This is a genomic window from Nakamurella antarctica (genome assembly GCF_003860405.1).
GTDB lineage: Bacteria > Actinomycetota > Actinomycetes > Mycobacteriales > Nakamurellaceae > Nakamurella > Nakamurella antarctica.
In genome coordinates, this window is record NZ_CP034170.1 from 1,669,001 (window position 1) to 1,726,671 (window position 57,671).

At 61.0% G+C, this 57,671-nt stretch carries 47 protein-coding genes and 2 pseudogenes (2 of these 49 running past the window's edge); 31 read left to right on the forward strand and 18 right to left on the reverse strand.

The annotated features are described in order from the left end of the window. A protein-coding gene (gene argG, locus EH165_RS07330) for an argininosuccinate synthase (protein WP_124798889.1) crosses the window boundary here: on the forward strand, positions 1-1,191 show its 3' portion. Its footprint begins 222 nt before the window's first position; 1,191 of the gene's 1,413 nt are visible here — the last part of the coding sequence; its start codon lies off the left edge, out of view; the stop codon is at positions 1,189-1,191. A gap of 371 nt (positions 1,192-1,562) precedes the next feature. After that, on the forward strand, positions 1,563-2,768 hold the full coding sequence (locus EH165_RS07335; RefSeq protein ID WP_164479145.1) for an AI-2E family transporter: 1,206 nt from the start codon (positions 1,563-1,565) through the stop codon (positions 2,766-2,768). Between the two features lie 134 nt (positions 2,769-2,902). On the opposite strand, the gene EH165_RS07340 is transcribed toward EH165_RS07335, so the two are convergent. From EH165_RS07340 to EH165_RS07345, 3 genes are all read right to left on the reverse strand, one after another. After that, complete coding sequence (locus EH165_RS07340) at positions 2,903-3,490, reverse strand: recombinase family protein (RefSeq protein WP_239020757.1); 588 nt, start codon at positions 3,488-3,490, stop codon at positions 2,903-2,905. 204 nt (positions 3,491-3,694) lie between these two features. Beyond that, the gene (locus EH165_RS15390) at positions 3,695-3,850 is read right to left on the reverse strand and encodes a ribbon-helix-helix domain-containing protein (protein WP_164479146.1); all 156 of its coding nucleotides are present in this window, start codon (positions 3,848-3,850) and stop codon (positions 3,695-3,697) included. A 1-nt stretch (position 3,851) separates the two neighbouring features. Next, positions 3,852-4,415, reverse strand: coding sequence for a bacteriocin fulvocin C-related protein (locus tag EH165_RS07345; protein WP_124798891.1), 564 nt, complete (start codon positions 4,413-4,415; stop codon positions 3,852-3,854). A 459-nt stretch (positions 4,416-4,874) separates the two neighbouring features. Between EH165_RS07345 and EH165_RS07350 the strand changes: the two genes are divergently transcribed. The 3 genes from EH165_RS07350 to EH165_RS07360 all read left to right on the forward strand — a co-directional run bounded on the left by EH165_RS07350 (position 4,875) and on the right by EH165_RS07360 (position 7,288). Continuing rightward, a complete protein-coding gene (locus EH165_RS07350; RefSeq protein ID WP_124798892.1) occupies positions 4,875-5,267 on the forward strand; it encodes a GntR family transcriptional regulator in 393 nt (130 codons plus the stop codon). Positions 5,268-5,344: 77 nt separating this feature from the next. Then, positions 5,345-6,247, forward strand: a complete 903-nt coding sequence (locus EH165_RS07355) for an ABC transporter ATP-binding protein (protein WP_422392143.1) — start codon at positions 5,345-5,347, stop codon at positions 6,245-6,247. A gap of 21 nt (positions 6,248-6,268) precedes the next feature. Beyond that, complete coding sequence (locus EH165_RS07360) at positions 6,269-7,288, forward strand: ABC transporter permease subunit (protein WP_124798894.1); 1,020 nt, start codon at positions 6,269-6,271, stop codon at positions 7,286-7,288. 264 nt (positions 7,289-7,552) lie between these two features. Here the strand turns inward: EH165_RS07360 and EH165_RS07365 are convergent, their stop codons facing one another. Next, positions 7,553-10,525 (reverse strand): Tn3 family transposase, encoded by a 2,973-nt coding sequence (locus tag EH165_RS07365; protein WP_124798895.1) that lies wholly within the window; start codon positions 10,523-10,525, stop codon positions 7,553-7,555. A gap of 128 nt (positions 10,526-10,653) precedes the next feature. Here EH165_RS07365 and EH165_RS07370 point away from each other — a divergent pair, with 128 nt between their 5' ends. Then, positions 10,654-11,133, forward strand: a complete 480-nt coding sequence (locus EH165_RS07370; protein WP_124798896.1) for a hypothetical protein — start codon at positions 10,654-10,656, stop codon at positions 11,131-11,133. A 140-nt stretch (positions 11,134-11,273) separates the two neighbouring features. Here the strand turns inward: EH165_RS07370 and EH165_RS07375 are convergent, their stop codons facing one another. After that, entirely contained in the window at positions 11,274-12,992 is a 1,719-nt protein-coding gene (locus tag EH165_RS07375; protein WP_124798897.1) for an IlvD/Edd family dehydratase, read from the reverse strand. A gap of 195 nt (positions 12,993-13,187) precedes the next feature. Between EH165_RS07375 and EH165_RS07380 the strand changes: the two genes are divergently transcribed. From EH165_RS07380 to EH165_RS07390, 5 genes and pseudogenes are all read left to right on the forward strand, one after another. Then, the gene (locus tag EH165_RS07380; protein WP_124798898.1) at positions 13,188-13,913 is read left to right on the forward strand and encodes an SMP-30/gluconolactonase/LRE family protein; all 726 of its coding nucleotides are present in this window, start codon (positions 13,188-13,190) and stop codon (positions 13,911-13,913) included. Beyond that, a complete protein-coding gene (locus tag EH165_RS15395; RefSeq protein ID WP_164479148.1) occupies positions 13,910-14,071 on the forward strand; it encodes a hypothetical protein in 162 nt (53 codons plus the stop codon). Before EH165_RS07380 ends, EH165_RS15395 begins: the two co-directional genes overlap by 4 nt. A gap of 111 nt (positions 14,072-14,182) precedes the next feature. Then, a pseudogene (locus tag EH165_RS16825) lies at positions 14,183-14,422 on the forward strand (alcohol dehydrogenase catalytic domain-containing protein); the annotation flags it as partial. An 80-nt stretch (positions 14,423-14,502) separates the two neighbouring features. Then, complete coding sequence (locus tag EH165_RS15755; RefSeq protein ID WP_239020759.1) at positions 14,503-15,204, forward strand: zinc-binding dehydrogenase; 702 nt, start codon at positions 14,503-14,505, stop codon at positions 15,202-15,204. A 383-nt stretch (positions 15,205-15,587) separates the two neighbouring features. Further along, positions 15,588-16,964, forward strand: coding sequence for a M24 family metallopeptidase (locus tag EH165_RS07390; protein ID WP_124798899.1), 1,377 nt, complete (start codon positions 15,588-15,590; stop codon positions 16,962-16,964). Between the two features lie 4 nt (positions 16,965-16,968). Here the strand turns inward: EH165_RS07390 and EH165_RS07395 are convergent, their stop codons facing one another. The 3 genes from EH165_RS07395 to EH165_RS07405 form a co-directional block, all read right to left on the reverse strand. Continuing rightward, the gene (locus tag EH165_RS07395; protein ID WP_124798900.1) at positions 16,969-18,957 is read right to left on the reverse strand and encodes a vWA domain-containing protein; all 1,989 of its coding nucleotides are present in this window, start codon (positions 18,955-18,957) and stop codon (positions 16,969-16,971) included. Beyond that, on the reverse strand, positions 18,950-20,344 hold the full coding sequence (locus EH165_RS07400; RefSeq protein WP_124800382.1) for an ATP-binding protein: 1,395 nt from the start codon (positions 20,342-20,344) through the stop codon (positions 18,950-18,952). Before EH165_RS07400 ends, EH165_RS07395 begins: the two co-directional genes overlap by 8 nt. Positions 20,345-20,434: 90 nt before the next feature. Continuing rightward, positions 20,435-21,955 (reverse strand): Ig-like domain repeat protein, encoded by a 1,521-nt coding sequence (locus EH165_RS07405; protein WP_164479149.1) that lies wholly within the window; start codon positions 21,953-21,955, stop codon positions 20,435-20,437. On the opposite strand from EH165_RS07405, the gene EH165_RS15400 reads away from it, so the two are divergent. Further along, positions 21,954-22,196 (forward strand): hypothetical protein, encoded by a 243-nt coding sequence (locus EH165_RS15400; RefSeq protein ID WP_164479150.1) that lies wholly within the window; start codon positions 21,954-21,956, stop codon positions 22,194-22,196. The genes EH165_RS07405 and EH165_RS15400 overlap by 2 nt on opposite strands. Before the next feature lie 204 nt (positions 22,197-22,400). Here EH165_RS15400 and pgi read toward each other — a convergent pair. After that, positions 22,401-24,049 (reverse strand): annotated as a pseudogene (gene pgi, locus EH165_RS07410) (glucose-6-phosphate isomerase). A gap of 377 nt (positions 24,050-24,426) precedes the next feature. On the opposite strand from pgi, the gene EH165_RS07415 reads away from it, so the two are divergent. Together EH165_RS07415 and EH165_RS07420 are read left to right on the forward strand one after the other, a co-directional pair. Beyond that, positions 24,427-25,323, forward strand: coding sequence for a sulfurtransferase (locus EH165_RS07415; RefSeq protein WP_124798902.1), 897 nt, complete (start codon positions 24,427-24,429; stop codon positions 25,321-25,323). Continuing rightward, entirely contained in the window at positions 25,316-25,768 is a 453-nt protein-coding gene (locus EH165_RS07420) for a SufE family protein (protein ID WP_124798903.1), read from the forward strand. The genes EH165_RS07415 and EH165_RS07420 overlap by 8 nt, the downstream gene beginning before the upstream one ends. Positions 25,769-25,844: 76 nt before the next feature. On the opposite strand, the gene EH165_RS07425 is transcribed toward EH165_RS07420, so the two are convergent. Further along, positions 25,845-26,633: an inositol monophosphatase family protein gene (locus tag EH165_RS07425; RefSeq protein ID WP_239020467.1), complete on the reverse strand. Its 789-nt coding sequence runs from the start codon at positions 26,631-26,633 to the stop codon at positions 25,845-25,847. A 76-nt stretch (positions 26,634-26,709) separates the two neighbouring features. On the opposite strand from EH165_RS07425, the gene EH165_RS07430 reads away from it, so the two are divergent. After that, positions 26,710-27,387 carry a GNAT family N-acetyltransferase gene (locus EH165_RS07430; protein ID WP_124798905.1) on the forward strand — a complete coding sequence of 226 codons (678 nt, stop codon included), beginning with the start codon at positions 26,710-26,712 and terminating at the stop codon, positions 27,385-27,387. Between the two features lie 88 nt (positions 27,388-27,475). Then, positions 27,476-28,051, forward strand: a complete 576-nt coding sequence (locus EH165_RS07435) for a TerD family protein (RefSeq protein WP_124798906.1) — start codon at positions 27,476-27,478, stop codon at positions 28,049-28,051. A 46-nt stretch (positions 28,052-28,097) separates the two neighbouring features. On the opposite strand, the gene EH165_RS07440 is transcribed toward EH165_RS07435, so the two are convergent. Both EH165_RS07440 and EH165_RS07445 read right to left on the reverse strand, forming a co-directional pair. After that, positions 28,098-29,465 (reverse strand): class I SAM-dependent methyltransferase, encoded by a 1,368-nt coding sequence (locus tag EH165_RS07440; protein WP_124798907.1) that lies wholly within the window; start codon positions 29,463-29,465, stop codon positions 28,098-28,100. Beyond that, complete coding sequence (locus EH165_RS07445) at positions 29,462-30,862, reverse strand: FAD-binding oxidoreductase (protein WP_124798908.1); 1,401 nt, start codon at positions 30,860-30,862, stop codon at positions 29,462-29,464. Before EH165_RS07445 ends, EH165_RS07440 begins: the two co-directional genes overlap by 4 nt. A 104-nt stretch (positions 30,863-30,966) precedes the next feature. On the opposite strand from EH165_RS07445, the gene EH165_RS07450 reads away from it, so the two are divergent. The 7 genes from EH165_RS07450 to EH165_RS07475 all read left to right on the forward strand — a co-directional run bounded on the left by EH165_RS07450 (position 30,967) and on the right by EH165_RS07475 (position 35,604). Beyond that, positions 30,967-31,608, forward strand: coding sequence for a septum formation family protein (locus tag EH165_RS07450; protein ID WP_124798909.1), 642 nt, complete (start codon positions 30,967-30,969; stop codon positions 31,606-31,608). A gap of 48 nt (positions 31,609-31,656) precedes the next feature. Further along, entirely contained in the window at positions 31,657-32,046 is a 390-nt protein-coding gene (locus EH165_RS07455) for a DUF4280 domain-containing protein (RefSeq protein WP_124798910.1), read from the forward strand. Positions 32,047-32,353: 307 nt separating this feature from the next. Next, a complete protein-coding gene (locus EH165_RS07460; protein ID WP_124798911.1) occupies positions 32,354-33,928 on the forward strand; it encodes a phage tail sheath family protein in 1,575 nt (524 codons plus the stop codon). Between the two features lie 49 nt (positions 33,929-33,977). Further along, positions 33,978-34,457: a phage tail protein gene (locus tag EH165_RS07465; RefSeq protein WP_124798912.1), complete on the forward strand. Its 480-nt coding sequence runs from the start codon at positions 33,978-33,980 to the stop codon at positions 34,455-34,457. Then, on the forward strand, positions 34,454-34,957 hold the full coding sequence (locus EH165_RS07470; RefSeq protein ID WP_124798913.1) for a hypothetical protein: 504 nt from the start codon (positions 34,454-34,456) through the stop codon (positions 34,955-34,957). Before EH165_RS07465 ends, EH165_RS07470 begins: the two co-directional genes overlap by 4 nt. 7 nt (positions 34,958-34,964) lie before the next feature. Further along, positions 34,965-35,138 carry a DUF6760 family protein gene (locus tag EH165_RS15405; protein ID WP_164479020.1) on the forward strand — a complete coding sequence of 58 codons (174 nt, stop codon included), beginning with the start codon at positions 34,965-34,967 and terminating at the stop codon, positions 35,136-35,138. Between the two features lie 13 nt (positions 35,139-35,151). Then, complete coding sequence (locus tag EH165_RS07475; protein WP_239020469.1) at positions 35,152-35,604, forward strand: phage tail protein; 453 nt, start codon at positions 35,152-35,154, stop codon at positions 35,602-35,604. A 925-nt stretch (positions 35,605-36,529) separates the two neighbouring features. Here the strand turns inward: EH165_RS07475 and EH165_RS15410 are convergent. The 3 genes from EH165_RS15410 to EH165_RS07485 form a co-directional block, all read right to left on the reverse strand. Further along, entirely contained in the window at positions 36,530-36,703 is a 174-nt protein-coding gene (locus EH165_RS15410; RefSeq protein ID WP_164479152.1) for a hypothetical protein, read from the reverse strand. A 435-nt stretch (positions 36,704-37,138) separates the two neighbouring features. Further along, positions 37,139-37,456: a hypothetical protein gene (locus tag EH165_RS07480; protein WP_124798915.1), complete on the reverse strand. Its 318-nt coding sequence runs from the start codon at positions 37,454-37,456 to the stop codon at positions 37,139-37,141. A 1,185-nt stretch (positions 37,457-38,641) separates the two neighbouring features. Next, the gene (locus EH165_RS07485) at positions 38,642-39,085 is read right to left on the reverse strand and encodes a hypothetical protein (RefSeq protein WP_124798916.1); all 444 of its coding nucleotides are present in this window, start codon (positions 39,083-39,085) and stop codon (positions 38,642-38,644) included. A 238-nt stretch (positions 39,086-39,323) separates the two neighbouring features. On the opposite strand from EH165_RS07485, the gene EH165_RS15415 reads away from it, so the two are divergent. The 8 genes from EH165_RS15415 (at position 39,324) to EH165_RS07515 (ending at position 45,880) form a co-directional block, all read left to right on the forward strand. Further along, the gene (locus tag EH165_RS15415; RefSeq protein WP_164479153.1) at positions 39,324-39,479 is read left to right on the forward strand and encodes a hypothetical protein; all 156 of its coding nucleotides are present in this window, start codon (positions 39,324-39,326) and stop codon (positions 39,477-39,479) included. Between the two features lie 101 nt (positions 39,480-39,580). Continuing rightward, positions 39,581-40,237, forward strand: coding sequence for a CIS tube protein (locus EH165_RS07490; RefSeq protein WP_124798917.1), 657 nt, complete (start codon positions 39,581-39,583; stop codon positions 40,235-40,237). Positions 40,238-40,329: 92 nt separating this feature from the next. After that, the gene (locus tag EH165_RS07495) at positions 40,330-42,093 is read left to right on the forward strand and encodes a phage baseplate assembly protein V (RefSeq protein ID WP_164479154.1); all 1,764 of its coding nucleotides are present in this window, start codon (positions 40,330-40,332) and stop codon (positions 42,091-42,093) included. Further along, positions 42,093-42,545: a GPW/gp25 family protein gene (locus EH165_RS07500; RefSeq protein WP_124798919.1), complete on the forward strand. Its 453-nt coding sequence runs from the start codon at positions 42,093-42,095 to the stop codon at positions 42,543-42,545. The genes EH165_RS07495 and EH165_RS07500 overlap by 1 nt, the downstream gene beginning before the upstream one ends. Before the next feature lie 145 nt (positions 42,546-42,690). Continuing rightward, on the forward strand, positions 42,691-43,413 hold the full coding sequence (locus EH165_RS15760) for a baseplate J/gp47 family protein (protein WP_206425852.1): 723 nt from the start codon (positions 42,691-42,693) through the stop codon (positions 43,411-43,413). Beyond that, positions 43,353-44,519 (forward strand): putative baseplate assembly protein, encoded by a 1,167-nt coding sequence (locus tag EH165_RS15765; protein WP_206425853.1) that lies wholly within the window; start codon positions 43,353-43,355, stop codon positions 44,517-44,519. The genes EH165_RS15760 and EH165_RS15765 overlap by 61 nt, the downstream gene beginning before the upstream one ends. Then, positions 44,516-45,235, forward strand: a complete 720-nt coding sequence (locus tag EH165_RS07510) for a phage tail protein (RefSeq protein WP_124798920.1) — start codon at positions 44,516-44,518, stop codon at positions 45,233-45,235. Before EH165_RS15765 ends, EH165_RS07510 begins: the two co-directional genes overlap by 4 nt. A gap of 81 nt (positions 45,236-45,316) precedes the next feature. After that, complete coding sequence (locus tag EH165_RS07515) at positions 45,317-45,880, forward strand: hypothetical protein (RefSeq protein ID WP_124798921.1); 564 nt, start codon at positions 45,317-45,319, stop codon at positions 45,878-45,880. A gap of 54 nt (positions 45,881-45,934) precedes the next feature. Here the strand turns inward: EH165_RS07515 and EH165_RS07520 are convergent, their stop codons facing one another. The 3 genes in view from EH165_RS07520 to EH165_RS07530 are tightly spaced (each overlapping or abutting the next) and all read right to left on the reverse strand, a layout consistent with a single transcriptional unit that may run on beyond the window. Further along, the gene (locus EH165_RS07520) at positions 45,935-54,583 is read right to left on the reverse strand and encodes a hypothetical protein (RefSeq protein WP_124798922.1); all 8,649 of its coding nucleotides are present in this window, start codon (positions 54,581-54,583) and stop codon (positions 45,935-45,937) included. Then, the gene (locus EH165_RS07525) at positions 54,526-57,072 is read right to left on the reverse strand and encodes an MSCRAMM family protein (protein WP_124798923.1); all 2,547 of its coding nucleotides are present in this window, start codon (positions 57,070-57,072) and stop codon (positions 54,526-54,528) included. Before EH165_RS07525 ends, EH165_RS07520 begins: the two co-directional genes overlap by 58 nt. After that, a protein-coding gene (locus tag EH165_RS07530; protein WP_124798924.1) for a carboxypeptidase-like regulatory domain-containing protein crosses the window boundary here: on the reverse strand, positions 57,069-57,671 show its 3' end. The gene runs 2,193 nt beyond the window's last position; 603 of the gene's 2,796 nt are visible here — the last part of the coding sequence; its start codon lies beyond the right edge, outside the window; it ends in the stop codon at positions 57,069-57,071. Before EH165_RS07530 ends, EH165_RS07525 begins: the two co-directional genes overlap by 4 nt.

Below are 57,671 nucleotides of genomic sequence, written 5' to 3' on the forward strand. Positions count from 1 at the left end.
GCCGCGCTCGTAGAGGAGGGCCTCGTAGCTCTTGCCTGCGGCGCGTTCCATATCCGTTCAGGTTCCATGCCCTACTTCAACACGACCCCATTGGGCCGCGCAGTTACTGGCACCTTATTGGTTCGGGCGATGCACGAGGACGGGGTCTCGATCTGGGGAGATGGGTCCACCTACAAGGGCAACGACATCGAACGGTTCTACCGGTACGGACTATTGGCCAATCCTCGGCTGCGTATCTACAAGCCATGGCTCGACGAAGCCTTTGTGAACGAGCTCGGTGGCCGCACCGAAATGTCGCAATGGCTTGTTCAGCGAGGCCTGCCGTACCGGGACAGCGTCGAGAAGGCTTACTCCACGGATGCCAACATTTGGGGAGCGACCCATGAGGCGAAGAACTTGGAGCAGCTTGACGCCTCCATGGAAATTGTGGCCCCAATAATGGGGGTGGCGCACTGGGATCCCCAGGTCGACATCACCACGGAAGATGTGACAATTCGCTACGACCGCGGCCGACCAGTCGCTATCAACGGCAAAACGTTTGAATCGGCCGTCGATTTGGTCAACGAAGCCAACCTCATCGGTGGCCGACACGGTCTTGGCATGTCCGACCAAATTGAAAACCGCATCATCGAAGCGAAGAGCCGCGGCATCTACGAGGCCCCTGCGATGGCTTTACTGCACATCACCTACGAGCGCCTCGTCAACGCCATCCACAACGAGGACACTATCGCCAGCTATCACACTGAGGGCCGTCGACTCGGACGGTTGCTCTACGAGGGGCGCTGGCTCGACCCACAGTCGCTGATGCTCCGAGAGTCGTTGCAGAGATGGGTGGGGTCAGCAGTTAGTGGCGAAGTCACAGTGCGGTTGCGACGCGGCTGGGACTACTCGATCGTTAATACCGCTGGTCCACATTTGAGCTACCACCCCGACAAGTTGTCGATGGAGCGCACAGAAGACGCGGCCTTCGGGCCGACAGATCGCATTGGGCAGCTGACTATGCGCAACCTTGACATCGCCGACACTCGGGCCAAGTTGGAGCTCTACGCGGGTTTGGGTCAGTTGGAGGCTCAGCACACGCTCGTGGGTGAACTGGAAGCTGGCGCTGGCGAGGCGATTAGCGAGCTCGGCAGGTCCGGCGAGGCCGAAGAGATGCTGGACCGGGCAGCCATGGAATCCGGAACCGATTAGTGAACAAACGAGTGAGGCCGACTCCCCGGGGAGTCGGCCTCACTCGTGCGTCAAGCAGGTGCGTTGTTAGTTGCCGTAATTCTTGGTGGAAGCTTTGGCCTTTTTATCGGCGCGCTTTTCCTTCAAGGACTTAGCGGCTGCGGTCTTGTTTTCTGGCTTTGATGACTTTTCTGCCATGAGCACTCGATTCTCCTGAAGAAGCGCGGTGGCCTCGGTACATCCGGATCATACGCTGCCACTCGGCGAGCCCGATGTGCGGCTCTGGCCCTGGCCCTCTGCGCACCATCGGGAGCTTCGCCAGCTGCGGGTTTCGTCAACTTGTCCAACGGGCAGAGTCTTTTCAGCCCTTTCCACCTCGCCGAGGAGTAGTAATGCCAGATAACGCCGACCACAAGACCATCAGTACGGAACCGGTCGACACGCCTGCGCACCCAGGCGTGCCCGTTCAGTACTCCGTCAACAACATCCGCAATACGGTGGCGCCGGGGATGCGTATTGCCGCCGCTTGGTCGTGGCGGATCATTGTGGTTCTCGCTGCAACTGCCCTTGTCGTGTACATCATCGGTTTTATGTCTGAACTCACGATCCCCATCGCTATTGCGCTGCTGCTTTCCGCACTTTTGACGCCGCTGAAGAACTTTCTGATCCGTAAAGGGCTCGGTGCGTCAATTGCTGCCATCGTGGTTTTCGTCTGCGGGTTAGCCGCGGGCATCGGATTAGTGACGCTTGTTGTTCGGCAGTTTATTTCGGGTGCGAAGGACCTATCCGACCAAGTAAGCGGTGGGCTCGGCAAGGTTCAGGACTGGCTAGTCACTGGTCCACTGAAGATCTCCCAAGATCAGATTGATTCTGCAACGACATCGATTAAAAACAGCGTAGTGGAAAACAAGGACTCGTTGACCTCAGGAGCACTGAATACGGCGACTTCCGCTGGCCATCTCATCACGGGGTTTGTCCTCGTGCTATTCATTCTCTTCTTCTTCTTGCGCGATGGCAGCGTGATCTGGCACTGGTTGGTGGGAATCACCCCCGCCCAATCGAGGGTGCGACTGCGTGGAGCTGGCGAGCGAGCGTGGGCTACTTTAACGGGATATGTGCGGGCCACCGTTCTGGTGGCTTTTGTCGATGCAGTGGGCATCGGGTTGGGCTTGGTGATTGTCGGCGTGCCGCTCGCGGTCCCATTGACCGCGTTCGTTTTCCTCTCCTCCTTCATTCCCATCATCGGAGCACTGCTCAGCGGAATCGTGGCCGTGCTGGTTGCCCTGGTGGCGCTTGGACCAGTACAAGCGGTCATTATTTTGGCTGTGGTAGTTGCTGTTCAACAGCTCGAAGGCCATGTGCTGCAACCGATCTTGCTCGGCCGAGCCGTGAGCCTGCACCCTCTGGGGGTCGCACTTTCCATAGCGGCCGGTGTGATCGCCTATGGCATTACCGGCGCATTACTGGCCGTGCCGCTGGTGGCATGTATGAACGCGGCGATTAAATTTTTAGCGGGTGAAAGCCGTGCGATGTCTACCGCATCGACCGCCTCGGCATCGAGTATTTCGACGGTATCGCAACCCACACCCGCGCCGTGAGTTAACGTCGGTCGTAATCCGTTGGCATCGTGGAGCGGCGAGCGGAAGCTTTTCTCTCTAAGGAGCCACCATGTCCAGTCCCTATTACCCCACTCGGGGTGTTGGTAACGGTACTGTCATCGGCCCCAACGGAGTCAGGGATCCGTTGACCTCTGGGCCGTCCTGTCGGTGCGTATGTGTCGGTAAATGGTCATGGGAGTGACGGCGCAGGAGGTGGCAATTTCGGCCATGGTGAACTGCCGGGCGTTGTACATCCGCTGGGCCTTGCCGATCAGCTCCGGGGTCATCTTCGGTTTCCGGCCGCCGTGGCGGCCGCGGCTGCGGGCCGCGAGCAGGCCGGCCGTCGTTCGCTCTCGAATCAAGGCTGCTTCGTAGTCGGCCATCAGGGCAAACATGCCGAACACCAGCTTGCCGTGGGCGGTGGTGGTGTCGACGATGCCGTTGGTCAACGACTGGACGCCCACTTCCCTGCCTTCCAGGGTGGTGACGATGTCGATCAGGTCCCGCAGGTTCCGGCCGAGTCGGTCGATCTTCCAGATGACCAGGGTGTCGCCGGGTCGGAGATCCTCCTGGCATCGAATCCACTGCGGCCGGTCGGCCTTTGTGCCGGTGGCGGTGTCCGTGTACACCTTGAGGCACCCCGCGGCGCTCAGCGCGTCGAGCTGCATCTCCGGGTTCTGGTCGGCGGTGCTGACCCTGGCGTACCCGATTTTGTCTCCCACGGAACGAGAGCCTATCGAAAGTCAGCGACCTAGCAGTGTTTCGTTGCGGTGATTATGTGATGAGATTGCGATAGCCCTTGTCAGGCGTCGTCGGAGGTCGCTAGCTCCCGGCGATCGGGGTCCATCACAGACGTTGGTTTGCGTTAGAGCCGAAACCGGGGGCGGCAAGTTCTGCCGCCTCCCTGTGAGTTTTGCGGTCGGGGGCTACTTCAGAAATACCGATCCGTTCTCTGCGATCTCCTTCTGCAGAAGTTCTAGGGCCTTGTGGATAGCATCTGTTCTGGATGTGAACTCCTGCCTGGCGACCAGGCTGTCGAGGAACTCGATATCTTTGGGCTGTAGCTCGATGGTCGTATCCATGTCAGTTACGGCACAGACCGTTGCAGTTGTAGTTCCACCACGACCCACAGTCGACATGGTTCTGGCAGTTGGTGCTGAAGCAGTGGGTGGAGTTGTCACACCAGTCATCCTCAGTGGAGCAGGTGCAGGACCGCTGGTCAGCAGGCTGTGCCACACCGGCGGGGGTCGCGTTTTCTGGTCCGAGGACGGCCATTAACTGCCGCGTCTGGGTGCGCCCGAAGGCCTTCTCCGAAGCCGTCCGCAGCTCCTGGTCGCTGCGTGACAGCGTAGAGGTGGTGGCTACGGCAGCGAAGGTTGCTGGATTCGCTACGGTTGCCGCCGCTGAGTCCAGAACTTTTACTTGCGCGACTGTTAGCTGGCCATGGGCGGAGCGGAAGCGCGCGAGTTGCTCGATCCAGAGTTTGCTCTTGGCCGAGGGCGTCAGAGTCTGATAGATCGCCTTCCGGTACTCCATGGTGTGTGCCGTGATGGCGTCGTAGGTCGAGGGGAGGTTACTCGCGTTTGCTGCCACCCAAGCTCCGGCTTTGTCGGCGCTGGCGTAGGCGGGTAGTTTCCCGGTGACCATGAGACCACCGGCGACCAGGGCTCCGGCCCCGAGCTGCAGGAACCGTTTGCGGTTGACGGCCCCGGCGGAGTTGAAGCGAGTTCGTCAGTTGGAGACCCGTTGACCTCGCGTAATTGTCCTAGAGCTCGCAGGACGCTCAGCGTCGAACCGAGACCGAGCCGGCGGACCAACGGAACACCCATCGCTCTCCCGGTCCAGCCGCGGACTTTCTCACCGTCGACGCTAAACAGGGCCGGTTCCCACACAGCCTGGGATCCAAAAGCTTCCTCCCGCCATCGCACCACCTCCTGATGGGCCAGAGGTAGGACCTCGAGCTTCCCATCACAGGACGAGGCCATTCGAGCGGACAGTTGCCGGCACTTGGCGCACGACGCATCGAACGCGAGGACCCAACGGACTTCGGTTTTTTCCATGGACCGGACGCTAGCACTACTAGTCAAATAGTGGAATAGTGAAGAAATGATCCGATTCACTTTGGACCCCCAGTCCGGCGTCTCCACGTATCTGCAGCTTGTCCACCAGGTCAGACACGCCATCAGGCTGGGTTTGCTGGCCCCCGGCGACCAGCTACCGACCGCTAAAGATGTTGTCGCGGACCTAGCCATCAATCCCAATACCGTCCTCAAGGCCTACCGCGACTTGGAACGCGACGGTCTGGTGCAACCCCGGCCCGGGCTGGGAACCTTCATCAGTGCGACTCTGGGTGATAGTTCACGAGCTGAGAAGGCCCGACTGCAGGAGGAGCTTTCGGACTGGGTGCGTGATGCACTTGAAGCGGGGCTGGAGCAGGAGGACATCCGGGCGCTGTTCAGCCGTGCATTGCTTGACATCGCCACGAGGGAGTCAGCATGAAGAGCCCCACAACCATCGGCACGGCCAGATTGAGTTCGGTGACCGCCCTACCGGACCTGCGAAATTGCGAGCTGGAGATCACGGTGTGCCCGGCCATCGAAACCTTTCAGCTGGGCAGACGTTATCGGGGACGCGCCGCGCTGCATGACTGCTCGATGAGCATCCCGCAGGGCCGGGTGGTGGCGTTGGTCGGTCCGAACGGCTCCGGTAAAACCACGTTGCTGCAGTTGGCCGTGGGACTGCTGGCCCCGTCGACCGGGACGATCCGGGTTCTTGGCCGCACCCCTGGGCCGGACCTGACCACGCTGAGCAACGTCGCGTTCCTACCTCAGGAGAAGCCCCTGTACGCCGGTTTCACGGTCAAGGAAATGTTAAAGCTTGGCCAGCGGCTCAACCCTTCCTGGGATGATGAGGCCGCCCGCCGCCGTCTGGCCGGGCTAAATATCGCCTTAAGCTGGCGGATCGGGAAGCTTTCCGGGGGGCAACACACCCAGGTTGCGCTGACCCTGGCCCTGGCCAAACGCCCGAAACTGCTGCTGCTCGATGAGCCGTTGGCGGACCTGGACCCGCTGGCCCGGCACGAGGTCATGGCATCGGTCATGACCGCCGTCGCCGAAGACCAACTCACCGTCGTCCTGTCGTCCCACGTGATGCCTGATCTGAAGGAAACTTGCGATTGGTTGGTGGTGCTCAATAACGGCCGTGTCCAGGTCAGCGGTGATATCACCGACCTATTGGAAGACCACCAGGTGCTCACCGGACCGCTCGAACTGGCCGACCACCTGAACTCCCGGATCGAGGTGGTCGACGAGATCCGCACCGACCGTCAAGTCACCATGCTGGTGCGACACGCACAACCCCGTTGCATCCTGGACCCCCGGTGGGAAACCCGTCCGGTCGGCTTGGAGCAACTGGTGCTGGGCTATATGCGCGCTCCCGGGCAGTCCACCTTTCAACACCCCGTTGCGGCGAGGTCATGACCAGGAGGGAACGACCATGCTGTGGCTAACGCTCCGCCAGTACCGCACTCACCTGCTCGCCACCGGGGGCATTCTGTTGGCCTTGGCCGCGGTGCTACTGATCCATGGCCTGCTGACCCAATCGTTCATCGCCCAGTCAGCGCCGTTGGGTTGCCCGTCAACGGCGGCTCGTTGCACCGCCTTCGACCAGCAACTCAAAGGTCGCTATCAACAACTTCAGCCGCTGTTGCAGTACCTGCCCCTGCTCCCTGCCCTATCGGGGCGTTCTGGGGTGCGCCGTTGCTGGCCCGGGAATACGAACGAGGCACCTACAAACTCGTCTGGACGCAAACAGTTTCACGGCAGAAGTGGCTGACAGTAAAGCTCAGCGTCATCGGCGCGGCCGCGGCGGTGGGTGGCCTGGCACTGGGTTTGATGATCAGTGCGTGGCTCTCCGTGTTCCGCGGGACCACTTTCCCCGGCGTCTACCCGGACCGCAGCTTTTTTGAACTCCGTGGAATTGTGCCGGCCGGCTGGTGGCTGTTCTCGTTCATGATCGGCGCCGCCGCTGGCGCTGTGATCCGCCGGACCCTACCGGCCATGGCCGTCACCATCGTGCTGGCCGTCGCGTTGCTCATGTCATTCAACTCTGCCCGTGACTACGTCTACGCGGCCCCCGACCAGCTGGTGGTCACCACGCTGCCCGTATCGGCGGCAATACCGGTCGGGTCGTCCTACGTCGACTCGTGGTGGCTTGATCCGCAGGGTAACGCGCGGTCCGAAGTCGCCGTACAACGCGACACCGCGACGACTTGCCCACAAATCGACCCGCAGGTCCTTCCGGATAGTTGTCTGATGGGCCACGGCTATCGAGCGGTCGTGCTGTTTCAGCCGCCCACTCGGTGGTGGCGTTATCAGTTGACTGAGGACGCCATCCTGCTGTTGGCCTCGCTGTTGGCCGGAGCTCTGATCGTCGCCGCAGGCCGATCCCGGAAACGCTCCGTCCGCAGCACCACATCTGTTACCCAGCTCTCGGTCGCCGCTGGACCGGCAAGTTTCTGATCACTCTTACCATCGGGACGACTCCTGCAGCTAGGGCAGTGCCACAAAGCCGACAGGTCAGCAACAACGGCCAAAGGCTGTGCGTCGCGGCCAGGTCACCTACACCCCCATTTTTTGATCAATGAGCAAGTCGCCAGGTACGGCCGGTTCGCCGGTGCTGCAGGGCCGGGTACAAAGAATTGCAACGTTGGTGAAAACTGTTGGACCGGATGCTCCAGCTACGGCCCTATGCCCGACAGCCGAAGGCAAAGCGGGGCCTGGCATCTATCCCGAATTCAAGCTCGACGCAATTTTCAGGCGGGTCGTCATGTCCAGTTTCACTTCACCGTAGGGCAGAACATGTTGCCAGAACAGCGGTGTCAGTCCCCGGCGGCCTTCCGGCGCCAGTAGATCGTCCCATTCCTGATCGGCCAGGACGTCTTGGAGCATCAGGGTGTTGACATAGACCAGGGCTGCTTGGAGTATCCGCAGGCACAGAACGGTCATCTCCTGCTCGTCGGGTCGGTTGGACGCGATCTCGCCGCCCTTGCCGTAGTAGATGACCGAGTTCGCTCCGTTGAACGCCTCGACGATGTTGAGACCTTCGGTGATCTCCCGTTGCAGTTCGCGGCTGCGCAGGTACCGTGCGACGAAGATTGTCCGCTGCGCCCGACCGACTTCCAGCATCGCCTGGTAAGTCGGGTGCGAGGCGGAGCGGGTGAAGCGGCGCAGGATCGCCTCCGTGGAGGCGGTGCCCTGACGGATCGCGGTGGCGTACTTGATCATCTGGTCGTAGTTCTGCTCGACCAAGTCCCACCGGATCGGTCGGGTCAGTGCCGGGGTGAGCTCTGGGTAGGCCTCGGGTTGCCCGACTGTCGGGCGGTAGAGTCGGACCTTGTTGATCTGCTTGATCCGGGGCAGCAGGTCGAACCCGAGCAGCCGGGTGATCCCGAATCCGATCTCGGATTGGCCGTGCGTGTCGACATAATTGCCCTCCACCTTCATCGTGGTGCCGTGGCGGATCGCGCCCTCGACCATGGCGTGGACCTCGGAGGCGGAGGCCCGCAACGTCTGGGAGTGCACGACCATCGACCCGCGTTCGACGTGCCAATAGATCAGGATCCCTCGGCCACCGTAACGAGAATGCCACTCGGTGAAGATGTTCTGATCGTAGGAGCGGAAATGCGTGGAATCCGATGCCACCGCGGTCGACCCTTCGCCCCACAACGTCCGCCGGCGGACCGCGAACGTTGCGTTCGCGATGCCGATGGCGACTGCCTGGGCGGTGTCCTTGGTGAGATACCGCCTGCGGGCGTACCGGATCTCGTCTTCGGTGTGGCCGTGGCCGCCGCCGGCGGCGACAGCGCGGATGCCGGTGTTCGTGCCGTAGGCGTAGATGGCCAGCATCAGCCGCTCCGCCAGCACGGCCACCGGCAGCGTACCGCTGCCGACGACAGCGCTGACCTCGTCCAGACATCCCGTGCGCAGCACCGCTTCCTTCAAGATGTCGATCAGCGCGACCGTTCCCCATCGGCGCTGTACCTCCGCCTTGACCCGGCGCAGGTTCTTCGGTTCCGGGGCAGCCTCATATTTGGACAGTCCGATCGCACCCGAGGGCCGCTCGGTGACGGTCAACCAGTCCAGGCCCGGCACCGCCCGGTTCAGTTCCTCCAAGGCGGCGATCATCTCGTTGCGAAGATCGTGGATGAACACCGCCGGATCCAGGGGCTTGCGCAGTTCGCCGTAGTTTTCCCCGCGCCGTTCCTCGAAGTCGGCGGGCAGGTCGTCGTCGGGATTGCGCCAGGAGTCCGCGCCGACCACCCAAATCTCTTTGCACCGCAGCTGCTCCCTCAGCGCCTGGAAGGTGACTACTTCGTAGACCATCCGGGTGACCCGGTGCCGGCCGCGGGTGTCCACCCGATGGACCAGGTCCGACCAGTCACCGGTCGTGCCCCGATGCGACGGCACCGTCTCACCCAATGGGTAAAAGGTCAGGTTGCCGGCCTTCGCGTAGCGGATGATCAGATCCAACGCGTCGATCACCGGCCGATGCGTGGTGTTGTTGCTACGGAACTCCAATACCTGCAACAGCGCGATCAGACCGCGGCGGTAGTGGCCCGTGTAGGAGGCCCGCAACGTTGTCTGCACTGTCCGCCGATACACCGGACCGTTCGTCTTGAACTCGTGGACCAGCTCCCTCAACGTCTGCTCACCACCGGAAACAGCCGGGTACACCACATCCCGTACCGGCTCATCGGGTTGTTGCAACGCCGCCTCAGCGATGGCGAACAGGATGTTCTCCTTGCCTGAGACCCGCCGGAATGCGTTGATCAGCTCGTTGGTGACTCGCCGCTCCGCGCGGGCGCCGATCCGATGCACGGTGGCGATCAACAGATCTACCAACGTATCGGTAATTTCCCGTTGCCGCTGATGCACCAACGCCGCCAACAACAGCACCTTCAGCTCCGGCGGATGGCGGCGCAGATGCGAAGGTGCCTCCACCGCGGCGCGGGCGCGCCACCCATCGACCACTTTCGGAGCCACATCGGCAAACAACCCGGCAGGCAAACCCAGACCCCTGACGACGTTGAGCTTCCCGATCTCGGTCATCATCGACTCCAAGCTCACGTTGCCTGCGCCGGCCTTGATCAGCCCCAGTAAAGTCCCCGCACCGCCGTCGGTCCCGTCGTCCCCGTCTGGGTCCGGTTCGACCAACCTGAGCAGCCCCGCAACCGATGGCGAGCCCGCCCGGTCAGTGATCCTGACTGCCCAATCCTGCTCGGCCGTACGAAGGGCTGAACGGACCATCCGTAACAGCCGACCGGCAGTCGGAGCCTCGATCCGCTGCGCACGAAACCGGGCCAACAACGCCTCACGAACCCGATCCGGGCGACGCTCGACGTTCGCAACATGCTCGGCCAGCCAGACCGTCAAATCGTCCTGATCGGCGACCGTGGCCACCTTGAAACCAAGATGGTTCCGGATCTGTGACCGGTGGTACTCAATCGTGCTCCCGGACCACTCGTAGAACCCGAGATCCGACGCAGGCAAACCGATCTGGTCCGCGACAAACCTGATGACACCGTCCGCCAGATCGGACCGACCCCGCGGGAACCGCCCATGACGACTATAGAACTTCAACAGCAGCGCAAACCCCAACGCCGACACGCCCCGTTTGCCTACCAGCAACTCCCGGTCCTCATTAAGCAACGTCCAGAACTCGACCAGCTCACCAAGATCGACCGGCACCTGCTCCATACAAGGCTATCGTCCTCGCCCCTGCGCTCCTGTTCCTCGTTGGGGCTGGTGACAGCACCGTTACCAACACCCCCACTCCGACCTCCAACACGCCGCTAGCTGCGGCCCGCCCCGGGGCCCCGGGAACCGTGAAAGCAGCGTTTTTTATCTACCTGCTCACGGCGATTCTCTCGCTTGTCAGCGCCATTCTCTTGGTAAATAGCACTATCTGGGCCCGCGCCCTTGCGGAAGGTGTTCTCGAGGCTCAGAGCGAGGCCGATCTTGCCGGGACGGGTTTGACGGTCGGGGCAGTTATTAATGCCGCCAGATTAGTAGGAGTGATTGCCGGAGTTATATTTCTGGCGCTCTACCTCTTTTTTGCGTTCAAGATGCGTGCAGGCCGGAATTGGGCACGGATCGTGCTTACCGTGCTGTCTGCGCTATCCATTGTTAGCCAGGCCTCCGGCTTTGGCTCTGTCGAGGTCAACGGGACTGCCTACTCTGACAGCGCTGAGCAAATCGTTGGCTGGTTGAGCGCCGGGTGCGCGGTGGCGGCCATTGTTCTCATGTTCACGACTGTGTCCAACCAGTTCTTCGCAGCGTCGAAGCTCGCCCTCGGCAAGAGGTAGCTTCTCTGGACGCACGGCGTGGGCTCGGGATTCTTACCGTTCGCGCCGGTTGAGATGCCCTCCCCCCCCTCGAGCACGAGAGTATGCGGCCGCTGGCACCTGTATTCACGTACCCGTATTCGGGCACCCGCAGATCGAAGTCAGTGCGACTCCCTAGCTACCCCGTCACCGCTCGACCCAACCAGGAAGTCGAGATCTGCACCCGTGTCGGCCTGCATGACGTGCTCGACGTACAATTTCGCCCAGCCGCGGTCGGGGGCCGCAAACGCGGCGACAGATTCTGGCGATGCCAAGCGCGCGGCGAGCTCGTCGTCGGACACCATCATCCTGAGCGTGCGGGCCTCGACATCAAGCTCGATGACGTCGCCGGTCCGCACAAGCCCCAGCGGCCCGCCCGCCGCCGCCTCGGGAGCTACGTGCAAGATCACCGTTCCGTAGGCGGTGCCACTCATCCGCGCATCACTGATGCGAACCATGTCTCGCACTCCCTGCTCGAGCAGTGTGCGAGGCAACGGCATATTTCCCACCTCGGGCATGCCAGGATAACCGCGCGGTCCGCATCCTCGCAGTACGAGCACCGAGTCTGCCGTGATTTCGAGATCGGGGTCGTCGAGACGTGCCCGCATATCCTCAATACTGTCGAACACGACGGCGGGCCCCCGATGCTGAAGGAGGGCAGGGGTGGCAGCTGATGGCTTAATGATCGCGCCGTCCGGGGCGAGATTACCCCGGAGCACGGCGATGCCGGCGTGTTCCATGAGTGGTTTATCGCGGGGCAAGATCACGGTGTCGTCATACACGGGTGAGTTTCCGAGGTAGCTGACGAGCGGCTTCCCCGTGACTGTGATGGGGTCCGGGTGCAAGAGGTCGCTGATTTCGGAAAGTGCTGCGAGCAGCCCGCCGGCCCGGTAGAGGTCATCCATCAAGAAATGTCCCGACGGCTGCAGATTGAGCAGCAGCGGAACATCCCTGCCCGCTTCGTCAAAATCGTCCAGGGTGAGCCGCACGCCGACACGGCCTGCAATTGCCAGCAGGTGTACGACGGCATTCGTCGAGCCGCCTACGGCAGCGACGGCGATGATGGCGTTGAGAAATGCCTTTCTCGTCATGATGTCGCTGGGTCGCCGATCCGCGGCGATCAGATCAACGATCAGGCGGCCTGTTTCCTGAGATAACGACAGCAAGCGCGAATCAGGTGCGGGGGTTCCCGCAAAGCCCGGAATCGTCATCCCCAAAGCCTCGGCGACGACCGCCATGGTCGATGCGGTGCCCATGGTGTTGCAGTGGCCCTTACTGCGGATCATCGAACTTTCCGAGTCGCGGAATTGTTGACTGCTAATGGTGCCGCCCCGCACTTCCTCACTCAGGCGCCAGACGTCCGTACCGCACCCCAGCGCCTCGCCGCGGAAGTGCCCGGTGAGCATGGGGCCGCCGGGGACCACGATCGCAGGCAGATTTACCGATGCTGCAGCCATCAGAAGCGCGGGGATCGTTTTGTCGCAGCCGCCGAGCAGTACCAGTCCGTCGATGGGGTTGGCGCGGAACATCTCCTCCATCGCCATGGCGGCCATATTGCGCCAGAGCATTGCCGTTGGCTTGACTTGGGTTTCGCCGAGCGAGACAACCGGGAGGTTGTACGGCACCCCGCCCGATTCCCATACCCCGCGCTTCACGGCCTCGGCAACTTCACCCAGATGCATATTGCACGGGGTGAGATCGCTCGCGGTGTTGGCAATGGCGATCTGAGGTCGCTTCCCATCGAGGGTGTCGTCAGTGTTGCCCCGTCGCATCCATGCGCGGTGGATATAGGCGTTGCGGTCTGTGCCCGCAAACCACTGCGCGCTGCGTAGCTCGCTCATCGATCATTTTCCGTCGGACGGCCAGCCACTGCGACCGTGTAGCGGAGAGCAATTTGTTTCATAACAAGGCCTTTTTCTCGAACCGACTGCGAGATATCCACTGGTTGGTGCTTGTTCAGCGTGCACGACACTCTCATCCGCAACGCCAGCGCTACGTTTTAACCCGGGGAAAGTAGTGACTACACTTCCCGAATTATGGCACCCAACAGAGCGCGGGCGCGAGTGGCCGGAAGTTCCAGATACGGTCTCGGCGAAGGCATACTTCTTGACCCGATGACGGGGTTAGTGCAGTGGATCGATATCAACGACGGCGTAGCCCTTGAGGGCAAGGTGGGCCAGGACGGCATCACCGAAACACGCCGCACACACATTGATGTGACCGTCGGTGCGGTAGCACTCGCGGCAGATGGCGGCAGACTATTCGCAGCCGCCACCGGCTTAGCGTGCCTCTCGCCCGACGGCGTCCTCTCGCTCGGCCCAGATCTGGTGGGGGATCGGCCGGGTGCGCGCCTCAACGATGGAGCAGTTGACCCGCAGGGCCGATTTGTAGTGGGCACTTTGACGACAGGTGGTCGCACGGACCAGGAGGTGCTGGTGCGAGTGTCGGCCTCCGGCGAGGTTGAAACCCTACGGACCGGGCTCTCGCTCTCCAACGGTATCGGCTTTTCGCCGGACGGTGCGACCATCTATCACGTCGATACCCTGACCAAAACCCTGTCCGCGCATGCCTACGACTCTCAGTCGTGGGATGCATGGACCCCGATCCCCTGCGATTTTGCTGGCCACCCGGATGGCTTGATTGTTGACGTGCAGGGCCATCTGTGGGTCGCGCAGTGGGGAGCCGGCCTCGTGCAATGTTTCGCCCCTCGGGAATTCTTCTCGCCGAGGTTGAGGTGGGCACCCCTCAGGTCACGTGCATGAGCTTCGTGGCCGACGGGCTCCTGGCAATCACCACATCGGACAACGACACCGACCATGACGCACTTGCGGGGGCCCTGTTCCTGTGCGAGGTGGATGCCCGCGGCATTGACGAATCGCGGTGGGCCGGGTCCACCGGAACTCCGTATTGGAGCGAGTGAATGACCACGCGCAAGGCGCTACTCGATACCCGCCGCGAGTTCATCGTCTCGGTGGTGGAGTAGGTGCGCGCATTCGTCGTCAGCGCGCCCCGCTCCGCCTCTGTCGTGCTGGTGGATGCACCGCTTCCTGGTAGAGGTGAACTGCTTGTCAACGTCGAACGCGTAGGTATCTGCGGGACCGATGTTGAGTTCTACACCGGTGACATGGCCTACCTTGCACAGGGTCTCATGCATTTTCCGCTGCGCCTTGGCCATGAATGGACCGGCGTCGTCACTGGACTCGGCGCCGAAACGGATGCGGCCTGGCTGGGCCGTCGCATTACAGGTGACACCATGCTTGGCTGCGGTGAATGTCGATTCTGCCTTTCTGGCAAACACCACATCTGCCCCAGCGTTTCGAAGTCGGGATTCAAGACGGCTGGCCTGGAGCATTGGCCGAGCAGCTCCTCATCCCCCAGCGATACGCCCACGCAATCCCGGACTCAGTGTCTGTGGCAGCGGCGGCGCTGGTCGAACCCGGTGGTAACGCACTGCGAGCCGTCGAGGCAACGGGGCTGGCTCGGGGTGGCCGGGTATTGATTCTCGGGTCTGGCACCATCGGGCTGCTCGCTGCGCAGATTGCGCTGGCGCGCGGTCTTGAGGTGGAGGTTGCTGGGGACCGCGAATCGTCCCTGGAGCTTGCCCATTCGTTGGGTGTGCCTGTCACGAGGTGGCTACCGGATGTCGCTCCCGAGTTCGATGATGTGTCCCGCCTCAACGACGCGCGCGGCGTCGCAGCCGGCCTGCCGCACTACGACGCCGTCATTGACGCCACCAGTCACCACGCGTCTCCCTCTGTCGCCGCACGGCTCGTCGACCCAGGCGGCCGGGTGGTGTACATCGGTCTTGCAGGAACTCCCAGCCTGGTGGACAGCCGTGACCTGGCGCTGAAAGATGTTACGGCCGTGGGTATTTTGTCTGCTTCCCCTGGACTGGTCGGTGCCATCGAACTATTCGCCTCCGGAGCTGTCGTTCCTGACGCCCTCGTCGCCGAAGTTGTAGGGCTATCAGAAATCGCCGAGCGTTTCGAAGGCCGCCGGGGGCTGCGCGCCGGACCAGGCCCAAAAGTGCATGTTGATCCCAGACTTCCCTAATCTGGCGCTCGGAGTTTTTTTCCACAGTGGGAGATGATCAGATCGGCAGACAACACGGGTAACAAAGCCGCAGATCGACCCGCGTTTTTCCCCTGCAGAACCTGCCCTTCATGGGTCTACAAACGCGCTAAGAATCACCGTGATAGTCGCGCCTGAGGCTGCCAGATGAGCGTTCACAGGCAAAGCATGTCGAATTTTTGCGAGACGCCTCCGAACCTGATGGGCATCGTTTTGATGATGCAAAAAAAGACGAATTGAGAAAAGTGTGAGGTGCTGCCACCATAGGGTCAGCGAACAGGGCCTCGACTTTGACCATGTCCTCACATCGGCACAGGCCGTTAGTGAAGCGCACTTCTTCCACGTCTTCAGAAAGGCGTCTCGAAATGTCAAACTTTGCCAAAATTCCCGCGCCCGCGATCTCCGTGGGGGCCGAACCTGCGGCGATCACCAACTCGGAGTACCTACTTCGACTTGTGGCCGCTCAGGACAAACTGCGATCGGCGGAACTCGATTTTCTCCTGGTCTATGCCGATCGTGAGCATTTCGCTGATCTGGTTCACCTCACCGGAGTCGATCCCCGGTTCGAAGAAGCTATCTATGTTCTTTCACCGGACGGCTTAGGAAACCTCCTCCTTGGCAACGAAAACCTTAAACTGTGGCCCGCAAGGGAAATAGGTATCCCTGTCCATCTGTACCAAGAGTTAAGTCCCTTGGGTCAAATACGCAGCAGCCCACTGCAGCTGACCGATTTATTGCGCACCGCCGGAATCGAGACCGGATCTCGAGTAGGTGTGGCTGGCGGCAAGGAGTTTACTGCTGGCTTTGTCCAAGATCCTGTCCACGCGCTCTCGGCTCCGGCCTACCTCGTTGACGCCCTGCGCCAGGTAGTCGGGTTAACCGGCAGCGTCGTCAACGCCGAGCACATTTTTAAGCACCCCACCAGCGGTCTTCGGACAGTGTCGAGCGCCCACCAAATCGCACATTTCGAATATGCCGCTGCGGTGGCCTCACATTCGGTGATGACCGCGCTCGGTCACCTGCACCCGGGAATCGCAGCCAACACGCTTGCAGACACACTCTTCGATCACGGAATTCCGTTGTCCTGCCACACCATGGTCAACTTCGGTGATCGCCAAGGCCTCTACAGCCCCAGCGCCAACGTTGCGCAGCTAGGCGATGCCTTCGCGATTGCGCAAGGCCTGCGCGGTGGGCTTACCTGTCGAGCTGGAATAATCGCTCGTGGGCCCGAAGATCTCGTTGGCCCCGCCCGCGAGGGCTTCCCGCAACTTGCGCTGAACTATTTCGACGTCTTGATTGCCTGGTACGAAGCGGCAACCGTGGGAGCCGCCACCGGAGATATCTTCGCCGCGGCGGAGAGTAAGCGGGACCGGACAGTATTCGAATTCGCGCTGAATCCTGGGCACCTGCTGCACCTTGAGGAGTGGAGCCAATCCACGTTCGAACAAGCCAGTCCTGTGCGCCTGCAGTCCGGTTCGATGGTGCAGTGCGACATCATCCCGGTATCAACCACCCCGGGCCTGCACGTCAATGTAGAGGACGGCGTCGCTCTGGCCGATGGCGCGCTACGCGCCGAACTCGCCAACGACTATCCCGAATTATGGGACAGAGTGGAAAATAGGCGCCGCTACCTGAGCGACGTCATAGGTGTGACACTCGATGAATCGGTTCTTCCGATGAGCACCATGCCGCTGTGGTTCACTCCCTACGTCATGGATGCGCAGCTCGGAATGACGAAGTAAAACCCTAGGTGCGTGTGCGATTTCGAAGGTAGTCAGCGAGAACTTCGGCGCCGAGGCCATCCAGATCAGGAGCGACCAACCTGCCACCGCAACGCCTCGCCATAGAATCCATGAACTCGATCAGTCGTGGGTCCTCACCCAGGGCAAAGAAGGTGATGGCCGCTCGGCGAGCCGTGAGTTTGTCCAGCTCGGTGATGGTCGCCGTGAGCGTTTCTGACAGCGGCGGATACGAGAAGACAACGCCGGAACGGCCTTCCAAGTGCGCCGTGGGTTCGCCGTCGGTTACTACGAGCACCACGGGCATCGCATCAGGGTGCTTGGCCAGGTGCTCGCCAGCCAGCAACAATCCGTGATGCAAGTTGGTTCCCTGAACGTGCGCCCCTTCGAGCCCAATCAACTCGCTGAGCTCGATGCGACGGGCCGATCGACCAAAAGTAATGACTTGCAATGCATCTGAGCGAAACCTGGTCGAAATCAGTTGGTGCAGCGCTAATACTGTCCGCTTCATTGGCACCCACCGCCCATCCTGAACCATTGACCAGCTGGTATCGACGAGCAGGACCACCGCCGCACGGGTCCGTTGTTCCGTCTCAATGATTTCCACGTCGGCAACATCGAGAGTGCGTTGGTCACCGCCCGCCTGACGCAGTTGCGCATTGAGCAAGGTGCGCGGCACATTCCACGCATGGGTGTCGCCGAACGCCCAGGGACGGCTCGCCCCGGTCGGTTCCCCCGCAGCACCAGAGCGCCGGGTATCCCGCTCGCCCTGACGGTTCCCGACGCTCTTTGCAACGTCGCGAAGAATCGACTCCCCCAGCTTCCGAATCGCCTTTGGCGAGAGCTGCAGAGTTCCATCGGGGCCGCGTTGCAGAAGGCCCTGCGCCAATAACTCACGCTCAAGTTCGGCAAGGTCGCTCAGGGCCTGCGCTGCGCCCCGCCCGAGGGCGTTCTCGAGTGATTGGTGGTCGATATCGGCAAGCGTTGCCCCCGGGTAGTCCTGCGCCAGTTGGTGTGCAAGATCATCAAGCCGGGCGAGTTCTTCCATTGCGCGGGTGGCTTCACCAAGCCCCATAGGGGTGTGACCTTTGAAGTTCGCACTGCCATTCCACTTTTCGCCCGGACGAAGATTCTTTAACTGCCGGTCCAGTGTTGCCAATGAGTCTGCGAGGCTGCTGTCCCCCAAAGCTTGTTGGCTTAGCTGCGATAATTCGGCGCGTTGATCCGCCGTCAACGATCGCATCATGCCTTCTGCGGCGGCGGCACGCGCGGCCAGCAGATCGACGAGATCGGATACGGAGCTGGGGTCTTCGGGAAAGTGCGCGCCGTGGTCGGCCATGAATGTGCGGAACTGGTCTGGGGTGTCCGTGCCAGCGGCGTAGTCTGCAAGCAACGCACTCAGGTCAGTGAGCATGAGCCTGACGCTGTCGATGTCCGCCGGTGTTGCATGTTCCAACGCGGCTTTCATTCCAGCAAAGAGTTGGTCCAACATTTCGCGTCCAAGCAATTGCTGGATTTGGTCAAAGGATTGCTGCGCCTCGGCGGAAATAAAGTCGTAGTTGCTCAACTCCTTGACGGCCGACCCGGTGTCGCCCGGAAGAGCATCTAGTTGGAATTCGCGAAACCGTGCGTCATCTGTGTTCTGGCTGACCAAAGCCTCCCTCTCCTGATGAAGCGCCTGCTCGAGAAGACCCCGCACTTCCTGCAAAGTTCCATCCACCCGATGGTTGCCTTGAAGCTTTCTGCGTTGTGCATTGACTCGCCGAGCAAGATCATCGAGGCCTTGCCGGTGCTTGCTCCCTTGCCGTAGGAGCTCTCGCAATGCCTGCCGGGCAGAAGCACCTTCCATCACGTCGCGGCCGATCCGCTCCAGCTCGCGGCGCAGGTCTCGCGGTTCAGCCAGCGGGTCCGGGCCGTCGATGTACCGCTGGTAGGAATATGACCGACCCGGTGATGTGGGGCCGACCCCCGAGATGTCCTCGGCGCTTTCAGCCATAGCTGACCGTGTCGCCCTTCGCCCTCGTCGCTTTAGTCAAACGTCTAGTGAGGAAGAGCAACTCAAGAGCCAGTTCGGCCGCAGCCGCGAGCGGACCTGGGCCCTCCGAATCCAGCGCCCCTAGCCTGGCACCCACTTCGGCGACAACCGGCAGGTCGGGCAACGCCGCAACCACTTGGGCCGCCGTCACGCGCTCTCCCGTGCGCAGCGGACTCTGCCCCACCGCCTCGGCAAGTGGGGCTAGATCGACCCCGCGCAGTGCAGCTTTAGCGGTGTCAGCTGTGGCGCGACGAAGAAGATGCGCCAAAATTTCCGACGCGCGCTCTGCTTCGCCGGTGGTGAACTCGAGTTTGCCCCGAAGCACCGGCACCATCGATTCAAGGTCGATAAGCCTTGCCGTGGCGCGGGTTTCCGACGTGACGGCAAAGCGTCGAAGCGCTGCGGCTGCGACGGTTTCCGCCGCGGCGACTGAGAACCTCGCTGAAACGCCGGATGTTTGGTCGATCGAGTCCGAGTCGCGCAGCAGCCTGCTGAATCGGGCAATGATTTCCAAGAGGTGATCCGGCACCTCGGCAACCAGGTGGGCCTCCTGTTGAATCAGCGCCACCTCATGTGTCAACTCGAGCGGATAATGAGTTCGCACTTCAGCCCCGAACCGGTCCTTCAAGGGCGTGATAATCCGTCCGCGGTTGGTGTAGTCCTCTGGATTGGCTGAGGCCACCAGAAGGATGTCCAAGGGCAGTCGCAAGGTATACCCACGGACCTGAATATCGCGTTCTTCCATGACGTTGAGCAACGAAACCTGGATGCGTTCAGCAAGATCGGGCAGTTCGTTGATTGCCACGATCCCCCTGTGAGCACGCGGCACCAGGCCGAAATGGATCGTCTCCGGGTCGCCGAGCGAGCGCCCTTCGGCTACTTTGACCGGGTCCACGTCGCCGATCAGGTCGGCAACCGCGGTGTCCGGCGTCGCGAGTTTTTCGGTATAACGCTCCAGGCGATGCCTCCAGGCAACGGGTAAGTCGTCGCCGAGCTCGCCCGCACGGCGTTGTGATCCCGGCGTGATGGGATCGAAAGGGTGCTCGCCGAGTTCAGACCCTTCGATCACGGGCGTCCACTCATCGAGCAACGTCACCAGTGACCGAAGCAACCTTGTCTTACCCTGACCTCGCTCACCTAGCAGGACCACGTCGTGGCCCGCCAGCAATGCCCGCTCTAATTGGGGAAGCACAGTGTCGTCAAATCCGACGATGCCCTCCCACGGACTGTGGCCAGACGTTAACGCTGCCAACAGGTTGTCGCGAATTTCGGCCTTGACACCTCGCTGCACGTGGCCGCTCGCTCGGAGTTCGCCAACGGTGCCGGGAAGGTTTTCAGGAGAGGTGATCTGCACGCTTTCCCACGCTACGCCTGCGCGCCAGCGGCCGGCTGGGCCGCAGGAACGCTGCGCCTGATCACCTCAACACGAGCGCAGGATTTAGTAAGGAGGAGTTCCAAACACGAACACGCTGTCGCCGAGGTGCAGGGCGTTGAAGAACGTTTCTGACGCCGAACTTGATAAGTGGATGCAACCGGCGGACTGCACCGAGAGACTGCCTTGGTGAAACGCTATTCCGCCATCAAAGAATACGGAGTTAGGCATCGCGGCGCCGTTGTAGATGCTCGACTTGTGATGTTTGTCTAGCCAATACACCTTGAACGTGCCGGTTCCGGTGCGGTGGCCCGCCTTCCCGGACGTCATATCGACTGGGCCGTAGGTGATTTCACCGCCGGTCTGCAACCACGCCAACTCATTCGTCAGGTCGACGCACGCGGCTGCAGTCGTTGGGCAAGGATTGGCTGCAGCCAGCGAGGCGGCTCCCGCCTCGTTGGGATTGACGACGGGCGGAGTAACCGACAGGGTCGCCTTGGCGGTGTTGGCTTGGAACCGTTTGTCGCCCGAGTAGTTCACAAGAATCTGATGATCCCCGGCGGCAACCGCAGAGACGGTGAAACCAATTTTCCCTGCAGCGTCAACCTCGCCATTGGCGACTTCAATCCCATCGAGCGTGGCCGTAACTTGCCCAGTTGGCTTGTCGGGTGTGCCGATGATGCTCACTGTCACTGTCCCGCTGCCGTCGGGGAGAAGCGTCGGCTTCACGATGGAAATGTCAACATTGGTAGAACTGGTGACGAGCGTGAGCTGCGACTGGGAGGCACCCACACGATCGGACCCGGCAAAGGTCACGGTGAGATCCTTCGAACCCGGATCGAACCTGTTCAAAAATTGCAGCGACGCCTGGCCCTGCGGGTTGGTGGTGCCTTCGGCGACGACCTGTTCGCCGTCCGTGACCTTCACCGCGCCGGTCAAATCCGCCTCCGCAGCTGCCGACACAGCAATGGTGAAGGAAGCTTGGTCGCCGTAACGAACGGCGTCTTTGGTTGCCGAACCGGTGACGCCGGTCGAGACTTGGGCGATGGACACCGTGCTGGCGGCGGTGGTGGGACCGACCTGATCCGGCGCTGTCGGCAGGTACGACGCGGTGACGGTGTGAGCGCCCAACGCCAACGAAGTTGGTAGAGCAAAAGATGCCTGGTTCGCACTTACTGCGACGGGCTCCGATGTCACACCATCGATATCGAACGTGACCGCTCCGGCGGCGTCGATGCCGCTGTTGGTGCTGAGTGCGGCAGAAACTGAGGTCGCCGCAGCATCGCTCGGGCTAGCAGCCAGCACCAGGGTCGCTGCCGCCGGCAGCACGTCGAGGCTGGCACTGGTGGAAGCGGAGGGGTGGGCTCCGTCGCCGTCATAGGTGAGCGTCACGGCCGCAGGGCCGGGAGCAACCTGGGCCGCAGCAATAGTCGCCGTGCCCGTGCCAGCTGCATCAGTGCGGATAACCTGCGAAGCACCAGCCACTTGGACCGTAACGGCCGCGTCTGGAATCGGGGTCGATCCTGCTGACAACGAGAACGAGACTGCGAGATCCTTACCGAACACCGACGACTCGGGTCCAGTCATGGTCAAGCTGCTCGCCAACACTGGAACGGTGGCGGACGCGCTATTGGCAGCAGGCACGTTACTGGCAGCGCTGGCGACAGATTCCCCGCCGGGTGCCGAGGTCGAACTGCCCGCGGTAGCGCCCGCCGAGATCGGATTCTGCGCCGGCCCACAAGCGACGAGGGCGCCGCCCACGGCAGCGACAATCACCATGCGCGCTACAGCCAATCGCGCCCTACCGGCCCGAGACCGACGCCGCTGATGAACCCGCATATTTACCCCCATCACAAGAACCGCCACATTGATCGCGTGCCGCCACTGACTTACCCGAAAAGAGAAATCGAATTACGCGATTCAGGTTAAATGTCCCGCGCTTGCACGCATCGCATGCAGTGTGGCGCCGGTCGATTGTCCCATTCGTAACCCCAACGAGTGGTCGCAATTGCATCTCAGGCTGGTCACGGTTTCAGCGCCCAGCACTAGGGCCCGCTGTTCGTCCTCGGCCTGCCTTGTATCGCTCGATGAGCGCGGCGGTGGAGCTGTCCTGGCTATCCGTGGACTTCTCCCCCGTCAACATGGGTGCGAGCTGCTGCGCCATCGCTTTGCCCAGCTCCACCCCCACTGATCGAAGCTGTTGATACCCCAGATCACGCCCTGAACAAAGGTGATGTGCTCGTACAGGGCGACCAACTGGCCCAGCACGCTGGGTGTCAACCGGGTCGCCAGGATGGAGGTTGACGGCCTATTACCCGGCATCACCTTGTGGGGAGCCACCTCTGCGCTGGTCCCCTCCGCCAGGATCTCCTCAAGTGTCTTCCCGAAAGCCAGGGCGGAAGCCTGAGCGAAGAAGTTGCTCATAAACAGGTCTTGCACATCGGCGTCGCCGTCGCGCAGTTCATGGAGCGGCTCGATGAAACCAATAAAGTCGGCTGGGATGATCCGCGTGCCCTGGTGAATCAGCTGATAGAAAGCGTGCTGGCCGTTGGTGCCAGGCTCCCCCCAGAAAACTTCACCGGTGTCGACTGACACCCGAGTTCCATCTATCCGAACAGATTTCCCATTGCTCTCCATCGTGAGTTGCTGCAGGTAAGCCGGAAATCGAATGAGGTATTGGGAATAGGGCAACACCGCGTGTGAGCCGGAGTGAAAGAAGTCGCCGTACCAAATATTGAGCAGGGCAAGAATCACGGGGGCGTTCTGCGCGAACGGTGCAGTCCGGAAATGCTCGTCCATCGCGTGGAACCCGGCCAACATTTCGCGGTAATTCGCCGGTCCGATAGCGACCATCAGCGACAGGCCGACGGCAGATTCGAAGGAATAACGACCGCCAACCCAGTCCCAGAAGCCGAACATGTTGTCAAGATCGATGCCGAAAGCGGCCACCTTGTCGGCAGCGGTGGAAACTGCAACAAAGTGCTTGCGCACAGCGGACTGCGCCTCATCGTGGCTCAGACCGTGCTGGCTCATCAACGTGGTTGTCAGCCAGGTGCGGGCGAGGCGAGCGTTGGTCAACGTCTCCAAGGTGGTGAACGTCTTGGAGGCAACAATGAACAGTGTCTGGGCCGGGTCTAGGTCACGGGTTTTTTCGAAACCATCGGTGGGGTCAATATTGGAGATAAAGCGGAAGTCCACGCCGCGGTCGGAATAGTCGCGAAGAGCCTCGAACGCCATCACCGGCCCCAGGTCCGACCCGCCGATGCCGATGTTGACCACCGTGGTGATCCTGGCGCCAGTTGCTCCCGTCCACTCGCCGCTGCGCACCCGGTCGGCGAATGCTTCCATCCGCCCCAGGACTTCGTGGACCTCGGCCGCAACGTCGTGGCCGTCCACGATCAGGCTTGCACCTGGGGGCAGTCGAAGAGCGGTATGCAGTACGGCCCTGTCCTCAGTGACGTTGATATGGGCACCGGAGAACATCGCGTCGATCTTGACCCGCAAGGCGGCAGGCTCTGTCAGCGACATTAGGAGGTCGATCGTCTCGCGCGTGATGCGATGCTTCGAATAGTCGATATGCAGATCGACCGCGGTTGCCGTGAGTTCCGTGCCTCGGTCGGGGTCTGCGGCGAAGATTTCCCGCAGGTGAACGTCTTTGACGTGAGCGAAATGATCCTGCACGGCTGCCCACTGGACCGACGTCGTGGCTCCCGGCTCGAAACCCTCCCCGCTCGTCGAGGCTTCAGAGAGGTTCTCGGCACCTGATTTCACGCTGGCTCCTTGTTCGGCGAGGGATATCGCTCCCCGCTGTTGGCATGACGACTGGCCTAGGTGATCCGACTTCCTTCGCTTGATCACCAGCCCGGGGTAACGGTAGTCGTGAAGATGTCGCCCCGGCATCCCGGGCGCCGCGAGCAGTGATGCGACCTCCCGCCCACGCGCGGAAGATAGAGTCGGGTGAAAGAAACGGGTGCGTGAACAGCACGTGTCCCCCAGTGCGAAAATTCTTGAATCGCCAGCGAGCGAGTCTGTTTTTTTAACGAAAGCGAGTCAGATCCGTGGTGTTGCCAGCTGACAACAATCCCGCATTCTCCGAATTTGCTCACCCCACAAGGCTTGTCAGTACCGATTGGCTCGAAGCCGCACTCGGCACCAAGGGTCTCGTCGTGGTCGAAAGTGACGAAGACGTTCTGCTGTACGAAATTGGCCACATTCCTGGTGCGGTCAAAATTGATTGGCATCTCGACCTCAATGATCCGGTGCGACGCGACTACATCGACGGTGCGGCGTTTGCCACCCTGATGCAGGCCAAGGGCATCTCCCGGGACAGCACCGTGGTGATTTACGGCGATAAAAGCAACTGGTGGGCCGCCTACGCCCTCTGGGTATTCACGCTTTTCGGACACGAGGATGTCCGCCTGCTCGACGGTGGCCGCGCAAAATGGCAATCTGAAGCTCGTCCGATGACGACTGACGTAACGCCCATCGTGCCCGCCGACTACCCGACAGTGGACCGCGAAGACAGCAGTATTCGGGCGTACATGGACGACGTGCTGGCCCATCTAGGCCAGCCGATGATCGATGTTCGCTCTCCCATGGAGTACACCGGTGAGCGCACCCACATGCCGAATTATCCCGAGGAGGGCGCACTCCGCGGCGGCCATATCCCGGGCGCGCAGTCCGTGCCCTGGGCGCTTGCTGCAGCCGAAGATGGCACCTTTCGCAGCCGCGCGGAGTTGGAGCAGATCTACCAGGGTGACAAAGGACTGACGCCATCGGATGACGTCATTGCCTATTGCCGCATCGGTGAAAGATCCAGCCACACCTGGTTTGTGCTGACGCATTTGCTCGGCTTCGACAAGGTGCGAAACTACGACGGATCCTGGACCGAGTGGGGTAACGCTGTTCGTGTGCCCATCGTCAAGGGCGAAGCGGCGGGCCACGCTGATGGCTGAACTGCTGCCAGCTGCCCTGGCCGAAATTGCTGCTGACTTCGCTGCCCTAGAAATCCCCGAAAGACTGCAACTTCTCCTGGAGTTCAGCCGGGAACTACCGGCGCTGCCGGTGAAGTACGCGGAACACCCTGAGCTCCTCGAAGCCGTTCCCGAGTGCCAGTCCCCCATCTTCCTGATCACCGAGGTGTCGGGCAACGGCGCCGACGCTCACGTGAGTGTGCATTTCTCTGCGCCACCGGAAGCGCCCACCACCCGAGGCTTTGCCGGAATTTTGAAAGAGGGACTCGACGGGCTGAATGCCGGCGAGATTCTCGCTATCCCGGGCGATTTGCCGCAGATGCTGTCGTTGGGCGCGGCGGTAAGCCCGCTGCGGTTGAACGGTATGGGCGCCATGTTGCATCGAATCAAACGACAGGTGCACGAGAAGGTCGGTTTCGCAAGCTAGCGCTACCTCGCCGAGTGGTGCTGTGTGGCCTGAGAATCCGGGTTCTCGCGCGTCATAACCCACCGCTGGGCGGGATTCAGGTAGCGAGCACGAGTTGCTGTGCTTGCGCCACGGCCGTAGCCGGTCCGGCAGCATGCCAGCTATGTCCCCCGTGCTCGAATACCTCGGCGACACCGCCGGCAGCGCGCACCAACGCTGCGCCCGGCAACCAGTCCCAGGGATGAGTATCGGCGTGGAGCCACAGACCCAGGCGACCGGCAGCGATAGCTGCTAGCTCCACGGAACCCGAGCCGATCATGCGTACCGTCGCCGACTGTTGCAGGACCGCCAGGATGGGGTTCAGCAGGTGCGGGTCGACCAAGCGCGGTGGATGCAGGTAGGTCGAAAATGCGACCTCGTGGAGCGGCCGATCCAGCAAGGGGGCGACTTGCACGCCATTGAGAGTGACCGGCAAACCTTTGCCACCGACCCACAACTCGTTCGTCGTGGGTTGAAAGATCGCACCCAGCAACAGGTCCTCCCCGTCGAGAAGTGCCAGCGCCGAACACCAAGCCGGTAGGCCGGACACAAAGTTGTAGGTTCCGTCGACCGGGTCGATCACCCAGGATCGTCTGCCAGGAGCGGCCGCCCCCTCTTCTCCGAGAACGCCGTCATCGGGCCGCGCCAGCGCTAGCGCGGCCACGATCATCGATTCTGCTGCCTTGTCGGCGTCGGAAACTACGTCGCTGATGCTGGTCTTCGTGTCGACAGTCAGTCCTGCAGCGAGCATTTGAGCGGCCAGAGTGCCCGCCTGGGTCACCAGCTGGGCAGCTAGTTCGGCGTCGGAGAGTGCAAGGGACGAGAGCTGGTGGCGGTGATCAATCACCCTCCCCACTGTGCCAGTAATCGGAGTCGGGTTTGCACTTTTTCAGGCGTCGCGCTTGCCACCGTATGCTCGTTGGATGTCGGCGACGAACAATGGTGCAAATCTAGTAAGAGCTGATGCTGCGACGTCGACGCGGTTGGCCACGCCAGCCGACCTTCAGGGAGTTGTCGACACCCTGGTGGAAGCATTCCATCGAGATCCGGTGTGGAGCTGGGCTTTTCCTGACATTACGGTGCGCGCCGCGCAGCACGCCGCGATATTTCAGATGACCGTATCCCACGCCATCGCGCATCGCTCAGTCTGGCTGACGGGCGATTACGGGGCTGTCATCACTGCTTTCGCCCCCGGCATTAATGAAATGTCGGATGACGACGCGAGCCGGTTCCCCGCGGTTATTAACGAACTACTCGGAGATCACGCTCAGCAGGTCAACGACCTTTTCGAACGGTTCGAGCATGCGCGTCCGGTCACCACACCGCACCTTTATATCTCCATGCTGGGCGTGCGGGGTCGCGCGCGCGGTCATGGCATCGGGATGGACTTGCTCAGCCACGTCATGCAACAGGCGGACTCTCAGGGGATCGGGGTGTATCTGGAGTCCAGCAACGGCGCCAATGACGCTCGGTATCGGGAAGCCGGGTTCGACATACACGGCAGCATCCCCGTCGCCCCGGGGCGGCCACCGATCACCACCATGTGGCGGGACCCGACCCCCGCTGCCGATCTCGTCATTTATCCCACGCTCGAGGGTTAGTGGACTCTATATTCCAAGGGGCGTACTTCGGCGCAGGAGCGTCCGGTCATCCGTTGAACACGCGACACCGCATCTGTCAGGAGCACTCATGGGAATCAGTCTGGTTAAGGGCGGCAACATCTCCCTCACCAAAGCAGCCCCCGGGCTCGCTTCGGTGATCGTGGGGTTGGGGTGGGATGCACGAACCACCACCGGCGCAGAGTTCGACGTCGATGCAAGCGCCTTGGGAGTGGATAGCAATCGACAGATAGTCTCCGGCCAACATTTCGTCTTCTATTCCAACCTGCGCAGCCCCGACGGCGTCATCGAGCATCAGGGCGACAACCGCACGGGCGCCGGTGACGGCGACGACGAAAAGATCACCGTCCATCTGAGCGCCGCTCCCCCCAACATGGACGCCGTCATTTTCGCCGTTTCCATCTACGACGCCGACACGCGAGGGCAAAGTTTCGGCCAGATCCGCAACGCCTTCATCAGGGTTGTCGATTCAGCCAACGGCGCCGAGTTAGCCAGATACGACCTGAGCGAAGACGCCGCGACCGAAACTGCCATGGTGTTCGGCGAGCTGTACCGCAGCTCCAGCGAATGGAAATTCCGCGCCGTGGGGCAGGGATACGCCTCCGGTTTGTCCGGCATCGCCACCGACTTCGGGGTGCCGCTCTAGCTGTTCGGGGTTCTGAAGCTTGGGCGTGCCCTGATCCGAGGTTGACTCAACTCCACCAGGGACGAAGCGGCAGCCCCGCATCCCCCCGCAAGCCGGGTTTCACGGCCAGCACCTGATGGAGTTGAATGGCGTTGCGCTCGAAACCCATTCGGGAGCCGGCCATATACAGCGCCCAGACACGTGCGGTACCCGCACCCACCTCTGCAACGCACTCATCCCAATGCTCGGCCAAATTGATGCACCAGTCCCGAAGCGTCAGAGCGTAGTGTTCCCGGAGGTTTTCGCTGTGACGCACCTCCAGGCCGGCGTCCTGGATGTCCGTGATGATCCGGCCCGAGCCGGTCAACTCACCATCTGGAAACACGTAGCGGTCGATGAATGCTTCAGTTTTAGCTTGCGAGAAGTTGTCGGGACGCGTGATGCAGTGATTCAGTAGGCGGCCGCCGTCGGCGAGTTTTGTCGTCAGGAAGGCAAAATAGGATGCGTAGTTGTCGACTCCGATGTGTTCGGTCAGCCCTATTGACGAAATCGCATCGAATCCCGTTTCGGGCACATCCCGGTAGTCCAAGTATCGTATTTCTGCCAACGATTCCAACCCGTCACGGATGATGGCTTGTTGTCCCCAGGAAGCCTGTTCTGCTGACAGCGTGACACCCAAAACTGAGATGCCCTGGCGTGCAGCATATCTCACCATGGATCCCCAGCCGCAACCGATGTCCAGCAAGCGCTGGCCGGGAGTGAGCCGTAACTTATCGAAGATGAGGCGGTATTTGTTTTCCTGCGCTTGTTCCAAGCTTGTTGTTTCCGTGTCGTAGACAGCGCACGTATAGGCCATCGACGGCCCAAGAACGTACTCGTAAAACTCGTTGGAAACGTCATAATGGCGATGAATCGAGTCCGAGTCGCGCTGCTTCGAATGGCGCTGCATCGCTGTCAGAACGCTGCTACCCGCCGTCAGGGCCGCTGTTGCTCGTCGCCATCGAGGCGGGGCTTCTTGGGCTGGCGGCGCGACAGGCACGAACTGCTTCCAGCCGAGCGAACGCGCCAGATTCAACAACTGGGCAGGCGTTGGACGACGCACGTGCAATGCATCCGCCATCAACGCGAGCATCGGATAAGGGTCTGACGAGTTCAGTCCGGAAAACTCGAGATCACCTGCCACGTAGGCCCTTGCTAGGCCTAGATCGCCGGGCGCGTTGAGAAAATAGTTGAGTGCCCTACTGGAAACCAGGTGCACACCGAGCGCTGCTTCCGGCGGTCCCGCGACCGACCCGTCGAAGGCGCTGAACCGAAACGGAAGTTCGCCATCAATGAGCGTGGAAAGCACCTGTGCCACAGTCATTTTCGGATGAGTCGGCACATCGTCTCGGTGCGAGCGATGGGAACTCTGAGGGGGTGCTTTGAATGTCGTCATCGACGTCCCACTGTCTTTTCATACATGTCCAGGAGCCTGCCGTCCGGGTCGTACTTCTTCTTGAGTGTGGTGTAGGTGCTTGCGCCATAGAGCTTCTCAAACTCGGCTTGCGTGTAGTACGCATCGGAATAGAGAGATTTGTGTCCGCCCAATCGGCTCACTTCCCGCTCGATCAGTCGATTGGTATGACCGATCTCGCCGCTCTGTTGACCCGGCACTGCCGACCAGAATCCCACATTGATGTACAGCTGGCCGGGACGAATCGGGTAGAGCGGCCACTGCGCGGTACGGCTTGCCTGCCTATTTCGTAAGGGGCACAACCACAATGGGGTAATAGGAACGTTGTGCAGAAACCAGTCTAAGAACCGCGCGCTCTGTTCAACCGGAATCTCAATGTCCTGCACCACCCGTTCTTCCGGCGGCCTGCCTCGCAAACCCTGGATCCGATCGGCAATGCCGAAGCGACGGTCCAGTGCCACCAACTTCCAGTACGCCGAACTCCGGCGCCATTGCTGTGGCCACAACCTTCGCACCACGCGGTTCTGGGCACCGAAGGCCCTAGAGCACCAAAACCAATCGGTATCCCATCGCCATAAATAATCAGCGATGGTTAACCGGTCACTGGTGCGGCGCTGAAGGGAGCGGTAGTAAATGCCCTGCCCTGTGTAATTGCTGACCGGCCCAGGCTCGTCGGTCATTGTGCCCACGGTGAGGTAGCTCTCGGTAGGTGAGAAGACAACCCCGTCGAGAAAGTCAAAGGCGAACCCGCGGTGGGTCCCACTTGCCGCAAGCGTTGTAAGCGCTTGCTCCAAGGCGTCTAGATCGCGATAGCGCAGGTGCTCTAAGCGCACGTAGGGCTTCACCTGCGCAAGCTCCAGAACAACGCGCACGGCGTAGCCGAGGCTGCCGTAGGAATTGGGAAATCCGTAGAAAAGGTCGGAGTGTTCGTTGGTCGGGGTAGCCGTGACGATCTCGCCATCGCCGGTCAGAATGTCGATTTCTACCACGGATTCATGGACCAACCCGTGCCGAAACGATGTGGACTCGATCCCGAGTCCAGTGATCGCGCCCCCGACTGTGATTGTTTTGAGCTGTGGGACAACGAGTGGGCGTAAACCGTGCTTAAGCGTTGCTGCGACAAGGTTCTCGTAGGTACACATTCCGGAAACCTCGACCGTGAGCCTCCGGGTATCCACGGCGATGACGCTGTCGAGTCCCGTGACGTCCAACCCGGGCGCGTTGGTTTTTGCTCTGGTTCGGAATATGTTTGAGGTCTTTTTCGCCAGTCGCACTGTGCTTCCCGTGGGCAGTGCGCGGTAGCTTCGCCCTAGCCTTTGTGCAGCTTCGGCGTGGGCGCGGTATGACGCCGAGACAGTTCCTCGGTTTTGAGACGACATGGTGGTTACGTTAGACCCGGATCGCACGACAATCACGCGGACCGCGTCTATCCGCAACCGAGTCCGGGCGGTTGGTGTGTCAGGCTGTTTCTCTAAAGTCTGAAATGTCTACTTCTCTCTTCACCATGCAGGTGATCCACCACTACGAGCAAGAGGCAACTGTGAGAGATCGGCCCCCTACCGCGCCCGGCGCACATTTCGTAGACACCGAAGTTATTGCCAAAAGCCCCCGCGGCGCCTCCCAGGGTCTGAGAGTAGCGCCGACACTCACCCGGATTGGGTTGCTGCTGATTGTCGCCGTATCGCTGGCCGGATGCGGATGGGTGAGTTCCATATTCGGTAAGGACGACAAGGTCGACACCACAAGCATTTCCGCCTTCGACGTCAAAGTTGGTCAATGCTTCAACCCACCCGGCACAGTCCAGGCCGAGATTCCCAACCTTGATCTCATTCCGTGCGATCAGGGTCACCTGATGGAGGCATTCCTCCTGTCGGACTATGTGGATGCCAATGGCGCATCAGACACCTACCCAGGGGTGAATGCGCTCAAGAGCTTTGCCCAGGGACGCTGCGCCCAAGCGGTGATGGACTATGTTGGCGTGAGCTACCAAGATTCATCGCTTTTCACCACTTTTTTGTTCCCCTCGGCGCGTTCGTGGGAGAGCGATAAAGACCGCACCGTCATCTGTTTCCTCACGACTACCGGCGAGACACTTACGTCATCTGTGGCCGGTAGCAAGAAGTGAAATCTGGGGATCTGCAGACAATTGGCGTCGAACTGCTAGGAGTGTGAAATGCCAAATCCGTGCGTCACCGCTGGCGCTATGATGCAATGTTCTTTCGGGGTCGCGCCATCCAGCCTGATGGTCCTGCCACCCCGACCACTGGTCGAAAAGAAATTTGCCGCAACGATTCTCGATATTGCGCCTGCGGTTAACATCCCGCCTTTCGGGATGTGCACTTCACTGTCAAACCCGACCGTAGCGGCCGCCACAGCTGCTGCTCTAGGCATCCTCACGCCCATGCCCTGTATTCCATTGGTGCCTGCGCCCTGGACAGCGCTGGCTCCTCAGACCCAGTACGGAGGCGTTCCAGCCCTGGTCGCTGGCGCCACCTGTAACTGCGCCTGGGGCGGCGTTATCGTCATCGGGATGCCGGGTTCAATTCGAACCCAGGCTGGCTAAAGCAGGTCGCCTGCCGTACCCGCATTGCTCAGCGATCGAGTCACCTACGGTGCACGGGTGACGGTAAGCGCCTTCTCATTGGGGCGCCCATTCACCCTCTGCGGGTATGGGGTCCCCGCAAGGATCAGCAAACGGGCGAATGGGATACCACAGACAAAGAAACGCTGGCATAGTCCACCGTGTCCTACTTATCGCCGCGTGAAAACCGGCGTGGATATCTTGTGTACCCGTTGCGGTACATACCTTTTCGTGTTGCCGGTTGTAAAACGCCATCAAGAGTCGTTCCATCATCAGGACAGGAGTGGGAATGCCCACGTACACAGCGCCAGGGGTCTACATCGAGGAGGTTGTTTCGTCCCAGAAGGTGCTCTCCTCAGCTCCTACAGCGATTGCAGCCTTTGTCGGCTTCACTGAAAAGGTTCCGACGGATGATCCCAATGACCCCGAAGGTTTGGCCCCGCGGCTGGTCACCAGTTGGACTCAATTCGAAAGCCTCTACGGCAGTTTCGTCAAAGGTGCCATCCTCCCGCTGTCTGTCTACGGGTACTTCGCTAACGGCGGATCCATTGCTTACATAGTGCGAATCCCGAACACCACGCCTTCCGGTGAGCCAGCCCGCCGCGAACTGCCCGCAGCTGATCGCGCGCTGGGACTTCCCCTTGCTGTGGAAAGTCTAGAGCCGGACGCAGATATCGCGCTGGCCATCAACAGCTCGGACGAGTCACCTTCTGTGGATGGCAGCGAGCCCGACGGGCCCAACCCTTTCGACCTGACGGTCCTCGTTCAAGGTGTGGCTGTAGAGACATTCCCTGGCCTCACACTCGCCTCCGTCGCCAAGGCGGTAAACGGGGTCTCCACCAAGATCAAGGTAGAGGTCCTACTCGATGCAAAGACCGACATCTCCTCCCAGATAGAGGTTCTCAAACCTGGGGTGTACCCACTTGAGAAGTCTTCACCTATCCCGGTCCCCGTGACCGGGCGTAAATTCGCGGGCTCGGAAACAGCCCGCGCGGGCATTAACGGCCTCGCGGTCGCGGAGGACGTGACGATGGTGATCGTCCCCGACCTCGTGACCGCCGCGACGAAGGAAGACGGGACCATCGACCTGGGTCTGTGGAAGGCAGTGCAGACGTCGTTGATCACGCACTGCGAACTCAACGGCAACAGGATGGCCATCCTCGATGCGCCCCCCGGAATGAGCCCACAGCAAATCAAGGAATGGCGCAGCGATGTCGCCATGTACGACTCGGCCTACGCTGCCTTGTACTACCCCTGGATCAAGGTCGAAAACCCGATCGGCACGAACGGTGACGCGGAAGTCTTTGTCCCACCAAGCGGCCACGTCGCGGGAGTGTGGGCACGTACTGACGAGACTCGGGGTGTGTGGAAGGCGCCGGCAAACGACACCATCCGTGGTGTCCTGGATGTCGAATATGGGGTCACTCAGAACGAGCAGGGCTTGCTCAATCCGATTGGTATCAACTGCATCCGACCGTTTGGTACTCGTGGCATCCGGATCTGGGGCGCGCGCACGCTGGCTAGTGACAGCGATTGGCGCTACATCAACGTCCGACGCCTTTTCAACATGGTGGAAGCTACCATCGCCGAAGGCACCCAATTCGCTGTTTTCGAGCCGAACGATATGGCTCTCTGGGAGGGCATAAAGCGGACGCTGAACTCCTTCCTACGCGGGTTGTGGAGCGCCGGAGCTCTGTTTGGTGCTTCCGCGGACCAAGCCTTCTATGTCAAATGTGACGCCGAAACCAACCCTCCGGAGTCGATTGATCAGGGTCTGTTGATCGTTGAGGTCGGTATTGCACCGGTCAAGCCCGCCGAATTCGTGGTGTTCCGCATTGCCCAGCACAAGCAGGGCGCTAGCTAAACCGCCGTCGATCTTTTCTTGTAAGTGACCCCAGAACTGGAGAACCGCGATGCCGAATGACCTCATTAATACCGATCCGCTGATAGCCCAAAACTTCTTTCTCGAAATTGATGGCGCCGTCCTCTCGACCCTGTCCGGTGTATCCGGGTTGGACGTTGAGATGGAAGTCGCTATGACCCAACAGGTAGGTAAAGACGGTAAATCTCAGACCGTCAAGACGCTCGCCGGCCGTAACAAGGCGCCGGATCTTTCCCTTACCCGGATGGCTCCGGCGGACTCTACTGCAGACAACCTGTGGAAGTGGTTCAACGATATTTACAACAAGGGAATTAAGATCGGCGACCGGACGAACCACCGCAAAAGCGGGTCGATCGTGATGTACGACTCCACGCACACAGAAGTCGCGCGGTTCAACTTCACGAACGGCTGGCCGTCCAAAATCTCCACCGACGCCCTGTCGGTAGATTCCAACGATCCCGTCAAGGAAACCATCACCCTGACTATAGAAAAGCTCGAGCGGGTCAAGTGAGCTTGAAGACTTCGTACGAGTTCACCCTGCCCCGGGGCTATATCGATCGTCACGGTGCGTTGCACACCGCTGGCACGATGAGGTTAGCCACGGCGCGGGATGAGCTCGAACCTCTGCGGGACCCCACTATCCAAGGACCGGATGACCCACGCCTCACGGTGCTGATCCTGGCCCGCGTGGTACAGACTCTGGGAAGCCTGGAAATGGTAACCCCACACGAGATCGAAGGTCTTTTCGCTGCCGATCTTGCGTTCCTGCAGGACTTTTATGGCGTTATCAACTTTGGTAACCAGGCCGAGTACGAGGCTCTGCTGGCTGCTCAGGCTGCGTCTGAGCCGTTGACCGGGGCAACACCTGTCACTACTCCCGCAGCCACTGCCAGTTCCGAATCGCGTGGCCCGGACTCCGAAGCTACTTCGCTTGAACCCGCGGAATACTCAGCGCCGCCCAGGGCGACGTACCGTGCACGCGTGGAGGAGATGCCGCGAGAGTCGCGGTGATCGGCACATGTTGCGCTACCCGGCAGAAGTGATCTGGCAGGAGATCGCATATCTGGCCTACCACCTGCATTGGCCAATGGACGATTTGCTTGACCTAGAACATATGGACCGGGTGCGGATGGTCCGTGCAGTTGCTGGTCTGAACGAAAGAGCATGGGAGTCGGTCCGTGAATTTGCCTGAGGGTGCCACGCCTTTGGGCGGCGAGCCGAGCCTCACGTCTCGATTTCTCTTTGAAGTCGACGGTGTTGAAATCGGCCTGTTTGGCAGCATCAAAGGACTTCAGGTGAGCGCCACAGTCGAAGAGGTCGTGGAGGGCGGACAAAACGGCTTTACGCACAAGCTGCCGGGTCGACTCGAATGGCCGTCCATTACTTTCAGCCGCGGTCTTACCCAGGCGGACGCGCTGTTCGAATGGATGAACAAAACTTCGGGTGAAGGGTTTGCGGCTGCGGGTAACACAGTGGTGCGCAGATCGGGGGCGATTACTGCGATTTCCTCGGCTGGCGACAGGCTTCGCTCCTGGAATCTCGAAGCAGTAATGCCGATTAGATGGAAAGGGCCGGACTTCGACGTCGATAACAGCAATGCGCTCTCAGAAGAGTTAGAGATAGTTCATCACGGCTTCGTCCCGGCGACCAAAAAATGACGGACCCCTCCCCGAGCGTGGGTGTTCGGTCAGAAACCGCGGAGTCACGACCTACCCTGGGCCGTGAGGCCATCCGTCGTTGGGGGCGACCAGGCCCGCCAGGTCGTCAACGCCCGGCGCCCCTAGGGTCGGTTGCCCTGGGAGCGAGCCGATTTGCTGCGGGCCTGACGCAGGCTTCCCCCGTTCGTCGGCGATTGGCCGGCCCCGGAGACATCAGTACCCCGCGCGCCGCCGGCACTGTCCGTCCGCCCCGGTGGTGGACGCCAGGGCAGGTGCCGGCGGAATCTACCTGGGGAGCTTCTGCAGAACCGCGCGCATTCCCGCAAAGTCGCGGACTTCGACGGTCGTCATCCACTTTGCCCGATGAGAAGTCCTACCTTCCAGGCGTAATGGTTGCCAAGATGGCGAGCAGCGTCATTCCCGTTCGCCGAATCCCCGATGTTCGTGCCGCAGGGACAATGACTGGCGCCGTGAAGCTGGTCCTACCTCGGCCATCTCCACCGGTAGGTGCCCCTGTTCAACGCGACACCTTCCCCCACGACAATTCCAGCAAGGACCGCGGCCAGCCGGGGACGTCAAAGGGGGACGGCGACGGGCACCAGCGATCGGCTGGAGCCGTTCCCCGCACCACGCCTGAAGGCACGTCGGCGGACACTGCTGCGCCAGCGTGGCGCCAGCGCTTGTCACGAGGGGTTGGGCACTTCGCCATCCCAGCGCGCAAGGCCAATGGGACGACACACGCCGCCGCCTCTGCTGACCGTGTGCGGCGACACGGCCTGCAATCGCCAGCATCTCGCTCCGATCGGCTCGCTGCCACGCCGTCACAGACGGCCCAGCCCGCGGCTACCCCCGCACCCACAGGTCTTTCGCGAGGCACGTTGGAGCGCACCGGCGTCTTCGACTCCGCAGGAGCTACTTCTATCGCTCACGCCACGACGGCGGCCATAGCGAAACCGTCGACCGCAGCGGCAGTTTCAGGCTGGCGGACACCCGCAGAGATGGCTCTCAGCCCGGTGCACACCACCGCCCCCGCGACTGCCACGCGCTCGAACGAGCAAATTCGCCTCGCCAAGACTGGGCACGATGAAGTAGTTGACATAGCGGCCCCGGGAGCTGGCGTTCCTGCTTTGGCGCATCCCGAACTCCCGGCTGCACGAACAGGCGGAGCTAAAACTCCACCGGCGCAGGCACCACACACTGTTGAGACTGAGTCTGTCTCGGCGCATCCAGCTTCGGCGGGGCCAGGCCTAGTGGGCCGGCTGCGCCGCACTGTGATGTCTCGTTTGCCTCTCGGTCTTGCGTCGTTGCCCTCGCCAGACCCCGTGGCCTCAAGTATTCACACGAGGGTGCCGGTCGCCGCCCGCTACACAAGTCCAGCATTGCGGCCACCGGTCGGCGCCCATACATCACCCACCAGCAGTACTGAGTCTGGCAAGACTATCGCTGGCAGCACTGGAAAGGGCGGCCCGGTCGCGCCGGCCACGCTTGCGGGAGTGAATCCGGGGATTCCTGCTTCAGTTGCGAGCGTTGGTGCTCAGGCATCGGTGTTCGCGTCATCAAACAGCTCCGTGCCGCCCCAATCTGCGCCGACCCACCCTGTTTCGACCAACTCTGCGCCGACCCACTCTATTTCGTCCGACTCTGTTTCGACCAACTCTGCGCCGAAAGCGCCCGCGAATCTGGCAACGTCAGGGCTCGTCACCAGCCCGGAAACGCCAGCTGCCACACCGAGCGCAGAACAGCGTGGCGTAGGTGTACCTGGGTCTGCATTGCCCTTCTCGCACTTATCCAGCGCTTCGGCCGCAGCAAAGTTGTCTCCTAGCGAAGAGTTCTCACCGCCATCTAGCGTCATGTCGCACCAAGGCTCACCCGGCGTATTCCGCGAGCGAGGAAAAGGCCTGGTACTGCACCGTTCTTTGGCTAACTCTTTTAGGGTTCGGACAACTGGCCCGACTGAACACGCCCAGGAACCTGCTTTCTCGGCATCAGCGGCGGCGACCAACTCCCCCGCAACCACAGCGCGCTTCGTGACTGCACAGCTCCAGCCTCCGCACATTGTGGGCAGTCCCCTCGACATCGCCGCACGGAATCCACCGCACCTCACGCGCCCGCTATGGCTCGGTGCCGCGGCCCCTGCGGTGCAGCGCGAGAAGACGGAATCGGTCACCCCGTCAAACGGTTCAGATCACGATCCCGCCACCGGAATACATACCCGCGCGTTCATGCCCGCCGATGCGCGGGGGTTGGCGAAACGTCAGACAGTACCGAAAAGTGCTGACCGAGCAAGCAATTCGAGCCAAGGGAGCGCCACAGCTTCACCCGCTGCCCCAGCACACACCACTTCCCTCACTCAGGCCCCTCCCCGCAAAAGCCACCAGCCGTTGCGGCGATATTCTCTCTCGTCTGCGCTGAAATTCACGGTGGCATTCTCCCGAGGTGAGAGTAGGGGTGCTAAATCCGCGCCCATGGGTGAGCACCATCGGACTGATGGGGCATGGGCTAGCAGCAAGGTCATGAATAGCGCGCCCAAGCCAATCCTTGGCAGACTCACCCGCACGCCCCCAACCGCTCTTTCGTCGCATCGTCGGGTCCTTGCCAGCTTGAGGCCTACTTCCTCCGATGCCGCCGGTATTGGCGCGGCTTACAGGAGCTTGCCTTCGGGCCCAGCCACGAGCAGTGCGGGAGCGGGCCGTCTCGGGTCGACCCCTGCTGTTCCGGCCCATCTCGGCTTGCGCGTTGTCGGCACGGCTGGTGCAGATAATGGGGGCGCACCAGGAACACTGCCTATCGCTTCCAGCTACCGCATCGTCCCGTCAGAGCCTGGCGCGGTTCAGCTTCGGCGTGTCACAGCGGGCGCTGCATCGATCAGTTCCCGCTCTCACCCTGGGCGTGTTCGTCCGATTGGTCCACATCGACCTGCGACTGGCAAGCAACCGGCACGCGACTCGGTGGGACGAGCCATGGGTCCGCTCTCAGACGGCAGATCTTCCGGCACCGGACGACCCGGCTCCGGACACTCTGGCGGGGCCGGTACTTCTCAGATTCCGCCGCTCCAGCCTGCGCGTGGGTCTGGGCCTCCCCGGGGCTCGGCGACATCCAACAGACAAGAAATGGGCCTGCCCGGATCAATCACTGCAGGGGTGAACGCACTCGGTGATACCGGCACAAGACACGCCCACTCCACCGTCACCGCATCCGCGCCTGCTCCCATCCGTCGCCTGCGCGGGACCGTAAGCGCGCAGAGTGTGCCAAGCGGCACTTGGGAAGCGGCGATGCCCGCGGCCGGACCGTATTCGGTCGACATGTCGTCTCGGGACTTCACTTCCGGCTTGGGATCAAGCCCATTTCGCACCATCGCCGCAGGCACTCCTACAGTGATGACACGCGGGAAAGTACTCCCCCCGCGCGGTATTTCCAAAGCACGGTCCTTGTCATCGGTGCCGTCAGCCCCCTTGTCTGACATGTCCGTATCCGAAACCATCACATCTCACCTAGGACAAGGTGTTGGTTCGCGCACAGGGGGTTCGTTGGTGGACCGCGTGCCGGCAAGCAGCTTCCTTCGACGCACACCGCTTTCCTCATCGCAGAGCAATGGGAGCTCGGGATCTGGCGTCCACCGCAGCGCCGAAGGCTCAGTGCACCGCACCATCGTGCCATCGCAGTCTTCGCAGTTATCGGGCCCACCACTACCGTTGGTAGCCCTTATGAGGGGAAACGTCATGTCAAGTGAGGATTCCGGTTCGACGTCGATCGACGAACAGCTTTCTGCCCAAGAATGGGCCGAACTCGTCGATGTGATCGTCGACCGGCTCGAGGATCGCGTGATCGACGAACTCGCTAGGCGAGGTCGTCGCACGAATCACGATGTGTTTTGATGTGCGCTTCGGTAGAGAATGAAAACGTGCGTAGAAACTAATGTAGATGCTCATAGATCACGGCATGCGGTCAGCAGCCAGGAAGGAAGCGGGGCGGCGAAATGGCTTTGACAGAGAAGGCCTATCTAAAGATCGAGAAGTCCGCAGATAATATCCCTTGCATGTTTAATCCGAGCGAACTAACACTCTCGCAAAGTAACGACTGGGACAGTAAGCCTGCGCCGGGAAAAGGCGCGCCACAAATCAGTTTTAAAGGCGTCAAATCTGGCACTATGTCGCTCTCCCTCGTTTTCGACACCACGTCTACCGGTGAGACTGTCACCATTCATACCAACAAGGTAATGGCATTGATGGACATTGACGAGTCCCTCCCCGGAACCGATAAGACGACACGAAACGCAAGGCCGCCCACTGTCACCTTTCACTGGGGAAATTTCCATTCTTTTGAGGCAGTAGCAACCGGTCTCAAACTTACCTTTACCTACTTTTCTTCCACCGGGACCCCCCTACGTGCCAAAATTGATTTGGATCTCATGCAGTTCAAAGATCCAGATCAACATCCAAAACAGAATCCTACGTCCGGCACTCCGGAGCCTCATCGGGTACACCGTGTGAAGCCCGGGGAGACACTTGATCGCATCTCCGCTCAGTATTACGGGGACAGCACAAAATGGCGACAAATTGCCACTGCCAACACCATTTCCGACCCGTTGGCGATCAGAGTGGGCTCCTTGCTGTCCATCCCGCGGAACCACTAACACTCGCCAGCGCCACCTGTATCCCATCTGCTCTATCAACTGCTATGTCAGGAAAACTGCGCCACCCCCGCAGGGTTCGATCGGAGGAAACCATGCCTGCTGCCACCAATGTTGGTGCAACAACACCCGAGATCAGGATTAATGGGCGAGAACTTGACGAGCTATCCCTTGGAATGTTGTCGGTGATCAAGATTGAGTCGTGCCTTCGGATGTCGGCGCGTGCACTGATCCGATTTAGCGACCCCGGATATCTCATCAGCACGCCCGGGACTTTTGCGATTAATAATTCTGTCGTTGTCAGCACGTTGGGCGTGGTTCTCTTTAGCGGATCAGTCACCGGTGTGGAGCTGGAACACCATCAGGGTTCCGTGGATTTTATCGTGACGGCGGACGATAAAGCTTCCGCTTTAGCGCTGGGGTCCAAGGTCCGCACTTTCACTAATGTCACCATCAGCGACGTGGTAAAGACCATGCTTGCTGGCTATGGAATGAAGACAAAAATTGAGCCAACTGGAGTGGTCTATCCGTATTTGATCCAATCTGGAAGCGATTTGGACTTCATTAATGAACTCTGTGATCGAGTGGGTTTTGATTGGTGGGTGGAGGACGGCACCTTTGTGTTTGCCGCCCCTATAAATCTCCACACTCCGGTTAAGGTAGATAACAGTGACGAATTATTCCAGTTCACTGTCAAAACCACCGCCTTGCACCCTGGCCAGACGACTGTGACGGGTTGGTGGTCGGGAAAGAAGCAGGCCGTTACAGGGCAAGCAGACCTGGCCAAGGCGACCCTTAAGCCCGATGCAAATTTTGTGAAACCCTTCGTGGAGCCAGCACATCTGAGTGCTCTGAACAAGCTGACTCATGCAGGCTCTGTACCTCTGGATGCTGTGGAAGCCGGTGGATTAGCCAGGGCGATGGCGCAAAGGTGGGTGAGTCAAGCGGTTACAGCCAAGGGGGTGTGTTTCGGAAAGTCGGCCATCAAGGCCGGATGCGTACTTGCCATTGCCAATGCCGGACCAGCCTCCGGCAGTTATTACGTCACGCAGGTGGAGCACACTTACTCCCGCAAAGGATTTCAGACGAAGTTCACCGCTGGGGATCGCCGATCTACGTCTATCGTCGATACGCTCAACGGCCCCGGCCGGGGGGCGGCTCGGGGCGCAATGGTGGTGGGTGTCGTGACCGCCCTTGCCAACGGTACCGACGAGCAACCGGCCGGGAACGTGAAAGTAAAATACCCCTCCATCGGCGACGGGGTCGAGAGCAACTGGGCCAGGGTGGTGTCGATCGGTGGTGGCAACGGCCGCGGGTTTACTTTCCTACCCGAAGTTAACGACGAAGTGATGGTGGCTTTCGAATCCGGAGACATGCGGCGCCCCATCGTACTAGGCGGGTTATTCAACACCACTGATCAGCCAGGCGATTTTGGGGTCAATGACGGAGCCGTTGACCGGCGGCGCATTACCTCTAGACTCGGACATTCGCTCGAGTTTTCCGACGATGCAGATACCAAAGCGCAGCACATCGCGCTGGCACTGGCCGGTGGCAAACATACGGTGAAACTCGGAAAAGAAGCACTACTGGCCGAGGTCCCGGCGGGTGTGCCAATTACCGTCAAATCTGGTGACACAGTGGTAGAAATCAGCAAAGCGGGCGACATCACCCTGTCCGGAAGCACGATCACCCTCAAGGCATCGAAGGACATCGAGCTTTCTGGGGCTAACGTCACCATCAAAGCCAACGTCAAGTTGGCCGCGTCGGCTGCGATCGTCGAAGTCAAGGCCTCCGCCAAAGCTGACCTCTCCGCTGGCGGGATAGTGGCTGTCAAGGGAGCGATGGTGCAGATCAACTGATGAGCGAACTCGACCTACCAACGCCCGGCGTCAGCAGCGCGCCATCCTACGATGCCACTTTCATCGGTCGTGGATTCTACTGGCCTATGCAGGTGGACCACACTGGGTCCATCCGAATGTCCAGTGGCGCCGCAGATTTAGATCGCGCGATTGCAGTGGTGCTCGCTACAGCACCCGGTGAGCGACTGATGAGGCCCGATTTTGGGTGCAGGATCTGGGACCTGATGTTCGAACCTGTTACGGCGAATCTCCTGGGCTTGATGGCTTTTTCTGTACGAGAAGCGTTGTCCCGTTGGGAACCTAGGGTGTCTATCGAGGAGGTAGATCCTGTGCCAGACCCGGCTGATTCCGGGCTGATAAGCATCAGAATCACCTACCGGGTCAAGGCCACCAACGACAAACGCAACTTGGTCTATCCGTTTTATGTCATTCCCCACGAGGAAGAGGGCTGATGGTACTTCCTGCGCCGAATCTCGATGATCGCACTTTCCAAGACATCGTGGATGAGGCAAAGCGGCTTATCCCCGATACACCCCGGAGTGGACGAACCATAACCTGTCCGATCCGGGTGTAGCACTTATCGAGCTTTTCGCCTGGATGAGCGAAATGGTAATTTTCCGTCTCAACCAAGTGCCGGACAGGTTGTTTGTGCACTTTCTCAATATGGTGGGTATAGAACCATTCCCCCCGTCGGTGGCGCGCGCGAACGTCACCTTTTGGCTCTCAGCAACCCAAACTTTTCCCGTAGTTGTTCCCGTTGGCATGCAGGTGAGCACCGCGGGTGAGGCCAGCGGGTCTGGTGAGCTGCTCGCTGAATCGATCGTTTTCACCACCACCTCGGAGCTCACCATCGCACCACCGGTACTCCGCGATATTCTCACCACCGATGCGCGTGCTGAACGGCTTACCCCCGGCTGGGACGACCTGCGGTACGCCGACACCTCGGTCACCTGTTTCTCCTCCTTGGACGCAGCGGGTCGGCTAGTCCCCGGCGATGCATTTCTAGTGGGGTTCGGCAGCAGCATGGCGGGGCATGCGATCAGGTTGTCAATGACGGCGCAGGCCAAGGGAATTGGTGTAGACCCACGAAACCCGCCGTTGATCTGGGAGGCATGGGACGGCGAAGCTTGGATCAAAGCAGAGGTATTTTCCGATACCACGGGGGGCTCAACCGAGCGGGAGACATTGTTTTATTGGTACCGGCCGAGCATGGCATTCTCACGCTGGGTGATTCGGCGGCGTATTGGTTGCGGGTTCGGTTGCTTGCGCCGATCCCTGGCCAACCGACCTACCAGGAGTCACCGCGGATCACCTCCATGACGGTCGCTACTTTGGGCGCCACCGTGCCCGCCGAGCATTCGACGATGGCTCACGCTGAGGTGCTTGGGCGCTCTGATGGCAGCCCGGGCCAGCAGTTTCAAGTCAGCTTCCCGCCGGTGCTGCCGCGGGAAAGACATGAGACTGTCGAAATCGTCGATGGTGCCACCATCGTGAAATGGACTGAGGTCGCTGACTTCTCGCGCTCGAACACGACAGATCTGCATTTCGTTTGGGATTCCACTTCCGGTGTGATTCGATTCGGACCGCGGATCCGCTACCCCGACGGGACAGTCCGTCAGCACGGCAAAATTCCCCGTGATGGCGCTGAGATTTCAGTCAATGGTTACCGGCACGGCGGCGGGGCATCCGGCAACGTTGGCGCAAGGACACTGACTGTGCTGCGATCTGCGGTGCCGTACGTGTCCAGCGCCATTAATCTGCACGCCGCCGTTGGTGGGGTCGATGGTGAGTCGATCAGCGAGGCAAAGCTTCGTGGCCCTCTCACCCTGCGGACGGGACAGCGCGCGGTTACCGCAGGTGATTTCGAGCGGCTCACCCTCGAAGCGTCTATCGAAGTGGCTCGCGCACGGTGTTTACCGGCATCCAGTGGAACTGGGCCCGTCCGCATCTTGGTAGTGCCACAAATTCGCACGGACCCACGCATGCACCAACTCGATGATTTCGCTTTAACAGCACCGGTGATGCGCAGCATCGTCGACAAGCTCGACACACATCGCATTGTCGGGACAACCATTGAAGTGGGCACGCCGTTCTTCCAGGGCGTTTCGGTGGCAGCACTGGTGCATGCACCGGCGGGGAGGCCACTGGCGCAAGTGAAGCAGCGGGCCATCGACGCACTGAGTAGATATTTGCATCCCCTCGTCGGCGGCGCAGACGGCGCAGGATGGCTCTTCGACGCTGACCTCAATGCCGCCGCAATCGGGCAGCTATTGGAAAGCGTTGAAGGCATCGACCGAGTGGACGAAGTGCTGCTCTTCGAGTTCGATCTGCGCACCGGCACCCGGATCGGGGGTGGCCGGGACGTGATTCGCCTGGAGCAGCACTCGCTCTTCCTCTCCGGAGCGCACCGAGTAGTGGTCCGATGACCGAGCATTCCGCGCGGCACGCACGGGAACCGACCGACCTAGTAACGAATACGCCAGGGCCACAAGGCATCGTCGTAGTTCCCGAATCCCGTACCGCAGAGCGCCTCCCGCTCTCCCCCGCGGCGCCACTATCCCACGCCCGCGATAGTTCGCTACGCCCGATCCGTCGGGACGCGAGAGTGGGTAGACCTCCCCGTCATCCGCAGTGGCTGTTGAACCAACTCCCCGTCGGCATGATGGATAGCGACTTCTTCGTACGGTTTGTCGCCCTGTTCCAGGAACTGGGAAGCACCTTGCTCGACGACGCGGACCTGCTGGAGAGTATCCCCGACATCGCCGTTACCCCAGCACCTTTGCTTCCGCTCCTAGCAGGCTGGATCGGTGTCGAATCCGTGGATGCCTCCCTTCCCGACCACCTGCAACGAACGTTGGTGGCATCGTCGGCGAAAGCTCTGGCGTGGCGCGGCACCTCCAGGGGTATAAAGGAATACCTGGAGATGCTTTCTGGGGATGAAGCGCTCCTTATCGACAGCGGGGGCGTCTACGCCGAAGGCGCCGCCCCCATCGGTCCCGCATGGCTTCGAATGACGGTAGTCAGCACTGGACACCTGTCGGAATCAGAGTTCGTCTCGATGATTCGAGATGAGGTACCTGCGACCGTCCGCGCCGAACTGTGGGTGGGCGTCAGGCGCATTTGGTCAAATTTCAATGAGTAAGGCAACGCGTGGCACAGCAGCCAGAACTCGTGAGGTTCTGCGTCAACAATTCGCCAGTAAACCGAAACCGAAGGACCTTCGATGAGCACGCCGACTACCCCCGCATCTGCTTCCTCGTCCTCCGGCGCGCTAATCCCTGGCGGTGCACTCGCTGACCTTGCACTGGGAAACTCGCCAGGGACGATGGCCGCTAGAGGCGCCGGAGAACCCATCGGTAGCGAGATGGTGACGTGCCCGGAGTGCGGTTTGATGGGAATAGTCGAACCCACCAAACGCAACAGCGCGGACTTCTGCCACGGCTGCGACTTCCCTCTTTTTTGGGCGCGGAGCACGGTGATCAGTATGGCCGGCGACGACACCGGGGCTTCCTTGCGGCGACTGCCAGGTACCGCGGGTCGCGCCCAACGCGCCTCGGTAGCCTGCCCGCATTGCGGCGAGCCCAATATCCCGGTAGCCCTCACATGCATTAGATGTCTACAGCCGATGGAAATAGTTGCGCCCGTACCGCCGCCGCCCCCTGCCCCGATAGTTGCACCGCTGATATCACCCGAGCCAGAGCCCGCGCGTAACTGGTGGTGGCTTGTCGTCGTGTGCTTCTGCCTACTGGCGATGACGATCATTATTGCGATCGCGACCCTGACCTAGCGGCGCGGCGCCAGCGGAAACAACCGAGCCAGCGGCGTGCCTCAGCCGTAATCGTCAGGGCACCGCGACGAGCAGCACCGTGAACAAAATTGCCGTTGTGGACGTTGCTATCGTTGGATCGGGTACTACAACGCCGCCGAAGTTCTGTGTCGGGCCGGTGGAGGACCAGGATCCCGTGACATGCGCTGCGCCCGTGGGTATGTCGAAGTACACCTTCGTCAGTCCGTCGACATCGGTGGTGGGAACTGAGGTAATTGTCTTCGTTTCAGCCGTCGCTAAGCCCGCGGTGATCACTACCGTGGCGCCCGGTTGCGGATCGATGCTGGTGGTCTCCACTGATCCCGGGTCCGCCGGATCTGCTGGGGTCACAACGGAGCGGGTGACCTTTACCTGGAGTACCGACTTGGAATACACCAAAGTGATCACGCTCGTCACCGCCGCCGCGGAGGGAGTCGGTGGCGATGCAGGAACGACCGCGGCCGCTGTCCCGCTAGCAAAGGCGTCGCCGCTGGCCGGTGTGGCTTGCCAGGTGTAGGTTCCCGCGGGTGCGTATACGGTGCCCGGCAGCAGCGATGCCGTGCCCGCGCCGCTGGCGCTGCTGGTAACCGACACAGACTGCGGCATCGCCAGCAACCCGGTCCCAGAAGCTGTTGGTCCAGAAAAAAGCTGCAAGGCAACACTTCTGGTATCGCTCGGCCGATCGGGAACGGACTGCAGCGTGACCGTGGGGACGAGACTAAACGCGTTGTAGGAATATGCGGCAGTTCCTCCCGCCACAGGTATCACGTCGGTCGCCGCCGAGGAAACGTAGGAGATACCAGGGGTTCCCGCGTTACTCACAGCGATATTCCAGCCCACAGATGGTTTCAGGCATAGCAGTCCGACACCGTTGGTCACGGTTACCGGACCCTCTGCGGGCTCGCCTGGCGCGGACGCCTGCACTTGCAGAGACTGCGCTGCAAGCCCGTCGAGAGTCACTGAGACAGGGACCGCCACCTTGGTGGCTGCAATGTCCATCACCGGAGTGTCTGGGCTGACGTCCGCCGTAGAGCTCGTGAAAGTGCTGCTCACGGTGGTGGTCCAGTTTGCGCCATTAGGCGCGATCACTGCGGCGTAGCTCGCGTCCGGTAGGTACACCGTCGCTGACTTGGCAGTGTAAGTCGACCCCACCAAGATGGGCGCGCCGAGAGCCATCTGGTAGCCACCAGCCGGTGTGTTCGGAACACCCGGGCCCGGCGCTGAAGTCACAGTCAAGTCAGCGCTCAATCCCGTGGGCGACGTAACGCACCCATCAAGAATCCAGGTCGCAATCAGCACCTTGGCTGAGTCCCGCACATCCACCTGCGCGGTGACGGGGTCCGTCAACACTCCGGTGCCAGACACTGGTATCGAGACGCTGAACAAACCACTGGAAAACACCCGGGCTCCAGGCAATGTCACCACTTTTGCTGTCCAGGTTCCGGTGGGCACGTTCTCAAATGTGGCGGTGTTGCCCGATACCAGTGTCGTGGGCGCCAATGCCGCTTCCGATGCTGCACCGGTCGCGAGTGGCGCGGTGTTTCGAAGTTCCACTTGGGTTCCCGTGAGGACAGCGCTCGTATCTGCCAAGGATTGCACGGTGATGACCACCTTGCGGGTGATCCTGGTCAGCGTGACCGGGCTGATCGTCACGTTCGGGTTGACGGCAGCAGCGGCGCCGAAACCGGCGCTGCTCCACGGGGCATACCCCTCACGTGTGATCACGGCAATGTACCGCCCGTCAGGCACTGCGGTGATCACGAATGCCCCGCTGCTGTCGGTATCTGCGTGCAGGGAAGCGGCGGTAACGGCAGGGTTAGCTTCCGGTACGAGGAACACACGTTGGTTCTCCGCAGGCGAGGTTCCCGCTGTCCCGTCTGGAATCTTGACGAGTCCGCTGACGACAGTCGTCCCCGTCGCAAGGCTCACCTGGGTGGACTGAACCGCTTGGCCCGGGTACACGATTACCTGGGTGGTGAGGGACCGGTACGTCGGGTCGCCGACCACCACAGGATCGATTTTCAGCGTATAGACGCCAGGGTAGAGGCCCGTGAAGGCAAAATAGTTGGTGCCCACCACTGCAGGCACCTCGGGGTCAGATCCGCTCGCAGGAATCAGCGGGGACGAGGCAACCGGCGGCGCACAATTAACCTTCGGATTGCTGAAGCAGCTGGCAACCACAGTAGGGCCCGAGAGCAGGGAAACATTGATGCCGCCGAGTACATCGGACGTATCCAGCTTGAACAACACCCGAAGCTGAACCTGATTCACCAGCATTCGCAGCGCGAGAGCGCCGGCGGTGATGGTGAGCGACGGTGAGGAGCCCACCACTGACAGAACCCCGACAGCGTTGTAGGCCACGTCTACGCTGACATCCGTGTAGCCCGATTTCGTGGCGGTGAGCCGATATCTGCTGCCAGCGTTAGCGAGCCCCTCAATTTGGTTGCTACCGCTCAACGTGAATCCGCCATCGGCGGCCGACCTGACTACAAACGTTTTAGGACTCGCTGCTTCCGTTCCATCCGCGTTCAGCGACCTGGCAGTCAACGCAACATCTGCCAACAGTTCGGTGGTCTCCGCACCGCCCGAGATGCTGGGGGTGATACCGCGGACGACGCCGCTGAGCTGACCGAGCTTTGCCACTGTGACGACGCAGACGGTGCCGCCGGAATAAACTTTGAAGCCTGGTGCGCCGCTCCCCGATGTGGGTTGACACGTAACCGCAGCGGAGGTGCTGTCAAAGGTCTCGAATCGATATCCCGCAGCTTGCACTCGAAGGCTATAGCTATCAGGCAATCTCGCCGACAATCCGGGAAATGTGAGGTCGTTTACCGATTGGTTCAGAGTTGAGGTGTTGGAAGTGATGGCGGATCCGCTGAGGGTCAGGGTGGCACCGCCGACGGGAGCTGATGTGGAGTCCACGATCGATACTGCGACATCACCAGGCCGAGTTAGCCGCAGCACTGTCGGGGTGGTGGGACACGCGGTGGTGCTGCACGTGAATGCAAAGCTTTGTCTCTCGTAGCCGGGTGAGCTCAACGTGATGGTGTACGCGCCGGCTCGGACCAAACCGCTCGGAACGCCATTTTCCTGCCACACGAAAGTGCCGTTAGCAGCTCCGGTTGGCACTACGCCGGTGACCGTGACACCGGCACTGCCAGTGGGAGCACCGGTGATCTCAGCCGTCGGGATAGCAAACCCCACGCCGGCGGGGTTGGGGTAGCCATTGCCATCCACCGGATTCTCAGCCAACTGCCAGGCAAGACCCGATAGTTGCGGGTACCTGTGCAACTCGATCGAAGGCGCTGGGGCGAGCGGAAGCTGAGCAGCGAACAGTTGGCAACCAATCCCCAAACCGCAGTCGAGCCAATACTTATCAGAGGGAATGTAGCCGGGCAACGTCACCGAAACTTCGAATCGTCCAGCTGGCACGTCACCGGCAGCGAGCAGCGGCACAGCCCATTCAAGAACACCCTCATTTGGATCGCCGCTTGCGGCAACGACGGAAATGCGTACGTTAGCCGCGACGCTCGGCCGGTCGGTCACGGTCACAACAGCTTGCGACCAGGAAATGGCGGAAGTGGGCACCTGGTCCGGTAGGACCGTGACGGTGGGACGCGCGAGCTTCAGCATCGCAATCTCGCCAAGGGTGCAGAGCGGACCCGCACAGGTAAAGGGATAGCTCGCTGCGGAGCTTTGGTAGCCCGGAAGGGTCACTGCGATGACATAGTTTCCGGCCAGGAGAAGGCCGTCCGGCAGCGCGGAGTCTTTGAAAACTATCGTTCCGTTGGCGGCAACCGTCGCATCGATAACCGAAGTGGCAGAGGCTTTTTGACTGATAGTGATCTGTGCCTGCACCACTAGCGTGGCAGCATCCGCTGGTGCGGGACTGAGCCTAATGGAGCCAGTGGCAGCCGGTAACCGGGTGAGGGCGGCCTGGAAGGCCGCGCCAGGTTGCCCGTTCCCATCGGACACCGAGATCGAAGTACAGGAACTGACTGCACCAGGTGCGGCACTGCAGCGGACTTTCACCACCGTCGGAAGATAGCCGGGAATCGTGACCTCGAACCGGTAGTCGCCGGGCACCGCCATCCCGGCATAGCCGACGTCACTGAGGTTTGCATCGGTGAAGGTGATCGGCCGCGGGGCCGGCGCTAGGTTCCGTGGGTCGGGATCGCCGGGCGGCAGGATGCGCTTCGCGACGGACGCAGTGATGGGGCCAGCGTTACTGGGTGCTTCGACGACCCTGATTTGCGCTTGATTAAGTTCTGCTTCGGTAGCGCCACCGCGCGTGTCGGGGGCCCCGCCGGGAAGGTCGGGTAGCGCTGGCGTGATCGGCGCCAAGGATATCGAACCGGTGATAGCGGCATATCGGTGGAGCACCAGGTCAGGTACGCCATTAGGCGCCGCACTGATGGTGCAGCCGCTACCCGAGGCGCACAGCATAGTCGCGGTAATCCCTTGAAATCCCGGCAGCGTGACCCGGAATCCATACGAACCAGGCGCTAGTAACCCGTCCGGTAATTCCGAGTCCTTCCACTTGACCTGACCGCTGCCATCCACGGAGGCGGTCACGACCGATGCCCCGGCAGCTTTGGCCGTCACGGTGAGTTGCACGTTGCTCTTGTCGACCGTGACGACGCCCGGGCCTTCCAACGTGACCACGCCCGCACCCAGTGGTGCTTGGACCAGTGCGGCTTGGAACGGTCCACTCACTGCGCCGTTGGCTGAAACACATTCGCCTTGTGAACCCATCGACACGTTGCACGTAATGCTGACCGTTACGGGGGTGAACCCGGCTGCGGACACTTCAAAAACGTAATTACCCGGAAGCGCTAGTCCGGGGGTGCTGAGTGAAGCGAAAGTGCTGTCCGAGAAGGTGATCTTCCGACTCGATTTGTTGGTGCCCGCCGTTTCGCTCGCGACACTCACCGCTCCCACGCCCGAAGGCGTTGAAATCACTCGAATTCTCGCATTGTTGAGAGCCGCAACTGTGCCTTGATCAGCGGGGCTAACCGGATCAGAATCCGACGCCCCCACCACACTGAACTGACCAGTGATGGTGCCCAGCCGTTGCAAGGTAATCCTATTTGGCACGGAGTCAACGGGGGATGCAGTGACTATGCAGTCGGCGCCGGAGGCACACTGCATAGTTGCAGAAATGCTTTGATAGCCCCGAGCGCTGAGCCTGAACGCGTAGGAACCCGCTACCAAGAGACCATCAGGGAGAGAGGAATCCTTCCACACGATTTTGCCATGGGTAATGCCGCCAATGGTTACTGGCGACACTGTGGCGTTGATGGTGGAGGTCGATGATGCCTGTGAGGAGATGCTGATCTGCACGTCGCGGTAATTGGTGCCGACCTCTGAAGAGAAGTAGACCTCGCCCGCACCGAGTGGGAAACGCACCGGCAATGCCTGGAACGGCTTCCCCGTGGGCACGCCCGATGTGGATTTGCACGCGTTTGCGTCGGTGGTGGGTAACGAACAATTAACGCTTACCTGGTTCGGCGAGAATCCAGGGAGCGAGACCTCAAATATGTAGAAGCCAGGAAGCGCCAGACCCGTTGTTAGCCCCGCAAAGCTGTTGTCAGAGAAAGTAATCGCACGGCTTACCGTGCCGGTGCCTGTGGCGCTCGTGGTGGAGGCGATCGCGACGGTAACAGACCCGACACCATTCGGAGCGCTTACCACACGAACTGACCCCGCAGAAAAATCTGCGTCACTGATGCTGCCCGCAGGGACAGTCACGTCCCCAAAGATGGTGCCAAACAGGTGGAGAGTCAACGGGTTGACGTCGCCGAGTGAAACAACCGGTGTGACAACACACGATTGGCCAGCAGCGCACACCATGGTGGCTGCGACGGTCCTGAAACCCTTGAGGCTCACGGTAAACGCGTAAGTGCCAGCTACCAGAAGGCCTGCCGGGAGGGTGGAATCTTGCCACTCGATGACGCCACTGGCACTGACATTGGCCGTGATCACCGACGCTGCGGAGGCCTTAGCAGTAATCGAGATTTGGGTGTCTGTCAGAACAGCCCCGGCGCTCGCTACGGGCGCGAGTACGACCTTCCCCGTCCCCGTCGGGAACTGAATGATTTTGGCCTGGAATGCTGCAAGCGCCGGATCGCCAGTGCTGGAGATGCACGAATTCGCTGCAGACGACATCGCGCTACACACAAGTTTGACAGTGACCGGGGTGAATCCGTTAACACTGACCTCGAAGATGTACTCCCCAGGGAGCGCGAGACCTGTGGCGAGTGATGCGTAGTTTTCGTCCTTGAAAGTTATTGCTCTCGTGACTTGGGAATTCGCCGCGCGGGCAGCGTCGTCAACAGCTTGCGGTTGTGCGATCACGGCCACCGTCACCGCTCCCGTACCGCTGGGCGTTTTGACCACCCGCACCTGAGCGCCGTTCAAATCTGCGGCGCTGGGGGTGCCCAACTGCACGACGATCCCACCACTGATAATGCCGTTCCGGTAGAGCTTCAGTGCGCCAACCGGAATGGCGCAAGCAGTAGCTGAGCACGTCATAGTCGCAGTGCGGGACTGATAGCCCGGCAGTGACAACCTAAACACGTAGGAACCGACCTGTAGCAGTCCTTTCGGGACAATGGCGGAGTCCTGCCAGTGCATGGCTCCATCTGCTGTGACGGTAGCTGAGACTGCGCCAGCCACGGCCGGTTTGCTCACGATGCTGACCTGGACCGCGGTGAGTGTTGAGTCGTCAGCCGAGCCCTGGCCCACCGCGGGGACGAAGGTGCTGACGTCAGTACTGACCGTTCCGGTTCCCTTCGGCAACATTACGAGCGCGGCAGCAACCGGGTCGCAGGTGCTCGTCGCCGCGCCAGGTCCGCCAGATCCTGGCACCTCGCAGTTGACGATCACCTGTGTGGTCCGGAACCCGGACACCGCAACTTCGAACACGTACGTCCCGGGAACGGCAAGACCGATCGCTGATGTGCCCAGGGGATCAAATTGAGCGTCACTGAAATTGATATTCGCTGTGAGGGATGAATCCGCTTGCACGGGCGGGAGGTTTGCCGTAACTGTCACTGCGCCGACGCCGCTGGGCGCGCTCAGCACCCTCACCGACGCATTCTTCACAACCGTAACCGGGTCAGTCTGACCAGCGATCGTGATCGTGCCGTCGATCCGGCCCAAAGGTTGCAAAGTCAAGGCGTCGTCGGCAGCTGTGTGATCGGCGGCACTGCGGCTAAAGATGCATTCTTGACCTAGATCGCACCAGAGGAACAGTTGCTTGGTTCCGTATCCAAGAGAAGAAACCTGCAGCGTGTACTGGCCGGGCACTGCGAGATTGGAATTCAGGATGGAATCATCCTTGAACTGCAGGGTGTTCCCGTTAACGCCCACGCTCACATTGCCAGCACCAGCCGGTTTGCGCACCACGCTCACGGCAGTACGGGCGGCAGCCCCGTTGACGCTCATACCTGCGAAGGTGAATTGATGGCTGCCAAAAGCAGACGGTTCCGCGCCGAGCAGAATCGTTTCCAGCAGCCAATTCTCGCTGTAGATAGCGGGGTTTGCCGAAACTTGAGCCGGAAGTGGCACCACTACCTGAGTAGCAGAGAAGGGCTTTGTCTTCCCTGGCAGCGCGGCGACCTTGACCGCCACCGACCGAGTGAGGAGCGTTGCGGGAAGATTATTGACACCGGTCGTCATGGTGGCGCCTGCGGACATGGTGCTTCCAGGCACTGAAATAGGGGTCGCACATCCAGGAAGGGTGACTGGCGCCGTCCAGCCTGCAGGGAAGATTGCAAAGCAACCGTCACCGTTGGTCCGCAAGTCGGCTGACCCCGCTTGGGCTGCCGTACCCGCGTAACCAACAATCCCAGAGACTGTAACCTGCGCGTCCGCGACAGGCCTGCGAATGATCTCGTCGTCGACCCGAATGAGTAGTCGCCCGCCTACTGGGCCGACTTTCCCAGTGAGAACGACAGTGGCCGAACCAGTTTGGTTGCTGGTGACAGTATCTGTGGAGCCGGTGCCGCGCAGGGAACGATCTGGTGCGGGGCGTGACTGGGTGGCGCTTGCGGTATAGATGCCGTCGGTCAGTTGGGTGAGCATGAGGCTGCCGTCGGCTCCCGTCACGGTGGTCCCCAGCGGAACGCCTCTCGCCGCGCCGGCCTCGTCGATCAACGGCACGCTGATCCCGGGGACGGGACTCAGAGCACCGGTAAAATCATCGGGCGCCAAAACAGTGATTTTGACGCGCGGCTTCCGATTGAGCACTGGCTCGTACCGCACAGCCGCTCCGCGATCCAGCAGTAGCGGCAATTTTGTGGGCGCAAGGTATTCCGGGTCTTGCGGCAACACCGCCTGGTCGTATCCACCTGATGTGACGCCGCGGATTTCGAAGGAGCCCTCTACCGTTACCGCGCAGCGAGTTTGGGGGTCGGTGCCCGCCACACATGACGGTCCCGCAGCGGGAGAATCCGGACCTGCGAGGGTGGCAGCGGTTATGACGCAGGCAGAGGGCATTGAAGCACCGCTCGGGACCAACACGACACAGTCGGGCGCAGTGGGCGAACCTTCCTTCGTCGTAATGAGTCCGCTGATTAATCCCAACGGCTGCAGCGAGACTTGCGGCGCTGGAACGGTTTGACTCATTCCCACTTGGACGTTGGTGGTGACCGTCTCATACCCTGGCGCAGATACTGCCACCGCGTAAAGCCCTGGAAGCAGACCTTTGCTGGCACCAGCGGGGCCGACCGCCCCATCCTCATCAGATGGCAGCGTGTAATCATCCCCGGGCCCGGCGTAGGAGACGATGGATGCGGGCCAGAAACGGTATCGACCGTAGTGGTAACTGTGACGACACACTTCGGATTCGGCTGGGCCGCTCTATCGCACGTCAACGGTCCGCCCGTGCGAGCGTCCACCGCGCGGCCCCGGATCTTTGAATCTCGCGCAAGTTCGCCATCTGACAGTTCTGACAACGTCAGGTCTTGCAGAGCAGTTTCAGCGGCGGTGATCTGAACGGTGGCAAACGTTGTTTTCCGGCCGTACATCGACGCGGACAGCACGTAAATTCCAGGCCCCACTCCGGCGAATCTAAATGAGCCGGGTGGCGCCGAAGCTGTCATCGTTTTGTACGAAGCATCGGTTCCGGTCAGGGTTAATCCCGCACCTGCCAAGCCCACATTGTCCCCTCCCGAGACCATCCCGGCGACAACACCATCGGACCGCGTCATGGACAGGTCGACCAGGGCGTTCTCGGCGCCAGCGGCCAACTTCACCTGACGAGTTTTTGGTTGGTACCCGTTCCCGCTGATGGTCAAGGTGTAGGTACCCGGGGTAGGCAGATCGGGGAGGGTGAACCGGCCGACCGCTCCGGAGGTAATCGTATTTGCCGACCGGGTCAGGTCACCATCGACCGCGATGACAGTGAGTCCGCCCAGTCCGCCTACAACCCCAAACTGGTCGACACCCGTCACAGATCCCGTAATTGAGCCCACGCCAGCCTTGAGGGCCAAGTCGACAACCTGGGAGCCGCCCGCGCCCAATGTAACGAGCGCCGACGTGGTACCGAAGCCAGCAGCCCTCACCGTGATCAAATAGCTTCCGGGCGTGGAAAGCCCGCCCACTTCCCAGTTGCCGCCACCGGTTTCACCTGTGGAGATACTGGACGTGACCAGGGAATTGGTGCCGTCCGTGATAGTGACAGTCGCCGCGCCAACAGGGCCCGTATCGGAGGCAACCGCTCCGGAAAGTTTGCCCTGCCCGGGCACCAGTTGGATCTTCATCGGGTCCGCGTCGGCGAGCAGCGCCGGATCAATAATGTATCGCTGGGTCTGGTAACCAGGTTGCGCAAACGTTGCGAGGTAGTAGCCAGGGCCGTTAATTCCGGCGAACGACCAGCTGCCGTCCTTGAAGGGCACGGTACTTCGTCGGCCCGCCGTAGCGTCCTCACTGGGTTGCTGGCGAAGCGATGACCCCCACATTTTGCCCAGAAGAGCAGCCTGGCGCAGCCCTGACGCCACCGACGGATCGACTAGTCCCGTTGCTGGCTGAGCACCTACGTCCTGTGCTTGAACGACCGATGTTGGCTCCACCAGGACCGTTACCTTGGTGGGATCGCTCCCGAGAACGGTTCCAGCCAAACGGTTCCCACCGCCTACTCCGCTTGCCCCGGAGACGTCGACCGCGCCGGGCGCAGCTGGGCCCGTAGATTCACCGGGCGTGGCAGCGGCACCGGACTCGCCTGGCGAAGCGTCGCCCTGAGCGGCGTCAGCGCTCGCGGGTGGTGAAGGCACCTCGCCGGTGCTCGCAGCAGCTTCAGCGGCGCTGCGAGCGAGCTCTTCCTGTGCGGAGCTGAGCGCGTCCTTGGGCGCGAACGCATCACGCAGGCGCGGGACAGCAATCACTGCGATGCCGATAAACATGGCGGCAACGAGCACCAAACCCAGTGATTTCAGCGCCCAGCCGCGCAAAAACGGTCGGGACCTGAGCAAACCTTCCGCGTACTGCGGGGCTCCTGAGCTGCGCGCGGTCACAGAGTAGGCGAACGTGTTGTCTGCCCCTATGAAGGAGGGCTTCTGGACGCGAATACGACCTTTGACAACGACGGTGCGGCCTGCCGGAACCGTCACTGCGAATTTACTCATCCGTAGTTTCGCGCCTCGGGCAACCTTCGGCTGCAAATCGAGGGTGGCGTCCGCCTTGCCCGGGTTTGTCAATGTGACCGCGATCTTCTTCGTGAACACCGCGCTTGGTTGTTGCGGCTCCAGTGTGATCGCTACTCGGTGGGGCGCGTTCAGTACCAATACCGCCTCTGCCATGCCAATTCGCGGCGAGCTCGAAGCGGAGGGCCTTGAAGGCGACCCAGGAGCTCTCAGTTCGGGCTCAGAATCCACTGCTGGAGCCTGCACCGCAATCACAAATGGGTACCTAGCGGCGAGCGCACCTCGCTCAGTTTGGAGTGCGATATCCACCCTGGTGCCAACACCCGGTTCCACGGGCGCGATCGTGGTGGGTGCAGGTGCCCAACTCGCGTCCAAGCCGATGACCGACACCGTCAAAGGTGCTGCGATGAGGCCCCAATGTCGCACCAACACCGACACGATAACGACTTGTCCCGCGCCCACCGAGATTTCACTCTCGACGACGACTTCCACCGTGTCGGGACCAGTTGGCGGGCACTGTTCGATCATGACGTACCCGCCGGTTGAAGGGGATCTGGTGCTGGCGCCGTCGCCGGATCAGCCGGTGTCGTCGACGATCCGGCAGGAGTGGTGGCAGTGGTGGCTGCAGTGGTGGCAGCAGTGGTGGCAGCAGTGGTGGCAGCAGTGGTGGTGGCAGGAAGCAGCGGGGCGATTTGCGTGGCGGGTGTTCCGAACTGCAGGTTAATCACTCCCACCTGACTGGCAGAGAGCGCCACGGTCGCCGAACCCAATGCGCCCGTGGTGGGTGTTCGAATTTCGACGACATAGCTTTGAGGGGCGTCGATGTCAGCGAAGAAGTAGCGCCCGGACGAGTCGGTCTTGGTGCTGAGGTATACCGTTGCAGGGTACTGGCTGGCCTGGTAGAGAAGAACCTCAGTATCGGTCGCTGGGCCGCTGGCTCGATTGGTCACCGTTCCGCTCAGTGATGCGGGCGGGATTAAAATAGGATCAGCTCGCAGCACTTGTCCCGCGGTGACGGTGATGATCAGCGAGGTTGGCCGAGTGCCTTTCCTGGCAACGGACAGTGTGTAAGTGCCCGGATTAACGCCCGCAATCTCGAACCTCCCAGTTTCCTGCGTGGGGCTCGA

What these genes read in the sequence shown, in the direction of transcription:
- EH165_RS07495 (WP_164479154.1), top strand. Translation starts at nt 40,330, where the DNA reads ATGCCTGCTGCCACCAATGTTGGTGCAACAACACCCGAGATCAGGATT.
- EH165_RS07365 (WP_124798895.1), bottom strand. Translation starts at nt 10,525, where the DNA reads ATGGAGCAGGTGCCGGTCGATCTTGGTGAGCTGGTCGAGTTCTGGACG.
- EH165_RS15400 (WP_164479150.1), top strand. Translation starts at nt 21,954, where the DNA reads ATGGTCAAGCTGCTCGCCAACACTGGAACGGTGGCGGACGCGCTATTG.
- EH165_RS07525 (WP_124798923.1), bottom strand. Translation starts at nt 57,072, where the DNA reads ATGATCGAACAGTGCCCGCCAACTGGTCCCGACACGGTGGAAGTCGTC.
- EH165_RS07440 (WP_124798907.1), bottom strand. Translation starts at nt 29,465, where the DNA reads ATGACGACATTCAAAGCACCCCCTCAGAGTTCCCATCGCTCGCACCGA.
- EH165_RS07435 (WP_124798906.1), top strand. Translation starts at nt 27,476, where the DNA reads ATGGGAATCAGTCTGGTTAAGGGCGGCAACATCTCCCTCACCAAAGCA.
- EH165_RS07395 (WP_124798900.1), bottom strand. Translation starts at nt 18,957, where the DNA reads ATGGCTGAAAGCGCCGAGGACATCTCGGGGGTCGGCCCCACATCACCG.
- EH165_RS15390 (WP_164479146.1), bottom strand. Translation starts at nt 3,850, where the DNA reads ATGGATACGACCATCGAGCTACAGCCCAAAGATATCGAGTTCCTCGAC.
- EH165_RS07460 (WP_124798911.1), top strand. Translation starts at nt 32,354, where the DNA reads ATGCCCACGTACACAGCGCCAGGGGTCTACATCGAGGAGGTTGTTTCG.
- EH165_RS07390 (WP_124798899.1), top strand. Translation starts at nt 15,588, where the DNA reads ATGTCAAACTTTGCCAAAATTCCCGCGCCCGCGATCTCCGTGGGGGCC.
- EH165_RS15410 (WP_164479152.1), bottom strand. Translation starts at nt 36,703, where the DNA reads ATGTCAACTACTTCATCGTGCCCAGTCTTGGCGAGGCGAATTTGCTCG.
- EH165_RS07405 (WP_164479149.1), bottom strand. Translation starts at nt 21,955, where the DNA reads ATGACTGGACCCGAGTCGTCGGTGTTCGGTAAGGATCTCGCAGTCTCG.
- EH165_RS07465 (WP_124798912.1), top strand. Translation starts at nt 33,978, where the DNA reads ATGCCGAATGACCTCATTAATACCGATCCGCTGATAGCCCAAAACTTC.
- EH165_RS07430 (WP_124798905.1), top strand. Translation starts at nt 26,710, where the DNA reads ATGTCGGCGACGAACAATGGTGCAAATCTAGTAAGAGCTGATGCTGCG.
- EH165_RS07500 (WP_124798919.1), top strand. Translation starts at nt 42,093, where the DNA reads ATGAGCGAACTCGACCTACCAACGCCCGGCGTCAGCAGCGCGCCATCC.
- EH165_RS07420 (WP_124798903.1), top strand. Translation starts at nt 25,316, where the DNA reads ATGGCTGAACTGCTGCCAGCTGCCCTGGCCGAAATTGCTGCTGACTTC.
- EH165_RS07450 (WP_124798909.1), top strand. Translation starts at nt 30,967, where the DNA reads ATGTCTACTTCTCTCTTCACCATGCAGGTGATCCACCACTACGAGCAA.
- EH165_RS07445 (WP_124798908.1), bottom strand. Translation starts at nt 30,862, where the DNA reads ATGTCGTCTCAAAACCGAGGAACTGTCTCGGCGTCATACCGCGCCCAC.
- EH165_RS07510 (WP_124798920.1), top strand. Translation starts at nt 44,516, where the DNA reads ATGACCGAGCATTCCGCGCGGCACGCACGGGAACCGACCGACCTAGTA.
- EH165_RS07485 (WP_124798916.1), bottom strand. Translation starts at nt 39,085, where the DNA reads ATGGTTTCGGATACGGACATGTCAGACAAGGGGGCTGACGGCACCGAT.
- EH165_RS07455 (WP_124798910.1), top strand. Translation starts at nt 31,657, where the DNA reads ATGCCAAATCCGTGCGTCACCGCTGGCGCTATGATGCAATGTTCTTTC.
- EH165_RS07480 (WP_124798915.1), bottom strand. Translation starts at nt 37,456, where the DNA reads ATGACGCTAGATGGCGGTGAGAACTCTTCGCTAGGAGACAACTTTGCT.
- EH165_RS15415 (WP_164479153.1), top strand. Translation starts at nt 39,324, where the DNA reads ATGTCAAGTGAGGATTCCGGTTCGACGTCGATCGACGAACAGCTTTCT.
- EH165_RS07335 (WP_164479145.1), top strand. Translation starts at nt 1,563, where the DNA reads ATGCCAGATAACGCCGACCACAAGACCATCAGTACGGAACCGGTCGAC.
- EH165_RS15395 (WP_164479148.1), top strand. Translation starts at nt 13,910, where the DNA reads ATGAGCTTCGTGGCCGACGGGCTCCTGGCAATCACCACATCGGACAAC.
- EH165_RS07375 (WP_124798897.1), bottom strand. Translation starts at nt 12,992, where the DNA reads ATGAGCGAGCTACGCAGCGCGCAGTGGTTTGCGGGCACAGACCGCAAC.
- EH165_RS07515 (WP_124798921.1), top strand. Translation starts at nt 45,317, where the DNA reads ATGAGCACGCCGACTACCCCCGCATCTGCTTCCTCGTCCTCCGGCGCG.
- EH165_RS15760 (WP_206425852.1), top strand. Translation starts at nt 42,691, where the DNA reads ATGAGCGAAATGGTAATTTTCCGTCTCAACCAAGTGCCGGACAGGTTG.
- EH165_RS07350 (WP_124798892.1), top strand. Translation starts at nt 4,875, where the DNA reads ATGATCCGATTCACTTTGGACCCCCAGTCCGGCGTCTCCACGTATCTG.
- EH165_RS07345 (WP_124798891.1), bottom strand. Translation starts at nt 4,415, where the DNA reads ATGGTCACCGGGAAACTACCCGCCTACGCCAGCGCCGACAAAGCCGGA.
- EH165_RS07490 (WP_124798917.1), top strand. Translation starts at nt 39,581, where the DNA reads ATGGCTTTGACAGAGAAGGCCTATCTAAAGATCGAGAAGTCCGCAGAT.
- EH165_RS07380 (WP_124798898.1), top strand. Translation starts at nt 13,188, where the DNA reads ATGGCACCCAACAGAGCGCGGGCGCGAGTGGCCGGAAGTTCCAGATAC.
- EH165_RS15405 (WP_164479020.1), top strand. Translation starts at nt 34,965, where the DNA reads ATGTTGCGCTACCCGGCAGAAGTGATCTGGCAGGAGATCGCATATCTG.